Source organism: Lacrimispora sanguinis, assembly GCF_044987295.1.
In the GTDB taxonomy this organism is placed as follows: domain Bacteria; phylum Bacillota; class Clostridia; order Lachnospirales; family Lachnospiraceae; genus Lacrimispora; species Lacrimispora celerecrescens_B.
On sequence record NZ_CP173277.1, the window covers coordinates 2,630,857 to 2,688,527 of the forward strand.

Annotated in this window: 53 protein-coding genes and 1 other annotated feature (2 of these 54 only partly in view); of the genes, 4 read left to right on the forward strand and 49 right to left on the reverse strand. The window is 40.2% G+C overall.

Annotated elements, in window-relative coordinates:
• The 3 genes from ACHZES_RS12180 to ACHZES_RS12190 form a co-directional block, all read right to left on the reverse strand.
• A protein-coding gene (locus tag ACHZES_RS12180; protein ID WP_395548993.1) for a hypothetical protein crosses the window boundary here: on the reverse strand, positions 1 to 4 show its start. The gene continues 155 nt to the left of window position 1, outside the view; 4 of the gene's 159 nt are visible here — the first part of the coding sequence; its start codon is at positions 2 to 4; the stop codon falls past the left edge of the window.
• Between the two features lie 8 nt (positions 5 to 12).
• Complete coding sequence (locus ACHZES_RS12185; RefSeq protein WP_395548994.1) at positions 13 to 2,355, reverse strand: DUF6273 domain-containing protein; 2,343 nt, start codon at positions 2,353 to 2,355, stop codon at positions 13 to 15.
• A 1,378-nt stretch (positions 2,356 to 3,733) separates the two neighbouring features.
• The gene (locus ACHZES_RS12190; RefSeq protein ID WP_038278124.1) at positions 3,734 to 5,140 is read right to left on the reverse strand and encodes a tyrosine phenol-lyase; all 1,407 of its coding nucleotides are present in this window, start codon (positions 5,138 to 5,140) and stop codon (positions 3,734 to 3,736) included.
• A 386-nt stretch (positions 5,141 to 5,526) separates the two neighbouring features.
• On the opposite strand from ACHZES_RS12190, the gene ACHZES_RS12195 reads away from it, so the two are divergent.
• Positions 5,527 to 6,174 carry a GntR family transcriptional regulator gene (locus ACHZES_RS12195; protein WP_242843044.1) on the forward strand — a complete coding sequence of 216 codons (648 nt, stop codon included), beginning with the start codon at positions 5,527 to 5,529 and terminating at the stop codon, positions 6,172 to 6,174.
• 327 nt (positions 6,175 to 6,501) lie between these two features.
• Here ACHZES_RS12195 and ACHZES_RS12200 read toward each other — a convergent pair whose 3' ends face one another.
• The 31 genes from ACHZES_RS12200 to ACHZES_RS12350 all read right to left on the reverse strand — a co-directional run bounded on the left by ACHZES_RS12200 (position 6,502) and on the right by ACHZES_RS12350 (position 34,560).
• Positions 6,502 to 7,221, reverse strand: a complete 720-nt coding sequence (locus ACHZES_RS12200) for a polysaccharide deacetylase family protein (RefSeq protein WP_038278328.1) — start codon at positions 7,219 to 7,221, stop codon at positions 6,502 to 6,504.
• A 236-nt stretch (positions 7,222 to 7,457) separates the two neighbouring features.
• Entirely contained in the window at positions 7,458 to 7,661 is a 204-nt protein-coding gene (locus ACHZES_RS12205; protein WP_025231175.1) for a cold-shock protein, read from the reverse strand.
• 258 nt (positions 7,662 to 7,919) lie between these two features.
• Positions 7,920 to 8,291: a 50S ribosomal protein L7/L12 gene (rplL, locus tag ACHZES_RS12210; protein ID WP_013271148.1), complete on the reverse strand. Its 372-nt coding sequence runs from the start codon at positions 8,289 to 8,291 to the stop codon at positions 7,920 to 7,922.
• Positions 8,292 to 8,407: 116 nt separating this feature from the next.
• On the reverse strand, positions 8,408 to 8,911 hold the full coding sequence (rplJ, locus tag ACHZES_RS12215; protein ID WP_038278117.1) for a 50S ribosomal protein L10: 504 nt from the start codon (positions 8,909 to 8,911) through the stop codon (positions 8,408 to 8,410).
• 59 nt (positions 8,912 to 8,970) lie between these two features.
• Positions 8,971 to 9,114: a sequence feature (ribosomal protein L10 leader region), on the reverse strand.
• Between the two features lie 40 nt (positions 9,115 to 9,154).
• Positions 9,155 to 9,850 carry a 50S ribosomal protein L1 gene (gene rplA / locus ACHZES_RS12220; RefSeq protein ID WP_089993423.1) on the reverse strand — a complete coding sequence of 232 codons (696 nt, stop codon included), beginning with the start codon at positions 9,848 to 9,850 and terminating at the stop codon, positions 9,155 to 9,157.
• A gap of 84 nt (positions 9,851 to 9,934) precedes the next feature.
• Positions 9,935 to 10,363, reverse strand: coding sequence for a 50S ribosomal protein L11 (rplK, locus tag ACHZES_RS12225; protein ID WP_038278112.1), 429 nt, complete (start codon positions 10,361 to 10,363; stop codon positions 9,935 to 9,937).
• An 85-nt stretch (positions 10,364 to 10,448) separates the two neighbouring features.
• Complete coding sequence (gene nusG, locus ACHZES_RS12230; RefSeq protein WP_038278110.1) at positions 10,449 to 10,964, reverse strand: transcription termination/antitermination protein NusG; 516 nt, start codon at positions 10,962 to 10,964, stop codon at positions 10,449 to 10,451.
• Between the two features lie 23 nt (positions 10,965 to 10,987).
• Positions 10,988 to 11,191 (reverse strand): preprotein translocase subunit SecE, encoded by a 204-nt coding sequence (gene secE, locus ACHZES_RS12235; protein WP_038278108.1) that lies wholly within the window; start codon positions 11,189 to 11,191, stop codon positions 10,988 to 10,990.
• 24 nt (positions 11,192 to 11,215) lie between these two features.
• Entirely contained in the window at positions 11,216 to 11,365 is a 150-nt protein-coding gene (rpmG, locus tag ACHZES_RS12240; protein ID WP_013271142.1) for a 50S ribosomal protein L33, read from the reverse strand.
• 272 nt (positions 11,366 to 11,637) lie between these two features.
• A complete protein-coding gene (rfbD, locus tag ACHZES_RS12245) occupies positions 11,638 to 12,486 on the reverse strand; it encodes a dTDP-4-dehydrorhamnose reductase (protein ID WP_395548995.1) in 849 nt (282 codons plus the stop codon).
• Positions 12,487 to 12,545: 59 nt separating this feature from the next.
• Entirely contained in the window at positions 12,546 to 13,568 is a 1,023-nt protein-coding gene (rfbB, locus tag ACHZES_RS12250; RefSeq protein WP_038278103.1) for a dTDP-glucose 4,6-dehydratase, read from the reverse strand.
• 67 nt (positions 13,569 to 13,635) lie between these two features.
• Entirely contained in the window at positions 13,636 to 14,526 is an 891-nt protein-coding gene (gene rfbA, locus ACHZES_RS12255) for a glucose-1-phosphate thymidylyltransferase RfbA (protein ID WP_395548996.1), read from the reverse strand.
• Between the two features lie 84 nt (positions 14,527 to 14,610).
• Positions 14,611 to 15,798, reverse strand: a complete 1,188-nt coding sequence (locus ACHZES_RS12260; RefSeq protein WP_395548997.1) for a MerR family transcriptional regulator — start codon at positions 15,796 to 15,798, stop codon at positions 14,611 to 14,613.
• Positions 15,799 to 16,048: 250 nt separating this feature from the next.
• A complete protein-coding gene (locus tag ACHZES_RS12265) occupies positions 16,049 to 16,987 on the reverse strand; it encodes an IS3 family transposase (RefSeq protein ID WP_395549406.1) in 939 nt (312 codons plus the stop codon).
• Positions 16,930 to 17,388, reverse strand: coding sequence for an HTH domain-containing protein (locus ACHZES_RS12270; RefSeq protein WP_395549408.1), 459 nt, complete (start codon positions 17,386 to 17,388; stop codon positions 16,930 to 16,932). Before ACHZES_RS12270 ends, ACHZES_RS12265 begins: the two co-directional genes overlap by 58 nt.
• A gap of 152 nt (positions 17,389 to 17,540) precedes the next feature.
• Entirely contained in the window at positions 17,541 to 18,242 is a 702-nt protein-coding gene (locus ACHZES_RS12275) for a polysaccharide biosynthesis tyrosine autokinase (RefSeq protein WP_395549359.1), read from the reverse strand.
• Entirely contained in the window at positions 18,239 to 18,982 is a 744-nt protein-coding gene (locus ACHZES_RS12280) for a YveK family protein (RefSeq protein WP_395549358.1), read from the reverse strand. Before ACHZES_RS12280 ends, ACHZES_RS12275 begins: the two co-directional genes overlap by 4 nt.
• Before the next feature lie 14 nt (positions 18,983 to 18,996).
• The gene (locus ACHZES_RS12285; protein ID WP_395549357.1) at positions 18,997 to 19,734 is read right to left on the reverse strand and encodes a CpsB/CapC family capsule biosynthesis tyrosine phosphatase; all 738 of its coding nucleotides are present in this window, start codon (positions 19,732 to 19,734) and stop codon (positions 18,997 to 18,999) included.
• A 1-nt stretch (position 19,735) separates the two neighbouring features.
• Entirely contained in the window at positions 19,736 to 21,295 is a 1,560-nt protein-coding gene (locus tag ACHZES_RS12290; RefSeq protein ID WP_395549356.1) for a hypothetical protein, read from the reverse strand.
• A gap of 69 nt (positions 21,296 to 21,364) precedes the next feature.
• Complete coding sequence (locus tag ACHZES_RS12295) at positions 21,365 to 22,231, reverse strand: N-acetylmuramoyl-L-alanine amidase family protein (RefSeq protein WP_404820376.1); 867 nt, start codon at positions 22,229 to 22,231, stop codon at positions 21,365 to 21,367.
• A 356-nt stretch (positions 22,232 to 22,587) separates the two neighbouring features.
• Positions 22,588 to 23,157, reverse strand: a complete 570-nt coding sequence (locus ACHZES_RS12300) for a VanZ family protein (protein WP_404820377.1) — start codon at positions 23,155 to 23,157, stop codon at positions 22,588 to 22,590.
• 648 nt (positions 23,158 to 23,805) lie between these two features.
• Positions 23,806 to 24,006, reverse strand: coding sequence for a 4Fe-4S dicluster domain-containing protein (locus ACHZES_RS12305; RefSeq protein ID WP_395549352.1), 201 nt, complete (start codon positions 24,004 to 24,006; stop codon positions 23,806 to 23,808).
• Between the two features lie 44 nt (positions 24,007 to 24,050).
• Entirely contained in the window at positions 24,051 to 24,998 is a 948-nt protein-coding gene (locus ACHZES_RS12310; protein WP_395549351.1) for a Coenzyme F420 hydrogenase/dehydrogenase, beta subunit C-terminal domain, read from the reverse strand.
• 369 nt (positions 24,999 to 25,367) lie between these two features.
• On the reverse strand, positions 25,368 to 26,894 hold the full coding sequence (locus ACHZES_RS12315; protein WP_395549350.1) for a lipopolysaccharide biosynthesis protein: 1,527 nt from the start codon (positions 26,892 to 26,894) through the stop codon (positions 25,368 to 25,370).
• Positions 26,895 to 26,941: 47 nt separating this feature from the next.
• Complete coding sequence (locus ACHZES_RS12320; protein WP_395549349.1) at positions 26,942 to 27,490, reverse strand: acyltransferase; 549 nt, start codon at positions 27,488 to 27,490, stop codon at positions 26,942 to 26,944.
• Positions 27,491 to 27,505: 15 nt separating this feature from the next.
• The gene (locus ACHZES_RS12325) at positions 27,506 to 28,642 is read right to left on the reverse strand and encodes a polysaccharide pyruvyl transferase family protein (RefSeq protein WP_395549348.1); all 1,137 of its coding nucleotides are present in this window, start codon (positions 28,640 to 28,642) and stop codon (positions 27,506 to 27,508) included.
• Positions 28,643 to 28,669: 27 nt separating this feature from the next.
• Positions 28,670 to 29,929 carry an O-antigen ligase family protein gene (locus ACHZES_RS12330; protein WP_395549347.1) on the reverse strand — a complete coding sequence of 420 codons (1,260 nt, stop codon included), beginning with the start codon at positions 29,927 to 29,929 and terminating at the stop codon, positions 28,670 to 28,672.
• 11 nt (positions 29,930 to 29,940) lie between these two features.
• A complete protein-coding gene (locus ACHZES_RS12335; RefSeq protein ID WP_395549346.1) occupies positions 29,941 to 30,993 on the reverse strand; it encodes a glycosyltransferase family 2 protein in 1,053 nt (350 codons plus the stop codon).
• Positions 30,986 to 32,575, reverse strand: a complete 1,590-nt coding sequence (gene pssE / locus ACHZES_RS12340) for a PssE/Cps14G family polysaccharide biosynthesis glycosyltransferase (protein ID WP_395549344.1) — start codon at positions 32,573 to 32,575, stop codon at positions 30,986 to 30,988. The genes ACHZES_RS12335 and pssE overlap by 8 nt, the downstream gene beginning before the upstream one ends.
• Positions 32,575 to 33,192, reverse strand: a complete 618-nt coding sequence (gene pssD / locus ACHZES_RS12345) for a PssD/Cps14F family polysaccharide biosynthesis glycosyltransferase (protein WP_395549342.1) — start codon at positions 33,190 to 33,192, stop codon at positions 32,575 to 32,577. Before pssD ends, pssE begins: the two co-directional genes overlap by 1 nt.
• A gap of 45 nt (positions 33,193 to 33,237) precedes the next feature.
• Positions 33,238 to 34,560, reverse strand: a complete 1,323-nt coding sequence (locus ACHZES_RS12350) for a nucleotide sugar dehydrogenase (protein ID WP_395549341.1) — start codon at positions 34,558 to 34,560, stop codon at positions 33,238 to 33,240.
• A 771-nt stretch (positions 34,561 to 35,331) separates the two neighbouring features.
• Here ACHZES_RS12350 and ACHZES_RS12355 point away from each other — a divergent pair.
• Both ACHZES_RS12355 and ACHZES_RS12360 read left to right on the forward strand, forming a co-directional pair.
• Positions 35,332 to 36,762, forward strand: a complete 1,431-nt coding sequence (locus tag ACHZES_RS12355) for a sugar transferase (RefSeq protein ID WP_038278066.1) — start codon at positions 35,332 to 35,334, stop codon at positions 36,760 to 36,762.
• A gap of 296 nt (positions 36,763 to 37,058) precedes the next feature.
• Positions 37,059 to 37,409, forward strand: a complete 351-nt coding sequence (locus ACHZES_RS12360; protein ID WP_395549339.1) for a helix-turn-helix domain-containing protein — start codon at positions 37,059 to 37,061, stop codon at positions 37,407 to 37,409.
• Positions 37,410 to 37,490: 81 nt separating this feature from the next.
• Here ACHZES_RS12360 and ACHZES_RS12365 read toward each other — a convergent pair whose 3' ends face one another.
• From ACHZES_RS12365 to ACHZES_RS12425, 13 genes are all read right to left on the reverse strand, one after another.
• Entirely contained in the window at positions 37,491 to 37,982 is a 492-nt protein-coding gene (locus ACHZES_RS12365; RefSeq protein ID WP_395549338.1) for a GNAT family N-acetyltransferase, read from the reverse strand.
• A 53-nt stretch (positions 37,983 to 38,035) separates the two neighbouring features.
• Positions 38,036 to 38,746, reverse strand: a complete 711-nt coding sequence (locus ACHZES_RS12370) for a ComF family protein (protein WP_395549337.1) — start codon at positions 38,744 to 38,746, stop codon at positions 38,036 to 38,038.
• 323 nt (positions 38,747 to 39,069) lie between these two features.
• A complete protein-coding gene (locus tag ACHZES_RS12375; RefSeq protein WP_395549335.1) occupies positions 39,070 to 41,295 on the reverse strand; it encodes an ATP-dependent RecD-like DNA helicase in 2,226 nt (741 codons plus the stop codon).
• A 204-nt stretch (positions 41,296 to 41,499) separates the two neighbouring features.
• Positions 41,500 to 42,510 (reverse strand): rod shape-determining protein, encoded by a 1,011-nt coding sequence (locus ACHZES_RS12380; RefSeq protein ID WP_089991945.1) that lies wholly within the window; start codon positions 42,508 to 42,510, stop codon positions 41,500 to 41,502.
• A gap of 458 nt (positions 42,511 to 42,968) precedes the next feature.
• Positions 42,969 to 44,150, reverse strand: a complete 1,182-nt coding sequence (gene nagA, locus ACHZES_RS12385) for an N-acetylglucosamine-6-phosphate deacetylase (protein ID WP_395549334.1) — start codon at positions 44,148 to 44,150, stop codon at positions 42,969 to 42,971.
• Between the two features lie 66 nt (positions 44,151 to 44,216).
• Positions 44,217 to 44,984, reverse strand: coding sequence for a glucosamine-6-phosphate deaminase (locus tag ACHZES_RS12390; RefSeq protein ID WP_395549333.1), 768 nt, complete (start codon positions 44,982 to 44,984; stop codon positions 44,217 to 44,219).
• On the reverse strand, positions 44,977 to 45,729 hold the full coding sequence (locus ACHZES_RS12395; RefSeq protein ID WP_395549332.1) for a response regulator: 753 nt from the start codon (positions 45,727 to 45,729) through the stop codon (positions 44,977 to 44,979). Before ACHZES_RS12395 ends, ACHZES_RS12390 begins: the two co-directional genes overlap by 8 nt.
• A gap of 41 nt (positions 45,730 to 45,770) precedes the next feature.
• Positions 45,771 to 47,039: a Gfo/Idh/MocA family protein gene (locus ACHZES_RS12400; protein ID WP_395549331.1), complete on the reverse strand. Its 1,269-nt coding sequence runs from the start codon at positions 47,037 to 47,039 to the stop codon at positions 45,771 to 45,773.
• Between the two features lie 10 nt (positions 47,040 to 47,049).
• Positions 47,050 to 47,907, reverse strand: coding sequence for a carbohydrate ABC transporter permease (locus ACHZES_RS12405; RefSeq protein WP_395549330.1), 858 nt, complete (start codon positions 47,905 to 47,907; stop codon positions 47,050 to 47,052).
• A gap of 19 nt (positions 47,908 to 47,926) precedes the next feature.
• Positions 47,927 to 48,826 (reverse strand): carbohydrate ABC transporter permease, encoded by a 900-nt coding sequence (locus tag ACHZES_RS12410; RefSeq protein WP_395549329.1) that lies wholly within the window; start codon positions 48,824 to 48,826, stop codon positions 47,927 to 47,929.
• A 40-nt stretch (positions 48,827 to 48,866) separates the two neighbouring features.
• Entirely contained in the window at positions 48,867 to 50,252 is a 1,386-nt protein-coding gene (locus ACHZES_RS12415) for an ABC transporter substrate-binding protein (RefSeq protein WP_395549328.1), read from the reverse strand.
• 99 nt (positions 50,253 to 50,351) lie between these two features.
• The gene (locus ACHZES_RS12420; protein WP_395549327.1) at positions 50,352 to 52,199 is read right to left on the reverse strand and encodes a sensor histidine kinase; all 1,848 of its coding nucleotides are present in this window, start codon (positions 52,197 to 52,199) and stop codon (positions 50,352 to 50,354) included.
• A gap of 212 nt (positions 52,200 to 52,411) precedes the next feature.
• On the reverse strand, positions 52,412 to 53,968 hold the full coding sequence (locus tag ACHZES_RS12425; RefSeq protein WP_395549326.1) for an ABC-F family ATP-binding cassette domain-containing protein: 1,557 nt from the start codon (positions 53,966 to 53,968) through the stop codon (positions 52,412 to 52,414).
• Positions 53,969 to 54,123: 155 nt separating this feature from the next.
• On the opposite strand from ACHZES_RS12425, the gene ACHZES_RS12430 reads away from it, so the two are divergent.
• The gene (locus ACHZES_RS12430) at positions 54,124 to 55,011 is read left to right on the forward strand and encodes a putative ABC transporter permease (protein WP_395549325.1); all 888 of its coding nucleotides are present in this window, start codon (positions 54,124 to 54,126) and stop codon (positions 55,009 to 55,011) included.
• 71 nt (positions 55,012 to 55,082) lie between these two features.
• Here ACHZES_RS12430 and ACHZES_RS12435 read toward each other — a convergent pair whose 3' ends face one another.
• A complete protein-coding gene (locus ACHZES_RS12435) occupies positions 55,083 to 56,819 on the reverse strand; it encodes a phospho-sugar mutase (RefSeq protein ID WP_395549324.1) in 1,737 nt (578 codons plus the stop codon).
• A 115-nt stretch (positions 56,820 to 56,934) separates the two neighbouring features.
• On the reverse strand, positions 56,935 to 57,671 hold the 3' portion of the coding sequence (locus ACHZES_RS12440) for a spore coat protein CotS (protein WP_038278046.1). The gene runs 244 nt beyond the window's last position; the window shows 737 of its 981 coding nt (coding positions 245–981); the start codon falls outside the window, past its right edge — the gene reads right to left on this strand; it ends in the stop codon at positions 56,935 to 56,937.

Here is a 57,671-nt window from a genome sequence, read left to right on the forward strand (position 1 = left end):
CCATAGATCCTCCTATCCTTGGGGAATTGCCATGGCTGGCCGAATTCCAAAGCTTGTATCATTTACACTTACCGGCTGGATATTTCCATCTACCAGGCTGACTGCATAGATTCTGTCGCCATAAAGAAAATCATTTAGTCCGCGATCCTGTGGGGTACGAAGATAATATCCTTTGGAATAAGCAGAAATCTGTGTTCCTGGATTGTTGGTTTCACTTCCATTAAACCGCCAGAGAACATCACGGTACTTAAGTGCCTCATCCACAGACAAAATGAATACTTTATCACACATTAGCTGAAACATCTCCTTCATAGCCATCAGGCTATTATCATTGAACTGTTCATAGCTTCCCTTCCAGGTGGCACCTATGTATGACCTGGTGATCCCGATATAGGTTTCATGGATAAAATCAGCCGACGCATGATTCAGAAGCCATTCCCGAATATCTGAGTATTTATAATTGTTATTAGATCCAAAAATCAGCTTATTTTCCGCCCCGTTAACAGAGTGTTCCGTTTTTTCGAGTACGTCTGACCGGATCACGCTATCACATAGAAATAATGCCGTCCCTTGGCTATTCCCCATAACATCCTCATAATCCTCATCAACACAGCGAAACAGATAGACCTTGTTTCCTATGGTCCGGGCCTGTATATCACCGATGTTGTAATGCACGGCTACCGGTATTTCACTGGCAGGACTATAACATACTTCACAGATTCCATCATGATCGGAATCCAGATGGCCCGTTGCTGGCAATATTACGGTTTCTTCCTTTCCACATTTCCGGCATCGGACCGTTTCATGACCGTTACTTGTACATGTAGTATTGACCTTATCTGTTATCTGATAATCGTGGCTGCAGATGCTTTCATCATAGGTTTTTTCAAACCCAACTCTTATAATCGTATATTTCTCATCAGCTAGGTTGAATTCATCCATGACAAGTACAGATAAATTCTTAATATTATGGAATGTCTGACTTTTGATCACAGTACTTGGCACATGTCCCTTCGCAATGAGATAAATTTCCTTCCGTTCCGTAACATCAGCCATTGATACCAGATTAAGAAGCCTCTCATTACTTTCTTCTATATTCTTAGTAATAAGTTGCTGGTCTAATGGCTCCTGGCCGCTAAGCCTAATATCTGCTTCTTTTGCAATACTCAGCCACTTTTCCAACTTGTCTTTATCCCCCTGATCCGGGCCCTCTTCTTCTTGAAGGTATTCTCCTTTCACAAACTCAATATAGTATTTCTGGGTCCCATTACCGTTTACAATGACACTCCAAGGACTCGGAACAAGGGAATAATAATAATACCGATCTGCTCCTAAAATGATTTCTGGAAAGTCAACGACAAGGGGATTATCCTCTACTGTCTGACCCTGCTGGGCTTTCAATATCTCGTTGCTATGATTCTCCTTTTCAACAAAATAGAGATTCCAGGCAACCTTTCGAGTTTCTGATGGAGTAGCCACGTTTTCTCTCTCGTAATAAACGTTTAAGATCATTTGATCACTAGTTAACATAAAGCTTTCCTTCTGCCCATCGCACAGCTGATAGCCATCGATAACTGGTTGTATAACAGCAATGGTTCCCCCTTTCAATCCAATACCAACTATGGTATGTAGTATCGTTTTATCTATTACATCCATACACCGTATGGTATATCTGTACTGCTTTCCTTCCTCCCCTGGTTCGTTTGTTTCCTCCGATGATTCCTCAGGCGCCGTAATCACTGGTTCAGTTTCTGATTCTCCTACACTCGGTATCGAATCTTTAGGGCCATTGTCCGGCTTAGTGTCCTTATCTGGTTTTGCACTGCTTCCCCAACTCCCTGCTCCACCGCCACCAGAGCCTCTTCCTGAAAAATTATTTTCCGAAGCTGCCTCTCTCATAGTGACTGTCTGTATCCCCTTACCAGATACATATTGTAATGTTCCGAATTCATCAATCCAGGCTCCAGTAGAATCTACAGAATACCCATCCGGCGTTTTTTCATTTATGTACATGGCTCCTTTTGGATGAGTATTTTCAGATTGGCCCGACAGGTAATAGCATCGCCCATTGATCCATTGCCAGCCGGTTAACATCTTCCCCTTCGTCCCGTCAGAGACAGGGTTTAAAAAATACCATTTGCCGTCAATAAGCCTCCAGCCAGTAACCATATAGCCAGTATCATCAAAGTAATACCAAGCCTCATCAATCATCTTCCAGGCATTCTTTTCATAAATCTGATTATCCTCATAGACCCAATGGTTATCCTTCTGTATCCATGCTCCATAGCTTGGAATTTGTACTTGCATCACCGCTAGGGCTGCACTTAATAAAACAAAACATTTTCTTTTATTCATTGAAAACTTTCATCACTCCTTACTATTTGTTTTTTATCCTTCCAGACAGACCTTTTTAATAAATCTCTTGTATTTACTTAAGAGCTTTCAAGCATTGTAATTTTTCCATATAAAATGGGATAGTCAGGTAAACAGCAATGCATTCAGTCTGTTACTTAAGAAGGGATATATGGTTCCTGCAGGGTTTAATCCTTCAGGTTGCTCCTGATAAAAAAGTAGACCTATACAAATATGTTCTGTAGCCATTTTGTATTAAATTTATTGATGAATTGGGGAATGTAATTGAGAATTATATAAAATCCAAAAGAATAACACCTGAATTGCCGGAATAACAGATAGTCATATCACATAAGGTTCTTTTTTTAGTGACATCGCTTCGGTATTTTTATACCCACATAACATTGGTAACAACCATATTCAAATACCAGGATCAATTAATTGCATGATAAAGCCGCCAACCTATGGATAATTTATTGCTAAATAAATAAGTAGATTCACTCTAAGCAAACTCCATAAATGTAATGCACAAGCTACAAAATACGATATTAACGAAATATAAATAAGATATAAAGATATGAATAAGAACTTAGAAAGATAGACAAGATGGTAAAATATTCACCATAGGAACAGTTAAATACACTAAATAAATTCATCTCCCCCCTGTGAAAACAAAGCGAAATAAACTGAATTATACTTAAAAATGCAATTGTAAAAAATGGGATAAAACGAAAAGGATTCAGATATGGAATACAGTTGCCCGCCTTGCAAGACAATTATATGAGACTAGAAACATAAAGATAGGTTCACGTAGAAATCTAATTAAAACAAACTCATGACAATACAAATATTTAATATACTCCTTTAGAATAGATCAGACAGACACACGAAAACAAAAAGTCTATTTAACGATGACGAATCATCAAATGACCAAAATAAAGCCTGATACCATATACGATTTAACAATGTATTAATCGGGAAATTTTGTCGATACCGACTTGAAAAATCATGATCGCTGCCTAACTGTTTTTAACAATCCCAACAGCATGCTTCCATAAACCAAGAATAAAAATAAAATCAACCAGGCAACGGAACAACACGAACGTAGCGTCTTGCCTACAATGACAGTATACAACAAACCGTGCAGAAAATCAACATGCTCATGCAGAATATATGAAAGCTCTTATTAATTACAAAATTGGCATAGTATTTGATTCCAAAGAGTTTGCTCCGAAGTTTCATAATGAAACTCCGGAGCAAACTTGTGAGGATTTTTTTAGCATTGAATGTCAAATCATATTATTGTCTCCGTTTGAATGTGGTATAATCACTCCCCATAGCCCACAAAGATCTCCTTATGCTATCTTTTTAATTCTAAGTTTCAGAATCCCTTAATTAATTCTCCATTCTTTGGTTCAAAGCGTCCCGTAAAGAAGCGCAGAACTTCAGGCTCATAAACCCACTTAAGACCGCTGATGTCATGTCTCACCTGATACAACTGGATTATTGCGTCAGCAACATAGTCCAGATGTGCATATGTATAAACCCTTCTCGGAATGGTCAGACGGATTGTCTCCAGCTTCGGCACATGGTTCTCTCCTGTCTTATTGTCTCTTCCTGCGGAGATAATGCCCCGCTCCATGGTTCTAACGCCAGAGTACTCGTAAACAGCAGCTGCCAGTGCCTGTGCCGGGAAATCCGTTTTCTGATCCAAATGGTCTAAGAATGCACGGGCATCTACGAAAATTGCATGACCGCCGCTTGGCTTAACCATTGGAACTCCTGCTGCATCCAGCTTTTCGCCAAGGTAACGGATCTGATTTACTCGATGACTGATGTAGTTGAATTCCATTGACTCTCTAAGACCGATTGCCATAGCTTCCATATCTCTTCCTGCCATTCCTCCGTAGGTAGGCATACCTTCATACTGTACGACCATTCCTGTCGCACGGATATATAAATCTTTATCATTCATGCAAAGGAATCCGCCGATATTAGTCAGACAGTCTTTCTTTCCGGACATTGTGCAGCCATCGCCATAGGAGAACAATTCGTGAACAATTTCCTTAATGGTTTTGTCTTCATAGCCTTCTTCTCTTGTCTTAATGAAATATGCGTTCTCCACGCATCTGGTGGCATCAAACATTACCTTAATACCATACTTATGGGCCATCTCGGATACAGCCTTTATGTTAGCCATGGAAACGGGCTGCCCGCCTGCTAAATTTACTGTAACTGCAAGGCAGATATATGGAATCTTGTCTGCGCCGACTTCGTCAATGAGAGCCTGGAACTTATTTAAGTCTACATTGCCCTTGAAGTCCAGGACTGCATTTGGATCATGGGCTTCGTCAATTACCACGTCGCGGAAGGTTGCTCCATTGTGTTCCTGATGGAAGCGGGTTGTGGTGAAGTACATATTTCCCGGCACATAGTCTCCTGGCTTAATGGTAAGAGTAGACAGAATGTTCTCTGCACCGCGTCCCTGATGAGTAGGAACTACATATTTGAATCCAAATAATTCTCGCACAGTCTCTTCTAGATGATAAAAGTTCCTGGAGCCGCCGTAGGCTTCATCACCCAACATCAGTCCTGCCCACTGTCTGTCACTCATTGCATTTGTCCCTGAATCTGTCAGAAGGTCAATAAAACATTCCTCTGATTTTAGCAGGAACGTATTATATCCTGCTGTCTTGATGGCTTCTTTTCTCTCTTCTTTGTTAAGGTTGCCCATAGGCTCTACCATCTTAATTTTGAAAGGCTCTGGTGCAAATCTCATCATATCCATTACTATTCCTCCTTGAAAATGTTTATATTTTTCATTTTAATTAAAAAATCTTTCTCATAATCGTTAAGCGATGCAATGGCCTGCCCCTAACAATGGGATAATTGCATTACCCCATCCTCATTCTCTTATTAAATTTTCCCTACTCTACCTACTTTCCGTCCTATTGATGCATGATGTATGATGCATCATGCATCGTTGTGTTTATTATACATTAATATGCAAACTTGTCAATATTTATTTTACAATTTTAAACTATATTTATATTCCTAGCGTTACGGGAAATATATAGACAAATCAGATCAACAATTACCCCTTTTGTTGCTTTTAAGAAAGATTTATAGTAAACTGTAAAAAACAAGCAATTAAGAACAATCGGGAAGGAGACGATGATGAAGAATACTCTTGTGAAAATGACCCTAAGCGAACAGATATACAACATCCTAAAAAATGAAATCATGAGCGGAACAATTCCTCTGGGAAGCAAAATTACAAATAGAGAACTGCAGGAGCGTTTTTTAGTTTCCTCCACACCGGTGCGAGATACTATCAACAAGCTTTATCAGGATGGTCTCGTAAAAGAAGTTACAAAAACAGGTGCTCAGGTAATCAACTTTGACTATGGATATGCAGAAGAGATCAATGAATTCATTGCGGCTATCTCTTGTGTAGCCCTCACGATGACCGCCGCTAGGGGTGCAGACAAGGAAGTGACAAAGCATTTGAAAGAATATTTAAAAAAGCAGTCAATTGCTACGGATGACGATGCCTACTTTGAGGCAGACTTCCATTTTCATAAGTCGTTTTTTGATTTCTGCGGCAACCAATTTTTGAAAGAAACCTACAAGAGATACAATCTGATCCGTTTTCTTCTGATTAAGTTTGCTATCCGCACAGCTGAGGACCGGTCCTGCTCAACCAAACAGCACAAAGATATCGTCGATGCCTACAGCTCCGGTAACTTTGACCTTGCGTCCAAGCTCCTTGAGCAACACTATATCCACGGTCTTTCACTGATCAAGGGATACAATCCATAAAAAAATATCAGACTAATTCACCTTTCCCTTGTACCTTTGAACAGCGTTTCCACATATCACAATCGATAAGGAGGTAACTGACCATATCAGTTACCTCCTTCTATCTTTTTTCCTTTCAATTAGCATGTCCTCACATCTGTACAGTAACTATACTCCGAAAGAAAATCAACTCTACTCATTCTTCCTACACGGGCGCAATCTCCACATTATGCCAATCCAGTTAACCAGCTATCACGTGGTCCAGTATATTCCTCTATCCAGGTATAACCTTAGCTCACCCACTGCAGCAATCTTATAGAAGATCACTGGCATAGAATCCAATTTGGCTCAATCTATCAGCAGTTCATCGACCGTAACAAAGGTGTACCCCTGCTTCGTCAAAGTATCAATTACCTCCAGGGCCGCTTCCACTGAAGTCGGGTACACATCATGAAGAAGGATAATATCTCCCGGTTCTACCCTCTTTACAATATAACGCACTGTCTTTTTGACGCTCTTTGTCTTCCAGTCTAGAGGGTCCAAATTCCACAGCACAACCGTCATGTCGGTTGTACACTCCAATTCGTCATTCCAGGAACCATAAGGCGGCCGCAGATACTCAGGTCTTGTACCGGTAATCTCTTCGATCTGTCGGTTATTCCTTTCTATTTGCTGGCAGGCAGTTATCACAGATTCCTTGCTCATCTGTACATGAGTAAATCCATGATTTCCGATTAAATGTCCATCCTCTTTCATCTGTTTGAGAATAGCTTCTTTCCCCTCCACATTTTCTCCAAGTATAAAAAATGTGGCATGGACCCCTCTTTTGCGAAGTCCATCAAGAAGCCTTGGCGTATAAACGGAATGAGGGCCGTCATCAAAGGTCAATGCGATCTGCTTATCTCCAGAAAACTGCCTCCTGACCTCGTCTCTTGCCTCTCCATCCGCACCCACAGGGAGAAAAAGGGTATTCTTTGTTTCTATGTATGATTGATGCATAGCCTTTATAAAAATGATATCCAATATAAAAACAACCAGTAAACAGGCCGCTTTCCATTTTATTTTCATATTCCCATAAGCCCAGCTTTCTGTCATTATTAATAAATCTATGGAGCATTACAGGAAAATAAAACCAAAACATTTCTGCCTTTTTCTATCTTTTCCCTTACATGATTTAATTGCAAGGACTTATCCGCATTGTAAAAGAGAAGCCGTTGAAAACACTACAGGCCCACAAAAAAAGGACTGTTCTCATCTTAAAATGAGAACAGCCCTTAAAGCTTACATAGAAATCGAAGCTTTACTTAAGCCATGCAAACGTTAACTGCCTGCAGACCACGGTTTCCTTCTGTTGTGTCATAAGTTACTTTCTGGCCTTCTTCAAGAGTCTTGTAACCATCAGACATGATACCAGAGAAGTGTACGAATACTTCTTCGCCTGTTGCGTCATTTACGATGAAACCATATCCCTTAGCACCATTAAACCATTTTACTGTACCGTTGTTCATAACGTGTACCTCCTATAAAATAAAAAATATTTGATATATCGCCTGAAACAAAAAATCACATATTTTTGTAAATCATCATCCGAAAATAATGACTTACAAAAATATGTGAAATCATAACTCCATTCGATAATACACGTACATTCTAACCTGAATTTACAAAATTGTCAAGACTATTCTGTTATTTTGCGTTAGAAAAGGACAGGGTTTTGTCCCTCTCAAAAAGGTACAAACCCTGTCCAAAATAATCATAAAATAAAATTACTTTAAAGTAACTTTAGCGCCTTCAGCCTCTAAAGAAGCCTTGATCTGCTCAGCCTCTTCCTTGGAAGCGCCAGCCTTTAATACCTTAGGAGCTCCGTCAACTACGTCTTTTGCTTCCTTTAAGCCTAAGCCTGTAGCTTCACGAACAACCTTGATAACTTTAACCTTGTTAGGACCAACTTCTGTTAATTCTACGTCGAATTCAGTCTTCTCTTCTTCTGCTGCTGCAGGACCTGCTGCTGCAACTACTACGCCTGCTGCTGCAGATACACCAAATTCTTCCTCACATGCCTTTACTAATTCGTTTAATTCTAATACAGATAATTCTTTGATCGCTTCGATAAATTCAGCTGTTGTTAACTTTGCCATGATAATATACCTCCGTATTTAATATGTTTTTTTAAGGAAGTTCGATTCGCCTAATCGCTCATCGAACGGCTAATTTTCTAAATTCAGGTGCGTTTCGCTTACCTTTATTAAGAATTTTATGCCTCTGCTGCTTCTCCGCCCTGAGCATCTGCAATCTGCTTGAGAACGCGAGCAATGTTTGTGATAGGAGACTGGATGCTTCCAAGCAACTTTCCAAGAAGGATATCCCTGGAAGGAATGCTGGAGATCTTCTCCATACCTTTTGCATCATAGTAAGCGCCTTCTACAACGCCGCCCTTAATCTCTAAGGCCGGAGCAGTTTTAGCAAACTCAGCCAGGATTCTTGCTGGAGCTGTTGCATCTGTCTTTGACACAGCGATAGCTGTAGGTCCTTCCAGATTAGGTTCCAGAGCCTCAAATGCTGTACCCTGAGCTGCAAAACGGATCATTGTATTCTTATATACTTTGTAGGAAATACCAGCCTCTCTTAATTTCTTACGAAGCGCTGTATCCTGAGCAACTGAGATACCACGGTAATCTACAACTACCGCTGACTCAGCGCCATCAAGTAATTCTTTGATCTCGCTTACAACTGGCTGCTTTAATTCAACTTTTGCCATTATGGTTTACCTCCTGTTTAGTCTGAGCCTCCCGGTTACCCGTAAGGCCCGCTCGTATAAACCGCAAAGAAAAACCCCTCCGCCGGATGGACGGAGAGGTCTACAATTCATTTACATAAAATGATTCTTGTACATTCCTCGGCAGGCGTTAACACCTTATGCCTTGCGGCACCTGCTGTCTTCGGCAGTCAATACTTGCATAGTATAACATTATATATAATTAATGTCAACCACAAAACAAAATTAGTTCATTAACTTTGCTACGTTCAGTTTTACGCCAGGTCCCATAGTGGAAGCCAGTGTAACACTCTTTAAGTAGGCACCCTTAACTGCACTTGGTCTTGCTTTGACGATTGCATCAACAAGCGTCTGGAAGTTGTCCGCTAACTGTTCTTCTGTAAAAGAAGCTTTTCCAACTGGCACGTGGATAATATTTGTCTTATCAAGTCTGTACTCAACCTTACCAGCTTTGATATCGTTGATTGCTTTTGTTACGTCCATGGTAACAGTACCAGCTTTTGGGTTTGGCATTAAGCCCTTAGGTCCCAGGACACGTCCCAGACGACCAACAACACCCATCATATCTGGTGTAGCAACAACTACATCAAAATCTAACCAGCCTTCGTTCTGGATCTTCGGAATCAGTTCCTCAGCTCCAACAAAGTCTGCGCCTGCAGCCAAAGCTTCATCAGCCTTAGGGCCCTTAGCGAAAACTAAAATACGAACAGTCTTACCTGTACCGTGAGGAAGTACAACTGCGCCACGGATCTGCTGGTCAGCGTGACGTCCGTCACAACCGGTTCTGATATGAGCTTCTATGGTTTCATCAAATTTAGCACTTGCATTCTGCTTAACTAAAGAGATTGCTACTGGTGCATCGTAGAGAACAGAACGATCTACTGTTTTAGCTGCCTCTGCGTATCTTTTTCCTCTTTTCATTCTAAATAACCTCCTAGTGGTATTGTCGGGGATTTTCCCTCCCACGTTCTTAAAACTTCATAGACTACAATATTATTAAGAAAATTATGCTTCAACTACTGTGATACCCATACTTCTTGCGGTACCAGCGACCATGCTCATAGCTGATTCAACAGATGCAGCATTTAAGTCAGGCATCTTCAATTCAGCGATCTTCTGTAATTCAGCCTTAGTAATTGTAGCTACCTTTGTCTTATTAGGAACCGCAGATCCGGATTTGATCTTGCAGGCTTTCTTTAATAATACAGCAGCTGGCGGAGTCTTGGTTATGAAGCTGAAGCTTCTGTCAGCATAAACAGTGATAACAACTGGGATGATTAAGTCTCCCTGATCAGCTGTTCTTGCGTTGAATTCCTTTGTAAACTGTACGATGTTTACACCATGCTGTCCAAGTGCTGGACCTACAGGAGGAGCTGGTGTAGCCTTTCCTGCTGGAATCTGCAATTTGATATATCCCGTTACTTTCTTTGCCATAATAAGGCACCTCCTAAATAAATGTGGTATTGTCGGGGATTTCCCTCCCACGAGCCTATACACCGGTATAAGCCGCTTTTACTTGTTACATCTTCTTTACTTCGCTGAAGTTTAATTCTACCGGAGTCTCCCGGCCGAACATCTCAACGCTCATGGTGATGGTTTTCTTACTTTCGTTGATGGACTTGATGGCACCAACTGTATCTTTCCATGCACCGGAAGTTACCACAACGGTATCTCCCTCTTCAAAGCCAATGATGACCTCTTCGTTCTTGAACCCAAGTTTCTCCATCTCTTCTTCTGTCAGAGGAACCGGTTTTGATCCAGGGCCTACAAAGCCTGTCACTCCACGGGTATTACGCACCACATACCATGTATCATCATTCATGACCATGTGAATCAGTACGTAGCCGGGAAACATCTTTTTATCCGCCTTCTTTTCAACGCCATTTTTTATTTCAATGACGGACTCTAACGGAACCGATACTTCCAGAATCTGATCCTGTAAGTTTCTGTTTTCGATTGTTTTTTCAATGTCAACCTTTACTTTGTTCTCATAACCTGAATAGGTATGAACTACATACCAATGTGCTTCTGACATAAACTCACCTTAACCCTTACGAATTATAAGATAAAACTGAGACCAAACTTGATGATAAGATCAAGAATTCCGATAATCAGTCCTAAAGCAATCGCTGAAGAAATAACAGCGATCGTCTGTTTCGTTACGGTTTCTTTGTCAGGCCAAACGATTTTTGAAAACTCAGATTTCAAACCCTTAAAAAAGCTTTTCTTCTGAGCACTCTCGTTGTTCACTGTATCTCCCATAATTTCACGTCCTTTACAAACTGATTACTTTGTTTCCTTGTGCATTGTATGGCTCTTACAGAATCTGCAATACTTCTTGGTTTCCATTCTGTCCGGATGAGTCTTCTTATCCTTGGTCATATTGTAATTACGCTGTTTGCATTCTGTACATGCCAGTGTGATTTTTGTGCGCACGACTTCCACCTCCACTTAAATTTTCATTGTTGTGTTTTAAGTCCCTTTGTCTGCTGCAAGCAATTTTGAGCATAAAAAAAAGACCTAAGCTCTTCCATTCGCCCAATTACTATAACATACAGACCAGGATTCGTCAATCTTTTTTTATGAAAAACTATGATATTCACGGTATTTCGCCATTATATCATGAACACAAATAAATTGCAAGTCCGGTCAGGTGAATTTAAATTTTTTTTAAATCCATCCCAACCAAACCTGCTGCCTGCTGCCCCTTAACCAGGGAAAACGATCTCCAGGTACCGTTTTAAAGCATTCTGCCAGGAAGGCAGGCAAAGAAAACCGTTTTCCTCCAGCTTATCCTTGTTCATACGGCTGTTAGCTGGCCGTTTTGCCTTTGCCGGATACTGATCCGAACCAACAGGCTCCACTTTTACATCCATGCCTGCCTGTCTAAAGATTTCACAGGCAAATTCATACCATGTGCACTCTCCTTCGTTGGTAGCATGATAACGCCCGTATTTTTCCGTTTCAATCATATCTACCAAAAGACGGGCCAGATCATAAGTATAGGTAGGAGAACCTGTCTGATCGGCAACCACCGTTAATTTATCATGAGTCTTACCAAGGTTCAGCATAGTCTTTATAAAGTTCTTCCCGTTCACACCAAACACCCAGGCGATCCTCACGATAAAATATTTTGCGAGGTTTTCTTCCACTGCCAGTTCTCCCTCATATTTGGTCTGGCCGTAAACATTTAACGGTGCCCTTTCGTCATCAGGCTCCCAGGGGCGTGTTCCCTGGCCGTTAAACACATAATCCGTACTGATATACATCATCTTGATATCCAGTTCCCGGCATACTTTGGCAATGTACTCCGTTCCCTTTGCGTTAACGTTCCGGCATAACTCCTCATTATCTTCCGCCGCATCCACAGCCGTATAAGCGGCACAATGGATGACTGCATCAGGAGCGGCTGCCTTAATGACCCGGTTCACGCTGTCCTTATCCGTGATGTCCATCTCATCGATGTCCACACCTACCGCCTCATGCCCCCGTTTTTTCAATTCATTTACTACATCAAATCCAAGCTGGCCTTTTACGCCAGTAACAAATACTTTCATAGATGCCTCTTTTCTTTACGGAAGTTCGGTTTGCCTGACGGCTCCCAATGGGCTGGGAATTATAAACGCTCCCCGTACATGTTATCAAAATAATTCTGGTATTCCCCATTGATGATATGCTTCCACCAGTCCTCATTGTCCAGATACCACTGGATGGTCTGACGGATTCCTGTATCAAAGTTATATTTCGGTTTCCAGCCAAGCTCTGTTTCCAGCTTCTTCGGGTCAATGGCATAACGTCTGTCATGGCCAGGGCGGTCGGTAACGTACTTAATTAAGCTCTCTGGCTTGTCAAGGGCCTTAAGAATGGTCTTAACTACTTCTAAGTTGGTGCGCTCGTTATGTCCGCCTACATTATAGACCTCACCCACTCTTCCCTTATGAATAATTAAGTCGATGGCTTCGCAGTGATCGGAAACATGGAGCCAGTCTCTTACATTTTCCCCAGTTCCATATACCGGAAGTTCTTCATCTGCCAGGGCACGGCTGATGATAAGAGGAATCAGTTTTTCCGGGAAATGATACGGGCCATAGTTATTGGAGCATCTGGAAACGGTCACCGGAAGTCCAAACGTTCTCTGGTATGCCAGAACAAATAAGTCTGCGCTGGCCTTTGAGGAAGAGTAAGGGCTTGAGGTATGAAGAGGGGTTTCCTCTGTAAAGAATAAGTCTGGGCGGTCAAGTGGCAGGTCGCCGTATACTTCATCTGTAGAAACCTGATGATAACGCTTAATTCCATAAGTACGGCAGGCATCAAGGAGGGTTGTGGTTCCCATCACATTCGTTCTTACAAATGACTCAGGGTCAGTAATGGAACGGTCCACATGGCTTTCTGCCGCAAAGTTTACCACCACATCTGGTTTCTCCTTCTCGAAAAGGTCAAAAACAAAGCTTCTGTCTGCAATATCACCTTTTACAAATTTATAATTAGGCTTATCCTCAACAGGCTTCAATGTCTCTAAATTTCCTGCATAAGTCAAAAGGTCCAGATTGATGATCTGATAATCCGGGTACTTATTTACCATGTGATGTACAAAATTTCCCCCGATAAAACCGGCTCCTCCGGTAACGATGATTTTCATTTATATGCTCCTCCTTTTTATTTGCTTAATTACAGCTAAAAGCCGTCGCAAAGCGAATCAAGCTTCCTTAATCGTGTAATTTATCAATATATTTTCCTGCAAGTACATCCATCAGATACTGTCCGTACTGGTTCTTTTTCAAAGGCTCAATGTTCTTCAATAGCTGATCCTTTGTGATCCAGTGGTTTAAATATGCGATTTCTTCCAGGCAGGCGATCTTCCTGTGCTGGTGTGTCTCCATAGTGCGAACAAAATCCGTTGCATCTGCCAGAGATTCATGAGTTCCTGTATCAAGCCAGGTAAAGCCCTGACCTAAAAGCTCCACATCAAGCTCTCCATCTTCCAGGTAAATGCGGTTTAAATCTGTAATCTCCAATTCGCCCCTGGCCGATGGCTTTAAGTTCTTCGCATATTCCACTACTTTATTATCATAGAAATAAAGTCCGGTCACACAATAATTGCTCTTTGGTTTTGCCGGCTTTTCCTCAATGGACACTGCTTTTCCTTCAGAATCAAATTCCACGATGCCAAAACGCTCCGGATCATCTACGTAATAGCCGAATACAGTCGCTCCATCCTTTTTGTTAGCCGCATTTAACAGACGCTTGTTAAGTCCATGACCTGCAAAAATATTATCTCCAAGGATCATGGCCACGCTTTCGTCTCCAATGAATTCCTCACCAATGATAAATGCCTGTGCCAGACCATCGGGGGAAGGCTGGACCGCATAAGATAAGCGGATACCAAACTGTCCTCCATCTCCTAAAAGCGCCTCAAAACGTGGTGTGTCATCAGGGGTGGAGATGATCAGGATATCCCGGATTCCTGCGTTCATCAGAACGGACAGTGGATAATAAATCATCGGCTTATCATAAATAGGCAGTAACTGTTTAGAAGTTACCATAGTTAGCGGGTAAAGTCTGGTGCCGGAGCCTCCGGCAAGTATAATTCCTTTCATTTCTTTCTCCTCCGTATCTATTTGTGATACCATCATACAGGGTGACGTAAGGTTACTGTCAAGTCCTTTTCCATTAATTTTTCTTTACTTTCTGCAGATAAATGCCCCAGCCCGTTTTGTAATATGGATAAAACCTTTCTTTTCCATTTTCTTCTTTAAAAATTCCCGGAATTCCTCATAACGGTCACTTAAATACTCCTGTTGGTTTCCATGGCAGGAAAGTATGTACTCCATAAGAGCGCCAGGATCACTGACTTCCAGGTAATCCTTATAGTCTCTCTTTTCCACGGAACTGAAATGACCTTTTAAGATCTCCTCCCCATTCTCGAGTCCAAAGACATCATATAAATTCACTTCGGATAGCGCAATTCTGGAATCGAATTCCTTAACCAGCTGGCTGATTTCCTTCATATGATCCGAACCATAGGTGCTGCAATAAAAAACGCCCTCAGGTTTTAGGACTCTCTGTACCTGATCCAATGCCCCATCCAAATTCGTTAAGTAAAACAGAACATGATTGGCGGTCACAATATGAAAGCTTTCATCAGGCTTTGGGATCTGACGGCAGTCAAATACTTCAAAGGAAAAGGAGCCGGGAACGCCTTTTAAGCCTTCTTCCACATCCCGGATCATCCCTTCTGAAATGTCAGACAGGCAGATCTTCGTATCCACCGGCAGCTTGTTCCTGTTTGCACGCCACAGTTCCCCATTGCCGCATCCCAGCTCCAGTACACTTTTTCCATCCAAAGGTTCCATAAGACCATACAGCCACTGAAACCATCCCATAGGATTCTTTGTATACTTTTTGTGAAGCCCGATCCGAATGTTTATGTTAGCCGCATCCTTATACTGTTCCACAAGGGATCGTTCCATATTGGTAATATGGATTAAGTGAAGAATTTTATTCCAGTCCACAGCCTGATTTTCCGTCACCAGCTTTGATGTTTCCGTAAGGGTCTGCTCTACAAGCTTTAAGTGCTCGATCCTCTTTCTGATCAGATTCAATTGAAGCCGAAGAGACCCTTCCACATAATCATTGTCATTGTCATTGATGGTTATGGAGCGGATTTCATCTAAGGAAAAGCCCAGATACTTTAAGGAAAGAATTTTCTGAAGCTTAGCAAAATCAGAATCCGTATAAAGCCGGTATCCTCCCTCGCTCATTCCGGAAGGTTTTAATAGTCCCTGTTTATCGTAATACCGGACGGTGCGAATGGAAACATTGGCCTTTTTCGCGAACTGGCCTGAGGTATAATATGGGTTCACCGGCATGTCACCTCCTTATTCCTACATTATTATATTTGTATTATATAGGGTGACGTATGGTCATGGTCAAGTGGATTTTTAAAGATCATGTAAAATTTCAAAAAATTATCCAATTCTTACTGCTGCTGATGACTACTTATAAATAAAGAACGTGTGCAAGTCTTAAGATCTGTAAACTGGTCCCCATGTCAAGGGCATTTAAAAAAAAGAGTATGATAAAGCGTCACAGCTAGTAATTGTAGTTGTGACGCTTTTACTATACCTCAATAGGATAATAACCTGTTCTCAAATATTCTGCATATTGGTTAGGAGAAAGCTTTGCCAGTTCCCATTGATAACGCTCGTTGTTGTAATAATCCATGTAATCATTGATTTCTGTACAAAGTTCTTCATAAGTAGTACATCTGGAAAGATGGATTTCGTCTTTCATATGTCCGAAAAAAGATTCCTGTGGTGCATTATCCCAGCAGTTACCACGTCTGGACATTGACTGTCTTAGTTCTTTATCTTTCAGTAGCTGTCTGAACGAAATACTTGTATAATGGCAGCCTTGATCTGAGTGCAATATTGCATCGGTCTGAAGGCTTTTTTTATGATTTTTGATTAACATATTTATTGTGTCGAGTACAAAATCAACTTCAAGGGATTCGCTAAGAACATAGGCCAATACCTGTTTCGTACAGGCATCTTTTATTACAGATAAATATGCTTTACATCCATGGTTGTAAAACAGATACGTAATATCGGTGAGAAGGATTTTGCCTGCACCATGTTCTGAAAACTCGCGTTGTACAAGATTATCAGATACAGCATCTGTTTTTAAAGCTTTTGCCATTCTTCGATATGGATTCGTTTTACGTATAGGACAAAACAAGTTGAATTTCTTCATTAAACGACTGATTTTCTTTTGATTCATACGTACTCCCATATGAAGCAAGCGCATGTAGATACTGCGCCTTCCTTTATCATAACCACGATACAGATATGCTTTAAGAATCAAGTCAAAGTCAGCTTTATCTCTAGCATCTTTTTCATTTCGTTTATCCTTTGAATTTAACCAGTTATAATAACCGCTTCTGGATACCCGTGCCAATTCACAGAGCCAGCTGAGGTTTAGTTCATTATTATCCCGTGAAATCATTTCTTGGATGAGTCTGAATTTTTCTTCTGGAGTTGCTTCCGCTTTTCTACCCATTCGGCTTGTTTGTCTAGAAAATTGATTTTTTTTAAAAACGCATTCTCCTGTTTTAAATATTTTACCTGATGTTCTAGATATGCAATACGTTCCTGTTCGGATAATTGTTTAGTTGAAGGGCGTCCAGAATTATTTTTACGTGTGTCTTCAAACCCTTCCGCCCGAAGACTGAATTTCTTTATGCGTCTCGTAATTGTATCGATTCTACGATTACCAAGCAGTTGTGGGTCAATCCCCATATCACGTAAAATAATAGAAGGCAATCTTCCAGCCTCATATTCTGTGGCAAATTTTTTTCTAAACTCAGTTGTATATGTAATTGCTTTCTCAGAAACGCGTTCAATATATGGATTATTACGAAGCTGTTCCTGCTGTTTCTCTGTAAAATAATTTTTTCCCATAAAGTACGCTCCTTATTTATGCTATGAGTATAACAAAAAAAGACCCTACAAGGTAGGGTAAGTTAAAATATAAGCAATTTTCGCTTTTTTAACTGTCTATCTTATAGGGTCCATTTTACTGACCTACACACGTTCTTTACTAATACCATCTATTATGATTCTCCATAGTTTCCGTAATACTTCCCATAATATTTCCCGTAATAATTTCCGTAATAAGCATCATGCTCCATATCTACTTTATTTAATACTACCCCTAAGATACGGCATTCACTTTTTTCCAGCTGCTCCTTAACTCTTTGCAGCATTTTATAACTTATCACAGCACTTTCCACGACAATGATCGCTCCATCCACATATCTGGCGATCAGGGCCGCATCGATTACACTACCTAGAGGTGGGGCATCGATAATTATGTAGTCATAATTATCCCGCTGTTCTTCCAGAAGTTGTGCAAACAAAGGCCCTCCAAGAAGCTCAGTAGGGTTAGGAGAAACAGGTCCAGCAAGGATTATATCCATGTTCTTAATATCCGTCTGACAGATTACCTCTTCCATCGTTCTCTGCCCTGTCATGTAATGGGTCAGCCCATATGTATTCCCATCAACTTTATATCGGCCTGCAATAACAGATTTTCTAATGTCAGCATCTACAAACAATACCCTATTATCCGCCGCCGCAAAAGAGCTGGCAAGCTGAAATGATATAGAGGTTTTACCTTCATTGGGAGTAGAACTGGTGAGGGTCAATACTTTAATATCATTACCTGAAAAAAGAATATTTGATCTTAATGTTTTAAACGCTTCATTTGCTTTAAAATCAAGCTTGTCCTTTCTGCGGAATGTAACCTTTCTCATTGCGCCGTACCTCCTCTCCCATGGTTCCTCTTTCGTCTTTTCTTCTGCACGGAACCATTCTCTTCAAACAATGGAATGGCAGCCAATGTATTCAGCCCCAGGTACTTTTCCACATCCTCGGGAGTTTTAACCGTATCATTCATAATAAATAACACCAGAATGATTAATGCAGACAGAAATACACCTGCGAAACCGCCTAATAAAGAACTTTTTGTAACACTTGGCCTGGTTTTTTCTGTCGGCAAATATCCTTCCTCCACGATATTCGGAGGAACGGAATCCATGATTTGAGCCATTCTGGCAGATGCTACTTTTGCTACTTCATCCGCAATGCTTTTAGCCATATAAGGATCTGAATCCTCTACCGATATAGTAAGAATTCTGGTATCTGCAGGGTTTTCCACTTTAATTTTTTTCACAAGCTGTTCATGAGACATATTTAAATCCAGATTTGAAATGACCTGGTTTGTAACAGGCCTGCTGGTAATCAACACCTTATAATCCTTTGTAAGCTGAGTTCCCAGCTGCAGATCCGTCAGAGAAGTCAGTGTAGTGGTTTTATTGACTATATAGAGCATAGTGGAAGAGGTGAAAACCGGCTCCAAAACCATTGCCGTAAATAAACCGAAAGAGACCGCTCCTAAAATACCCGTCAATAAAATAATCCATATTTTCCGTCTTAAAATATAAAATAACTCAATTAAATCTATCTCAATCTCATCGTCCTGATTGGTTCCCATAACTTTCTCCTCAGTTAAATAATGTTATCATTCAACACGGCAATCCCATTTTGGTATAAGATCTTTTGCCCTAACCAGGAATCGCAATTGTGCATCACCCATTCGGCACCTTTCTTTATATCCGGCTGCCGGTACACCATGCCATGACTGTCTGTAGCAAGGAAATGAACCAGACCTGACTTGCATAGTTTTTTTATAAAAGCTGACCTTTTATTTAACATGCCTCCCTTTAAACTGGAAGCATTAACCTGGAAATATGCCCCTGATTCCTGCAGATCCCGAATCCTATCCAGCCTTTTATACAGGCAAAGATAGCGCTCAATGTGAGCTAGAATCGGAATGTATCCCTTTGCAGATAATTTTCCAACAGCGCGATATAATTCCTCATATGAAACGGAAGGCAAAAATTCAACCAGAATATAGCTTGTTCCAGACATTGTCCATATTTCTCCGGCTTCCAGGAGTTCTGCAAGACTCTCTGAATACATGAGCTCACACCCTAGATAAAGTTCCATATCTTGGCCAAAGTCTGTCTTTTTTAATCGGTCCTTCAATTCATCAAAAGAAGCCTTTATGTTTTCTGCTTTCTGGGAAGTCAGATTCGCTGTCACATGGGGAGTACAGATTATCCATCTGACATTTTGATCGTGCTCTTCCTTTAATGCAGCCAGGCTTTCCTCTATATCTTTTGCTCCGTCATCCACTCCAGGTATAAAATGACAATGTATATCAAAAAAATAAATCTGCTCCAAGCTATTTGCCTTCCTTCCATGCCTTTACAGCAGCAAGAACCATCCAGGCCAACAGTACTCCAATCCCACAAGTAATAGCACCGGCCTTCCAAATTCCACTTTTGTAGATTTCAAAAAATGAGTTCATATAAGGGGGGGTTACTTCTCCCCAGCGAGCCGTAATAACCATATTGCTTCCAGTAAATATCAAAAATCCAAGGAAACTTCCGAGCATCAACCCCTTTGCGCCCAAACAAAAGCCACGATATTTATAATGATGAAGAAAAACAAGGATTCCCTGTGCCGCCGCCATTAAAAGTAATGAGATTGGTAAAATAAGAACGGCCGTCTTTGTATAATCATCCTTAAGCTGTGACCACCATGGACCAAACGGCCATTTTAATAAAGCCGTGTATTTCCCGTCAAGGCGATCCATCAGAAGAGTAAGTCCGGCTTGTGCTTCTTTTGTCATAGTCACAGACTCTCCTCTTAAATATTCCTCGATATCAGCTTTCAATGGTTCAATCAAAATAGAGGTATCAGCCTTATAGACTCCCTTACTCAAATCATTTTCCACCTGCTGCCTGGCAGCTATAACAACCTTTTCATAGGTTAAGGATTGGTCCATAACGCTATTCGGAATATTTAATAGTGAAAATGAAATAGAGGTATCCTTCTTAAGTTCATTATAGACAAATGTATAATATCCTGTATCCGATAATTTACTGAGAATGGCATTTTTCTGAAATGCTCCAAACCAGGCTCCGCCAATTAAGCATAATACCAAAGACAGAGCCGCTATGGCAGCTGTCAGAATATATTTTAAAATCCTGCGCAGCTTACGATGACTGTGGCTGATTAATAATTTCTTATGTATTGATACAACAAGTACCAGAACGATTGCAAATGCCGCTGCCGCTATACAGTCCCACATGATTTCGTAACGAACCTTAAGTTGCTGCATCCTTGCATCTGTATCTTGATTTAAGTATTCATAAGTCTGGGGAGGTGCCTTGTCTACAAGTTCAAGAATGGATATTACAGAGGAAGACTTCTCCGTTTCCGGCTCTTTTTTATTCTCTTGTTGTAATGTGCCGGAATCGCCTTCCGATTCGGTCTCTGAGCCCTCGTTTTCTTGTGCTCCTGCAGTCTCTGGTTCCTTTTGACTTTCTTCTGTTTTTTGCTTTTCAGGTTTCTTTGTGGACTTACTGCTTTCCTTCTGTCCCGCTGCACCCTCGGAAGGAGCCTGCGAAGGTTCTGTTTCCGGAGCGGCAGTTCTTCCTATCTCTACTAAATAGCCGCTTTCCACTCCGGTCTGTACATTGGCATATATTTCTGAAATTGCTGACTGGGCCTGTTCTGCAGTTAATTCCACGTCATCCTGGGCCAGATAATTTTTTACCGAACTTATGTATTCCGGTTTGACCGCATAAATAATTCCGTCTTTCTCAAATTGTCCACTTACTGCGGATATGACAGACTGCTCGTTTGCATTAACGGATCCTGCATACGCAGTCTGGGCTATGCCGGCACTTATGATAAATGCTATTCCACCAATTATCCATCTTTTATATAATTTCATGCCGCTCTCCATATTTAAAATAGGGCGGTTCCTATGAGAGCCACCCTATCTATATACCATTATGTAGATTTATTTGATGTTAAGAGTATATTCAATGCCTTTTTCATCGTTAGCTGCATATACTCTTATGCCCATTCCCTGGAGGATTGTAAGGGCGTGCTCAATTGTTTCACCAGCATAATTCATAGCATAGGATTCAAACTCTCCCACGTTATTAATAGTAAACTCTCTAGTTCCTACTTTGACTTTCGTTACGTCTTCACCAGCCAGAATATCCTTTAAGGCCTCCTGTACATCACTAATAAGGCCATCAACATCTAATTCGGGATCTAACTCAGCACGAGTGAATGTTATTGTGGTTCCAGATGCTTTAACACCTTTTTTATCTGCCTTGTTGAACGCATCGGTAACTGCCTCCTTAGCTGCAGTCTGAGCGTCCTTCGGTGGTGTCGTTGTATTATCACTTCCGGAGTTTGACCTGGAATAACCGCCGCCGCCAGTAATTACGTTAGTCTGGTTCCCGTTACCTCCAAAAATCTGAGAAGCACCCACAGACGGTTTTCCGTTTGTTGTTCCATACTCGGTAAAGTTATATTCTACTGTCCCGATTTTCATATTACCAGAAAAAAGTGAGCCGTCTGCATTCATGTAATACACTTTGTCATCGACTTTGATCAGACCTGTCTGCATAATACCATTGTATGCAAAGAAATACCACTTACCATCGGTATCCTTAAACCAGCCCTTCTGTGCATTGGCATTGGCATCAAAATGATACCACTTGCCAGCCTCCTGAAACCACTTGTTTGCCTGCCAGCTTCCGTCTTCATTCTGATATCTCCATTCGGAACCAGACTGAACCCATGCTGCAGATGCTGGCAATGCACTACCCACAGTGATTGCTGCGGCTAATGCTGCTACCATTAGCTTTTTCATCTTCATAATGTTTCTCCTTTCAATATCCTACCTTCAATTTTGTTACAATTTAAATTGATGTGTATATTTTAACTCTCTTTCTGTAAAAATGCAAGGTTTATACGTTTATAACATCTGTACAATGTATGTTTTAATCGTTTTTTATCGATAATGCTGATTTTATATAGTTTTATTTGCAATCTTTTAGTGTATATTTATATAAAAAAGCCTTTAAATATGAGTAAAAGTTCAATTTCATAAGGAAAACAAAGGAGCAATCATTTAAAAATCTACTATTCTCTTTACATTTCCTTACATATCTTTATATTTCCATATATTGTTCGCTATTTTTGTAACTGTAGTAATTATAATAAGAGTCACTTTTTCTTTTTAAGATATTTATTGAGTCTGCGTAAAAGTTTAATGGATACAAAGAATAAATATCCAATAATCGTTCCTATTACATTCATTACAACATCGTCTAATTGCATATGACCTCGTTGGGAGAGAAATTGAGCATATTCTAGGCTAACTGAAAAGAAAAATCCCAACGGAATACAACAAAAAATACTTTCCGCAGGTTTAAGAACGTTTGGAAGAAGAACACCAAATGGAATCATCATCAAAATATTCTCTATTACATAAGCCTTACTCTGTATGCTGCCTTGCCAGGTTTCTCCCAAAATTAAACTAACTGTATTCCTTGAGCCTGGGGGGCGGGAAAAATAGGTTTGTTGAAGTAGTGTATACATGTACGAGGCAAATAGACCAAGGCAAATTACCTTTATTGGAGATATGAGCTGACATCTTCTGAACTGGTACCATAATCCGTTTATTAATATAAGTACCATAATTAGTAATGCACCGCATATTAGCCCTTTCGGTAAGTATAGAATCGGCTCTACAATATCTTGTGCTATAATTTTATATAATAGATTATTTACCATTGTTTTTATTCGCAACCGTCTAGTGGTTTTTTTCCAAGCTAAGATAATTTGTAAGCAATTTTTATTCGCATTCAGTAAACAGCCTACAAAGTGCCTGAAAACTAACCAGTTATCTAAACTACCAGAGATGGCAGTGTTATCGTGCTAAGTCATTGCCGATCTGCTACTTACCTCCATACAGATATGGCGGAAAGAAAGCAGATATATTTCATTCCGCATTTCTTTGTATCACAGTCTATCAGAGCTGCTAATTTCGTATTCCTGCGGGAATTGTATTCTATTTACTATTTTATTCCTTTATCAATGTTTCCCACCCAATCTTTTTCCTAAACTTGCCCTGCAGTAGCTTTCGATTGCTGCTTTTATATTAGGGGCAAGTAAACCGGTGTAAAATTCATCGTCTTCCAGTGCCCGGAAATTAACTAGCATTTTAAAAAAAGTGTGATTCCATTTTCTATAAAACGATCAACAATACGCTCAGAGAATATAAATCACTTTTTCTTTAAGTATTACTTGCAGAGTCGTAATCAGTAATCATTTTCGGTCTAACCTTAATTTCTATTTATGATAAACTTTTATTTTATTGTGTTTTTCAATCTGTTTTGGTTCCATATTTCTAGAACCCTTATTTTTCATCAAACACTAAATTTACAATTTTCTTTTACTGTTACAAGGGCAAATGTTCACGCACATATAGCACTTAACGCATTTGTTTTCATCAATTTGTGGATAATCAAAGCCTTCTTCATCCTCAATCATTTTAATAGCCTTTTTAGTGCATATGCAATAACAAGCAGTACATCCACAACACTCTTCTTTTCGCTTAAATAAAACCGGTATATCTTTCATGAGTTAATACTCTCCTACATATTGTTTCTCTACCTAACCAAATATTATAAATTAAAAATTCTTTTCAATTTCCGTATAGCCTTCATGTAAACAGAATTTTCAGTCATTCCAATAACGATTTTTGAAAAATCATTTTCATAACGTTCGTAAAACAGTTTACGTTTATTAGTTAGGGCAGCAGAACTTATTAATGCCGAATTTGTTTCTTTAATAAATTCTATATCTGGTTCACCAACTATTACAAGTTCTCTCAGAATTTCATCAAATAGAGTTTCTCCCTTCTCAGATTGAAGCATAGCTACGGATATTCCTTTATCATCATCTTGTTTTAACAAATTTTCCGCCTTCCAAAAATCACCCAATGTTATATCTGCTGCATGATAAACCGCTTTAAATTGGCATTCGTAACATGATGGTCTAAGATATAAATTATGAAGAAAGCCTAATAAGTATGGATCCTTGTTTTTCCCTTGTAAATATTCTCCGCCACTATGGAATACCATATGTAAAGAAAAGTTTCTCCATCCTTTCTTCTTGCTTCTAAAATTGATACTTTCAATTTTATTGCCATCAGATAATTTGTCCTTGTACTTTCTCCATACCTTTTTACTTGGAACGCCATGACAAATAAAATCAATAGTAATAAGATTATTATATTCACATCCAAGATATGCCTTCAAACCAGCCACTTGGCAAGGAGTTCCAGAAAACAGGACATGCCTACCAAAATCCAGATATTCTTTTACCTTTATAAAAGAGTATCCCACCATGCTTTGAACATATTTACTTCCCAAATAATTTTGAATCATCTCGACAGATTCACAACAAGAGTGAACTACCTCAAAGTTTTCATCAAATGATGCGCCAAACACCACTCCACCCATTTCAATGATTTTTTTACAAATTGAGTAAAATATTCCACCAGAAGAACTATCTTTCCGAATCAGTTCATTTTTATTATAACATGCATAAATTTTAGTATAAACATTCATGGTACCACCTCACTGCTTAACAGCGTGAAAACTTTAATCACCAAAAGGCCATCCTCCCCGATTTTGTTAATTATATTTTTACCTCTTCTTCTATTTAATAAAGAAATATGTGTCATGTCACTAATTACCTTACCAAAGTCTATACTAGTTAGCAGCTTCTTAAAAAGTCTCTTCTTATAGGAGCATTACAGGCTTCCACCAACATTATACAAAACAGCGTTGTTATCTCCTATATCTTTAAAGCGGATAGACGTTCAATTGGAAAAGCTAGTATCTCTGCTTTGTAAATTACTTTTATCACAGAAAAAAATCAGATCAATATACCAAATGCTTCAGCTATGTCATTTATACAAGCAAGTCAGGTTCTTTCTACCTTTTTATTATTGGTGCTAAAATTATAGATTTCTCGAAATCATTCATCCCAACGAACCACATTGAGGCGCAATATGCTATTATATACGCTACAATTTGAGCAAAATATTTCGGAGTACTATAAATACCAGAATAATAATTCATAAATAATCCTAACATAATTGGAATTAATAGACCTCTTGATAATCCTAATATGCCTTTCCAGAAGTAAATAATATCAATATTACATTTTTTATGATAATATATATTCATTGCAAATCCATTAGCCGCTATTAATGAAACCGCCGTTCCAATTGCACTTCCAATAGCACCGTAAACTTGACATAAATACAGTGACATCACTAAATTAATAATAGCCATAATTAAATACGCAATACTTCTAAATTGATGTCTATTTTCAGCTCTCTGGATTTCAATTCCAAGATTTTGTATTAGCGCAATAGATGCAGGCAAAACTAATAATAACATTACATAATATGATTCCTCATAATCCACTCCAACCCAAATATGTATAATAAAGTCTTTTCCAAAGAAAAGTAACCCACTTGCAATCAAACCTAAAATCAGGAATTGAATTCTTCCAATTTTTGTAAATAGCTCCGTCAGTTGCTTCTTCTGCACAGTTAGGTTTTCTTTTGTACCGTTCACAATTTTATGGATTCTCGGGGTAAATACACTTGAAATTGAATTTGAAAACATTTGGTAATATTGATATAGAGAAAATCCGACAGAATAAATAGCTACAGTAGCTGTTCCTTTAAAACGTCCCAATAATATTTTATCTATATTCCAGTTAATCTGATCTACAATCAAGTTTATAGCAATTAAAGATGTATATACAAACAGGCTTGAAAACAGCCCTTTTTCAAAATTATGGAATATAAATTTGTTTTTCAAAATATAAATCACATAAAAAATATATAGTAGATCCGTAATAAAAGAAATACCTACAGAAACTGATACCATTGCAATAGACCGAAAGCCAATTAACAATAACGGTAATGTTATCAGTGGACCTCCAACAGTCTTTAACATTCCCAATAATTTCAAGAAAATAAATCGCTCATTTGCTGAAATAATGTTAGAAAATACGCTCATTGGGAACGAAACTGTTAAATTTATTGTCAATAGCAACATCAATATCTTAGCAATCGAGTATTCTTTCCGAGTCAGTCCTTCAGCAAAAACAAACTCAAGATGCATAGCCATAAAGACACCACATATAAAAGCAACTACTCCAATTACACAAAAAATCAGGAAAAACATTCCATTCAATTTATGTATAGAATTATCATCATTTTCTTCTTTATATTTTGCATAATATCTAATATAACTGCTATTAAAACCAAGATTCAATACCGAAAGCATTGAAATAGTTGATGAAACAGTATTATAAAGTCCGTACTCACTCTGTCCCAGCATATTTGTCATTAAAGGGGTATAGACTAGACCAATAACAACTCCTAGGCCCATTTGAATATACGAAAGCACTGCGCCTATTTTTAATTGACTGTTTTTTTTCATATATCTTTACCTTTACTTATCGTTCTTGGAGATATAAGGTATGCTGTTCAGATATCATATCCCATCGCATCTTGTAATTTCTTCTTCATATTTTCGATTTCAGCATCCGTTTTATTTGGCCAATATATTTCAAATTTTGGTAGACTTTTCATCAATGACTTATGTTTTAATACATAATCATCGTATTTTTCAATAACCCTGGCTGGAACACCCGCAGCTATCGAATTATCAGGAATATCCTTTGTAACAACGCTTCCTGCACCCACAATAACTCTATTCCCAATGTGAACACCTGGAAGAATTATTGCATCAGCTCCTATAAACACATCGTTGCCAATTATCACTTTACCCACTTTAACATAACCAATTCCGATCTTTGTACTTGCATCATGCAACAAAATACGTGCATCACTTATTATTACATTGTTGCCTATCTCAAGTAAATATGCTCTCGACTTATCTATTTTGCTTGTCCATAATTCAACATCATTGCCAATAACTGCACCTCTTTTTCTTAACTGTTCAGGTGTATTATACCCTCTTACAATTCCAAGTATAAAATTCTTCACCTGTCTTATTATGCCAACTTTTTTCATAACCACCTCTATTTTTCATATGTTTTTAACTAGTAAATCTACTGCATCTCTTGTTTTATTAATATAATCAGGCATAAAACTCTCCAAGTATTCTCGTATTTCATTCTTTCTTGTAAATAGATTAAAAAAGCATTTAAAGATTGAATCACCAGATGTGACCTCCCGAACATCCACTACATACTCTTCATCTACACCAAAAATATCCTTCGCAATTCCACTTGCTTTCACAGAATAGCCAATAACCAATGTTGGAACACATGATGAATATGCTGCTATCGTTGAATGAGTTCTTGCCCCTACAAAAAAGTCACATTTAGAAATACAGTATTTCAGTTCGTCTGCACGTCTATCTTCTAGTATACTGATACGATTGCTGTTATATTGTTCCGCTAATTTAGTAATAATCGTTTCATCATTATTATTTCTCTTGACAACATGTGGTATAAACATAATTTCGTAAACTGTTTCATCAAGCAAATATCGAATAATTTTATCATAGCCATCTTTTATTGCACTATTACCTTCTTCATATTTAAAAATAAGTGGGCTTATATTTATCCCGACAATTCTTTTACCTTTTAATTCCTTTGGTAAAGGAGAATGCATTGGTTTCAATGCAAATGCAGGATCAGGGAATAAATATGTTTTATTCTTTAATCCTTTTTTACACAATGCTTCATATGTGATAGACTCTCTGGCGAAAATCAAACTATATTTATTAAGGTCAGCCAAGATTTCCACATTTTCCAATACATTAGGTTCAATAGATGTACCCCATAAAATAGTTGCATTTCCTTTTTCACGAATTCGCTTATTAGCCTGTAAAACAGGTTTTAACAAACTCGGATAGCAATAATTATCGCCGCCAACAGAAAGATAAGTTCCTTTGATCTTACCGTCAATTAGCATGAACACTATATTTTTATGCAAAAGCTTATTCATGGTTCGGTTCCAAAGCCATTTAATTGGATGATAATAACGCTTGTATGAGTCCGGACGTATCTCACACATTTCATTTAACCCATACAATTCATCCGCCTTAATATTTCCGGAAAAGACCATTGACTTATCATGAAAATTAGCCATTGTTCCCCTAATAATTGCTTCACAACCATGATTATCCGACCCACCATGAGCATAGAATATTAACATGAGTAATCCTCCCTCTTTCTCAAAAATTCAGTTACCTGTTATTCCCTGGGATCTTTTCAGCACCTTATACATGCTAGCGCCAAACCCACAAAGCATGATATACAATGCGTACTGTTCATACGAATAATGAGGTAGACCAGTTAAAGAATAAAGTAAAAAGAAAACCTGATACGCAAAAGAAAAAATAATCCAATTTTGCTCCTTCGTTCCGTCATACACTTTGCTTCTCAGTCGTTTAAATGCTCTGTATGTAAAAATCAGACTGGAGATGTCGGCAATCATATACACCAATAAACCTATTATACCAATTTCACCAAGCAATTGAAAATAGTCATTATGTGCTCCTTGAAAAGTGGAACCAGCTACTGCATTCAAGTATTTTCCCCACCCATGACCAAATATTGGGCTACTTCTGAACATATTGAGTGCGACACTCCACAAGTAAAATCTACTACTTGAAATATCGTCTGTACTATTTGGTGTAAGAATTCTTGTAACAATATTACTTACCCCTGGCACAAACAAGTATGCTAAAATAAATAGTACAACACCAATTACAATTAATTTAAAACTATTTTTCAGTCTCCTCACAACACCTGGTTCTTTTACCAGAATAACTAGTATAATGGTTATTAAAAGAAATAGTGTAGGCCCACGCTTACCCACCAAGAACTCTGTACAGAATAAAAATGCAAGGAAAGCAATGGAAATATTTTTTCTTTTAGCATTTTTGCCAATCAATTCAGAAAACAGAATTAATATACCAACTGTAATATAAAATGAGTTTCTTGAATAATGATTCGTAAAACCATGATACATATTTCTATTCAAGAAACTATATGTGAGCGATGATCCCTCCGGAAACAAGCTTAAAATATAATTGGTATAAAAGGTTGGAGCAAAAAAACTTATCCATGTAACAACCGAAGTAATAAGCGAAAAAGTTAAAAGCGGATATTTTACTGAGGTTATGACTTTCGGGTTTCCCTGAATATACATATAAAAAGCTATTGCAATTATTGTATAAAACGCATATTTGTAATTAAAACTTCCCGTCAAAAAGAAAACCGGAATAATAAGCCAAACTAAATCATATACTGTGTAATTGCTTTTTAATATATCCCGAGAATAGTAGATAATAGTGGCTACTGTTATTAAAATAATTATTATATACTCTATTCCTGGCGTCTGATATATTATTGTCGGTAAACATCTGACCGCTATTGATATAGCAATGAAGAAACACCAGATGTAAGCCAGTGAGTTTTTATTTATCTTTAATTTCATATCAATCAGTCTTATTTGCTCCTTATTCCTTTTAATATCATTCTCATATTAATCATAGCCATCACTAAAATAATGTTTCTTTTAGTACAAGCATAAAGTAACACTTTATCAAATCTTCTCATTGGTAGAGAATGCACCTTGCTATACCTCATCATCGGCCTCCAACATTCCTTCTCCAATGAAGTTCGAATAAAGATACGTTTTTCGCTAAAGCTCATTTGAGATTTTCTTGACAAAGGACCTAAATACAACATTCCATGAAACTGCTGTACATATCGTACAATTAAATATGGCAAATACTCTTCTTTACTTCCATACATTTTCTGAAGAACATATAGTAATTTCTCAGTATAACTTACTATTTTAGGGTTATATACTCTTGTTGCAGAAGAATCATTCATCCTATAGTAATACCAAATCCGAGGAACAACCCCTACACGGTTTACCCTCTGCATAACTTCAAGATTAAAAACTACGTCTTCACCCATAACAAGATCTTCGTCAAATTCGATTCCACTAATTTTTTCTCGTCGAAAGAGTTTGCAGACCGGTCCACTGGTAAAGAACACATCAAGTGTAGTATCATCTACCACTCCATTACTAAGAATTTTCTTTTCAAATAAATCTATATTATTTTCATATATAACTGGACCATTATTTATAACAGGGGCGCACTTTACTGTATGCTTTGGAAATACTTTCTCTGTTCCGCCTAGAACAAAATCAAGTTTATTCGTAATCAAGCATCTGACAGCCTCTTCAACAAAATGGTCATTAACCCAATCATCGGAATCTATAAATGTAATAAAATCTCCGCTGCTCATACGAAGGCCAACGTTTCTAGCCTTAGATACACCTTCGTTTTTCTTGTTACAATACTTCACGCAGGAATTATTAGCATAACGCTGTCTAATAATCTGATCACTCTCATCTTTTGACCCGTCATTAACCAATATAATTTCGATATTAGTATATGTCTGGTTTAATACGGAATCAATGCATTTACAAATATAAGAAGCAGCATTATAAACTGGTATAATTACACTCACTAGAGGTTCACTCATGATCAATCTCCCGAAATAACTGTTCCAACACTGTGGCAATAATTTCATTACTATATTTTTTAGCCGTTTTATTTACACCCTCTTTAAATTGATTTTTATTAAATTTACCGCATATAAATTCAGCGAGTATATTTGCCAATTCTTCACTATTTCCTTTTTTAAACTTATAGCCATTATATCCATCTTCTACATAATATTTCGGTGCTGCAAAGTCCGATGCAATAACGGGAACACCACATGACATTGCTTCAATCGCAACAAGCCCTAAACTTTCCCCCTCTCTTTCCGTGGGAAAAACAAATACGTCAGAACAATTATACATCTTTAATAAGCTTTGCTGATCTAGTAAAGGGAACTTTTTTATTTTACTTTCAATTCCAAGTTCTGAAATCAATTCATTGCATAGTTGCACTTCATTCCCATCACCAGCAAAGACGAATTCTGCATCATATCCCTTTTCTATAAGAACACCAATAGCTCTTAAGTATGTATCCCACCCTTTTCCAGTGGTTATTCGTCCAATATAGCTAATTACTATTTTCTTAGAATTTAAGTTGAAATCTTTTTTTGCTGAAGAAACGCGGTTGTCACTAAATTCAAAAAAAAGCTTTCTATCCACTCCACAAGAGGGATAAACCACTATATTTTCTGGTTCATAGCAATATTTTGCTGAAACATAATTTTTAAAATAGTCTGAAGGTACTACAACCTTTTGACTTAATCCAATAATTCTTCTTGTATATTTCTGGAATTTCTCTTGTTTTCTATTTTCAGGTACAACATCACTTCCATGTACATTTGTAATAATACTAAAATGTTTAAATTTGCTCGCAGCTAAGACCGGAATGCTACTATGAGATGCATAATGGATGTATACAATATCGTAATTGTTAAATATTATTTTTTTAAAAGTGCTTCCAAAGAACACAATATAACCTAATAGCTTTTTAATCTTACCTTTATTCCAGCGCATAACACTCAATTCGAATGATACGTTAATTTTATCCAGCTCGTCACAAAAACGTTTTACAAAAATTCCAGCACTTGGGTATTTTTTGCTCGGATACATATTTGATACCACAAGAACCTTCATTGAACATTTATGCATACTATTAATGAACTTCCTTATAGATTCAATTATCTGCTCAGAATTAGAATGATAATTCACTAAAGGCTGACATTTAGATTGTTCAACCGCTGAAGCAATTTTATCTGTTTCATAACAAGCTACTATTAACCCCATTTTTTCAAACTCTCGAACGAGTTGTAACTGATGATCATCCACTACTTCATGATATTTCGCCAATCTTGGAACCGCGATAACTTTCTTTCCCATTTTAACAGAATTAACGATTATACCAGTTCCGCCATGGGTGATTACGATACCACATTCTTCAATTTTTTTATTGAACTCATCTTGATTCAAAAAATCCACATACTGATAATTTGTAGGTTTATACTCACTTGGACCAATTTGAGCAAATATTTCATCTGTAATTTCACCCTTTATGACTGCAATGTCAATAGCTTCAAGCAATCTATTAAACTGAAAGCTTCGCGAACCAACTGTGATAAATATCATTAGTATATACCGCCTTTACAAACTGCATTAGGATAAAATTTCTTCATACTTTCCCATTGAACATAAAACTGATGTGCAAACTTGTATGCAATTTTTCCAGATATTGTCGGGTTATCAATTTTGGCAAAGGATTCTATATAAATTACTTTTCCACGAAAAACTTTCGTCCATACCATCATTGGAACTGAAGCCAAAGCACCAGTTGAGATGATTAAATCGGGTCTCTGTTTCAAGATGATACAAAAAGAAAGGAAAATATTATACATAAATTTTAAAATAAATAACTTGTCCATACGATTAATTTGCAAAACATACTTAACAGGCAGTCCATTTGTTTTTACATCATATCCAATTTTTTCTGTTACAATAAAGCTATCATAATCTTCCATCAATGGTTTTAGCATCATAAGCTGTTCAAAATGACCACCTGAAGATGAACAAAAGCAAACTTTTAATTTATTATTCTGCACAACTATCTTCCTTCTTTCAATAGCCTTTACTAATATATTACAAAGCACTTTCCACTTCTTCTCCCATAAACTATATTTTAAGATACCTCTTAATCCGTTCAAACCAAGTACAACAGGAAAAATATAAAAAGGATTTTCAAAATACAAGTGTCTTCCGGCATTATAGTAACGGGGTACCGCCTTATTACACCTTTACAATCTCCAGTACCTATATCCAGCTTTTATCACTTTGGAACGATTTAAAACCCCCTTTACATCAATCAAGACCTTACTTGTTATATCATCATTCTTTTTAAAAATGGAATCAATATCAGACAAACTCATCTCTTTAAACTGCTCATGAGCGACAGCTAAAATAACACAGTCTGCATCCACTGCTTCCTCCAGCTTGGTAAGTGTTACATTGTATTCCTTTATAGCATCCTGTTCACTTGCCCAAGGGTCAACAACAAATGGATTAACATCAAATTCTTTTAATCCATTTATAATATCTACCACCTTCGAATTTCTGATATCTGGACAATTTTCTTTAAAAGTCAATCCTAGAATAACAACTTTTGAACTTTTTACTGCCTTCCCGGCAAGGATCATCTGTTTTATTGCAGCATCAGCGATAAACTCTCCCATTGCGTCATTCACTTTACGTCCAGCTAAAACAATCTGACTATGGTAACCCAACATTTCGGCCTCATATGTAAAATAATACGGATCTACACCAATACAGTGACCACCAACTAGACCTGGTCGGAACCCTAATGCATTCCATTTTGTATTCATTCCATCAACTACTTCATTAGTATCAATACCCATTCTATCAAATACCATTGCCAATTCGTTCATGAAAGCAATATTTATATCTCTCTGACTGTTTTCTACCACCTTAATGGCCTCTGCGGTCTTAATAGAAGACACTGGATATGTTTTGACTTCAATAACTAGGTCATAAATATCTTTAATTTCTTGCAATGACTCTTCATCCATACCAGATACAATCTTTTTTATGTTAGGCAGAGTATTAACCTTATCACCTGGATTAATGCGCTCTGGACTATATCCAACTTTAAAATCCACGCCACAGTTCAAACCGGATTCCCTTTCTAAAATAGGAACACAAACATCTTCTGTGACTCCTGGATAAACGGTTGACTCGAATACGACAATGGAGCCCTTTGTAAGATTTTGTCCCAAAATTTTAGAAGCACCCTCAACCGGTGTAAGATCTGGCGTTTTATCCTGATTAACAGGAGTCGGAACCGCTACTATATGGAATTTTGCTTCCTTCAATTTTGAAACATCAGAGGTAAATTCGACTTCTGTGTTTTTGATAATATCGCTGCCTACTTCATTTGTCGGGTCAAAGCCTTTTTTATATAACTCAATCTTTGCATTATTTAAGTCAAAACCCACAACCTTTACCTTTTTTGCAAAGGCAACCGCAATAGGCAGCCCAACATATCCCAGACCAACCACGGAAACCTTTTCTTCGCCATTTACTATTTTTTCATACAGAGACATCGCTATTACCTCCAATTTTCTTTAGAAATATATACATACTAATAATGAATAAACCATATTATTCCATTGTTATAGATCTAGCCAAATTACTAGATTTATCTACATCTAGTCTCTAGGTCGCGCTTACGTAATATCCTATTTTTTTCGAATAATCGCCACGACTCTTGAGCCCAACTAATAGTAGGCAAACATCCATATAACGCTTAGGCATATTCCCCTCCTCTATGGCCTGAAAATCTTGTTTTTTAAAACTTGTTCTTTCCTAGGCTTTAAAATATAAATACAATTAATGTAAGCCAATTTTTAAAGATACTAGAATCCCTCTCAATTTTTACATCGAGATATAAGATAAAAGACTAAGCTAGTAAAATTATTAATTAAACCACCCTAGATTTTAAAATATTAATATTAGCACTCACTTATAAAATGGATACTTTTCATTAAATAACCGTTAAAAACATACCTTTATTATACCTTCATAAAAGGTGTTGTCAATCAAATACATTAATTTAAAACAATAAAAATCCTGCTATATTATACAAATATCATATTTCGAAAAGTTTCACTTTATTTTTGTAACCAGTAACTTCTTTGTAACGCTCCTTAAAAAAAATACTACGAAAATCAACCGAAAACCCTCACTAATTCCCGCACAAACATTGACATTCCCCTCGTAAAAGGTATAATTAATACAGGTTATAAACGTACGTTTATAACCTGCTATTAACGCCAGATCAAATCAAAAATCAAATGGGCAAACGGGGTGAAACGATGTATAAAAAAGCAAATGAAGGCTGGTTTAAATATCTTGATTTCATAATTCTTGATGCATTATGTCTTCAGATATCATTTATTCTGGCTTATTTTATCCGGCAAGAAAATTTCAGGCCGTACAGGACTTTTCTTTACCGTAATATGGCCATTCTTCTTTTTATGATTCAAATAATCGTAACATTTTTCTTTGATAGCTTTAAGGATGTCTTAAAAAGAGGATATTACAAAGAGTTTATTGAAACGCTAAAGCATACTAGTTTGGTAATCCTTTTTACTGTTTCATATTTTTTCCTAACACAAACGGGAGAACTATATTCCCGTATCATATTGCTTCTTACCGGAATGTTCTATGCATTTTCCTCATACTTAATCAGAGTATTCTGGAAAGATCACCTAAAAAACTCAGGGCTAGGTAATAACGGGAAACGTTCCCTGTTAGTTATCACAAGCAAGGATATGGCTTCAACGGTCTTGAATAATATATGCAATCACAATTATGAAGGTTTTCAAATTAGTGGAATCGTAATTGCAGATGCCAATATGACAGGTAATGAGATAGACGGCATACCTGTGGTCTCCGATATAAGGAATGTAGTAAATTATGTATGTCACAAATGGGTGGATGAAGTATTTATAAATATGCCAAGAGATTTTTCTCCATTAGAAAATACCATTGATAGTTTTACCGAAATGGGCATAACAGTTCATCAGAATCTTATTGATATCACTGCATTAAGTGAACAAAAGCAAAGAGTTGAGCGTATGGGAGATTATACGGTGCTGACCACCAGCATTAACATGGCAAGTTCAAAGCAACTTTTAGTAAAAAGAGTTATGGACATTGCAGGCGGTACCATTGGCTGTGTCATAGCCGCTTTACTGTATCTAGTTCTCGCTCCTTGTATTTATATCCATTCTCCCGGACCCATCCTATTCTCTCAGGTCCGCGTCGGTAAGAATGGAAAAAGATTTAAAATATATAAATTTCGTAGTATGTACATGGACGCAGAAAAGCGCAAAAAGGAACTGATGGCGCAGAATCGTATAAAGGATGGAATGATGTTTAAGATGGACCGCGATCCGCGTATTATAGGGGGAGAAAAGGGGATAGGAAGCTTTATGCGTAATAATTCCTTAGATGAATGGCCCCAGATGTGGAACGTATTAAAAGGTGACATGAGTCTAGTCGGAACCCGCCCCCCTACAATCGATGAGTGGGAGAAATACGAACTGCATCACCGGGCAAGGCTGTCAATCAAACCTGGGCTTACCGGTTTATGGCAAATCAGTGGCCGAAGCAGTATTACAGATTTTGAGGAAGTGGTCAAGTTAGATAAAAAATACATAACCGAATGGAACTTTAAACTGGATGTCAAAATCTTGTTGAAGACAGTAGGTGTAGTCGCTTATAGGGAAGGTGCTTTATAAATTATATAATAGGCTAGAATAGTGGTTTTTATAACCACTATTCTAGCCTATTTTGTAATTTTACCCTCTGTTTAATATCTATAATATCTTTTATTTTTATGGCTTTTATAACTACATTCATTTACATCACTCAACATATACCAGCTCATATTCAAACTATTTTTTTCTTCAAAAATTTTCCAGTAATTTAAATTTACATTGGTGATATACTTTTAAAACAGGTGTTACCAATATCTTTGTTCGATATAATTATTTCGAATAATAAAACAGAGTTGGGGAAAGTTTAGAGGTCATGAATGAAGTACAACAAGATTGAAGTAGGTCAAAGAATACGTTATCGGCGAATTCTAATCGGTTGGACGCAAGAGGAACTAGCAGAAAAAATTGGTCGTGCTTATAAATATTGTCAGGATATCGAACGCGGAACGTGCGGGATGTCTGTTGAGACTATGCTAAGCATCGCATCAAGTTTAAATGTTTCTTTAGATTATTTGATTTATGGAACAACGGAATCAGAAAAAGAAAAAGACGCACTTCTTGGCGAACAGCAGGCCGTTATTAGCCTCCTTGGGCAATGCAGTGATCAGAAACGACGTTATGCGCTGGATTTGTTAAAATTATTTATGAAAGCCAGCGATAATAGATAAAGATTAAAAAGAACATATTGCACCCCTGCTTTTGAAAGCGAAGTGCAATATGTTCCTTTTATATCTGATTACATAAAATCTCTAAACCAACATCTGATAATTCTCTATATCCAACATTTTTCCAAACTTAACTCCCACTTCCCTTATAGTCCCACAATGAATAAATCCCAATCTCTCATGAAGCCGGATACTCGCCTCGTTCCCTCCGGTTATTACAGAAATGACCGTATGAATATCGTCCCTTTCCTTCGCAGTCTCAAGAATTGCATAGGCCAGCTCCCCGGCTATTCCTCTGCGACGATATTCCTTATCAATATATACGGACAGTTCTACTGTGGCTGAATAGGCCTCTTTAGGGCGGTAAGAGGAAAGGCTTGCATACCCCACTGCTTTACCATCTTCTTCTGCCACAATCAATGGATGATTCCCCACGTTATGTTCCCGAAACCAGACCAGCCGCTCCTCCATTGTTTTAGGATTTAAATCAAACGTAGCCAGTCCATGTTCCACTTCATAATTATAAATGTCTAAAAGCTCCGGCATATCCTTTTCTTCTGCGGTTCTGATCACCATATTCTTTCCTCCTGGGTATGTGATTGGACTTAACAAATGTATCATACATCAAACTACTGTCCTCGTCCAATACAAATTGCAATAAAATAAACCCTTTTTATTCCAGCCTTTTTCAACGCTCGTGTACAAGCCTCTATGGTGCTTCCCGTGGTATATATATCATCCACTAAAATAACCCCTTCCACCCCTGTTATCATTTTTCCCGCCGAAAATGCCTCCTCCAGGTTCTTAAGCCTTCCCACTGGGTCAAGCCCCTTTTGGGGCATGGTTTTTTTATTTCTGACCAGCATTGAGGGGCAAACAGCAATTCCAAGACGTTCTCCGATCCTGTAGGCTAAAATCTCCGCCTGATTAAATCCTCTCTCCTTTCTCCGTGAAGGATGGACTGGAACAGGAACAAGAACGTCCGCCTCCATACGCTGGATCAGCTTCCCATACCGGGCACATATCGCTTCCCCGTAAAAGTCCAGGTATTCCCGTTTATTCTTATATTTGATTTTCGCCATGGAACTTCCTGCGTTCTGATCATAATTTACAAGAGCCCTTCCATGCTCAAAAGTACGCTTATGCCTGACGCAGTCAAAACAATACTCCATATCAGGACTTATTACCTCCTTGCCACATTTTTTACAGACAGGGTTTTTGACAAATGATAATTTTTTCATACATTCCGGGCAGATCAGCCTGCCTTTTGGCATAACGATTTCGTCACAGACTGGGCATCGTCTGGGAAATAGCAGATCAATAAAAAAAGATGGGTACATATAAAAGATTCTCCTTAAGTAGATTTGAATTATAGATATAGATTTGAGATTTGAATTTCAGATTTGAATTCAAGTTAAGATTGGGATTTAAGATTGAGATTTAAGAAAAGAATATAAAAAAGTATATAGAAAAGAATATTAGAAAAAAATATTAGAAATGACTTAATATAAAATAAATCAAAAGGTTTATTTGATGGGCACCCCCATACAAACCCCACACGCCCAAAGAGCTTACGCAAGCGACGAGCCGAACGAACATGCATACATGTTCACTCGACAGCCACCGCAATAACAAGAAATACAAACAAGCAAATTTCTCTCCGTTAAGATAACATACTAATCTCACAGATCCGGTCCTTCAAGCCCGAATATCTCCGCTGCTCCATTTCATTATTCACCATATCTCCGAAAACCTCCGGCATTCCCACCAGGCAGACACAGGATTTTGCACGGGTCACCGCGGTGTAAATCAGGTTTCTGGTCATCAACATCCTTGGACCGGAAAAAACAGGAATGACGACTGCCGGATATTCACTTCCCTGTGACTTATGAATGGTAATAGCATAAGCAAGCTCCAGCTCCTCCAGTTGCTTAAAGCTGTAGTCCACCATACGCCCCTCGTCGAATTCCACAGTCACCAGCTCTGCAAAGGCATTAATCTCCCGGACAATCCCCATATCTCCATTGTAAACACCGGTACCCTTGTCCATGGGAATCCCGTACTTGTTACGGACCTCCCACTCAATGTTATAATTATTCTTGATCTGCATGACCTTATCGCCTACCCGGTAAGTGACTCCGGCCGTTTCCTTTTCCGCCTTTCCATCTCCAGGGGGATTTAAATATTCCTGTAAAATGGTATTCAGCCGTTCCACACCGATGGCGCCTTTTCTCATCGGCGTCATGATCTGAATATCATAGGTCTTTGCATGAACATAACCAGGCAGTTTATCCTGAACCAAGGTGATCATGGCATTGATGATCGCATTGGGGTCCTCTCGCTTTATAAAGAGAAAATCATTACTCTTTTTCCCCAGGGGGACCTGCTCTCCCCTGTTGATCTTATGGGCATTGACCACAATATCACTTTGGGTGGCCTGACGGAAAATCTTAGTGAGCATAACCACGTTAAAGCTTCCGGAATCTATCATGTCCCGAAGAACATTACCGGGGCCAACGCTGGGAAGCTGATTCACATCTCCCACAAGGATGAGCCTTGTCCCCGGATTGATTGCCTTTAGCAGAGACTGCATCAAATGGATATCCACCATGGAAGTCTCATCAATGATCACTGCATCGGCATCCAGAGGGTTTTCCTCATTTCTCTCGAAATGCATCCCCAGAGACCTGTCATCTCCCGGGACGCCAGTCAGTTCCAGTAGCCGGTGGATAGTCCTCGCCTCATATCCGGTTGCTTCCGTCATCCTCTTTGCTGCCCTGCCGGTAGGGGCCGCAAGGAGAATTTCCATCTCCTGACTTTCAAAGAAACGTATGATGGTGTTGATAGTGGTCGTCTTACCAGTACCCGGACCTCCTGTGATAATAAGAAGTCCGCTGTTGACCGCTTCCACCACTGCCTGAACCTGTTTTTCATCCAGCTCGATCTGCTCTTCCTTTTGTAGCTTAAGAAGCTGGGTCCGGATCTCCTCTTCCGCCATCCGCCCCCTTATATTTAAGTCATGAAGCATCTTTGCTACATTTAGCTCCATATAATAATACTGGGAAGCGTAAACAATCCGTTTCCCTTCTAATTCTCGGATGACAAGCCGTTTATCCAGCTGCATATCCATTAAATGTTTTTCTATAAAAGACGGTTCTATTTTAAGAAGCTCAGAGGTCTGGGACAAAAGCTCTCCCTCAGGCAGATAAGTATGACCGTTTGCAGTAGCCTGTAAAAGGGTGTACAGCACGCCGCATTTAATACGGAAATCCGAATCTGTGAAAATTCCTGCTTTTCTGGCTATTTCATCCGCCATTTTAAAACCTACGCCGGGAATATCATCCGCCAGCTGGTATGGGTTTTCCTTTAGAACGCTGTAAAGCCTGGGACCATACTCCTGATAGATCTTGACCGCCAGATTCATGGTGATTCCGTACTCCTGAAGGAACATCATGGCCTGGCGCATTTCCTTTTTCTCCTCAACCTGTTGAGAAATAGACATCGCCATCTTTTCGCTGACTCCCTTTACTTCGGAGAGCCGTTCTGGCTCCTCTTCCATAATACGGAATGTATCAGCTTTAAATCGGCGGACGATCCTGGAGGCCAGAGCTGCCCCGATACCCTTAATGGCTCCTGATCCCAAATACCGTTCCATGGCCGCAGTATCTTCCGGGGCCTTGATCTCATAGCTCTCTACGGTCATCTGCTCCCCATATACTGGATGCTCGGTCATGGAGCCAACAGCTTCGATCATTTCTCCCTCGCTTATGTAATGGAAACTTCCCACAAGGGTATACTCTTCTCCAGCCTCCACGAGACTTAGAACCGTGTAGCCGTTGTCCTCGTTCCTGTATTTAATTTTCTCTACAAATCCGCAGACTGTTGCCATGGCTCCTCCCGTGAACGATAAGTAACGTGCTTTGCCGGCTCGAACGAAGATACTAGCATCTTCATCCAGCCCTTAGCTTGCACAAATACAAGCGGACTGCCGCAAAACCAGCCCCGCCGGAATCTTGCGATGCCGCCAGGGTCGTTCTAAAGCAGTCCTGTCAACCATAGGCAGGACTGATATTACTATCAGCCTGTCTTTTGGTTAAAATTCTGTTTTATTATCTCCGCCATGCATGAATTCAATAAATTTTCCTGTTCCAATGGCCACAGCAGTCAGCGGATCCTCTGCGATCATCGTTGTAATTCCGGTCTTTTCCTCAATTAAGGCATCCAGACCGCTTAAGAGAGAGCCGCCTCCGGTAAGCACGATTCCCCGGTCAAAAATATCGGCTGCCAGTTCCGGTGGAGTACGCTCCAGCACGTTGTGAACCGCGTCTACGATCTGCATAGCCGGCTCTTTTAAGGCATCTAAAGTCTCGTCCGAAGTTACTACAATGGTTTTTGGCAGACCGGTAACAAGGTTACGTCCGCGAACCTCCATGGTTAAGACCTCCGGCCTTCTGTATGCTGCACCAATGTTGATTTTGATTTCCTCAGCCGTTCTCTCACCGATTAAAAGGTTATGTTTCTTGCGCATATATCGTACAAGAGCTTCATCAAAATCATCTCCTGCAACCTTTATAGAGGTGCTAACTACCGTTCCTCCGAGAGAAATTACTGCAATATCAGAGGTTCCACCGCCTATATCAACGATCATGTTACCACAGGCCTTTGCAATGTCGATTCCAGCACCAATCGCTGCTGCAACTGGCTCTTCAATGATTGCTACTTCTCTTGCCCCTGCTTGATAGGTGGCATCCTCTACCGCTTTTTTCTCCACCTCAGTGGCTCCGCTTGGGATGCACACACTGATTCTTGGTTTTCTCAGTGTCTTTTTTCCTACTGCCTTGTTAATAAAGTATTTAAGCATCTTTTCCGTTACGGTATAATCAGAAATAACGCCTTGGCGAAGTGGCCTTACTGCAACAATGTTGCCTGGTGTTCTTCCGATCATCAGTCTGGCTTCCTCTCCAATAGCTTTGATTTTATTGGTGTCACGGTCTATGGCTACAACGGAAGGTTCCTTTAATACAACTCCCTTTCCCTTAATATAGACAAGTATGCTTGCTGTACCTAAATCGATTCCAATATCATTGGACATCATCATCATGATTCCTCCTGTTCGCTGTATCCTGTTCCCAGGGTTACTTTTATCTTCAAAATTATGCCTAATTCGTAAATGAAGTCACAGTTTCTATTTTATTATATACAATAACCCTAGGATTTTAAAGGTTTTTTTTAATTTTTATTATGTTTATTTTTTTTTAATATATGGTACACATTTTAGTCACATTTTCTCCGTATACTATTAGTACGTTATCTGAAAGGATAACGGGCCTTTTGTTTCAAGTAACTTACTTGAAATCACAAAGCTTTTTCATACTCATACCGGACGGCGAGAGCCGTCCGGCCCCCCTAAAGAGTTCATTTGCCCGCTTCTTACTAACTGGAAGCGGTTTTTTTATTTTAAAATGCAGTTCCGAAAGTGTCCATATTTGTCATAATAAGTAAAACGGCAGGAAATCCATAATATCAGATTTCCTGCCCATTTTAAAATTCCTGCTCTCTCGCCTATTCTTCAAACATAACCTTTCCCCCAACCACAACCAGCTTCACCTGTATATCCTCATCAAACACCACAACATCTCCATCCTTGCCGGATATTAGGCTTCCTTTTTTGTGGTCGATTCCCATGGCTCTGGCTGGTGTTAAGGTCATCATTTTGACTGCATCCGCCAACGGCACACCGGCGATCTGAACCATAGTCCGCACCAGGCGGTCTGCGGTAGCAACACTTCCTGCAAATGCCGAGCGGTCCTTAAGCTTAGCGACACCGTCCTCCACGATTACTTTCTGTCCGGTTACCAGGTTGCCCAGGATGGATTCCCCATCTCCACATCCTGCTGCCCTCATGGAATCTGTTACCAGGCAGATTTTATCCGGCCCTTTTATTTTATAAATCAGTTTCAGCAGGCTTTCCGGCAGATGCATTCCATCTGCAATAACCTCCACAAACAGCTCATCAATCAGGTAACCGCTCTCCACTATTCCGGAATAACGGAAGGAATTGATTCTTTTTACCATGGACATACCGGAATAAAAATGAGTTATCATGCTGTAGCCGTTTTCATAAGCCCTTACTACATCTTCATAGATGGCATTACTATGGCCCATGGAGCACACGATTCCTCTTTTGCTCAATTCCCTTCCAAATTCCATCGCTCCAGGAAGCTCCGGTGCAGCCGTCCATCTGACAATATCATCGCTGAAGTTTAGAATCTCCTGATAATCCTCCCGCTGTGGGTTTTTTATGTACTTCGGATCCTGAGCGCCCCGCTGTTCCACCGAAAAATACGGTCCTTCCAGATGGAGTCCTAATATATTCGGGATCCCCTTCTGGTGCCTGCTCTCTTTCATGCATTTTAATATACCGAACAAATTCTCTTTGCTGCTGGCAAGGGTTGTGGGAACAATGGTCGTGGTTCCATGCTTCATATGGGTCCTGACGCCCGTCAAGATTGCCTCCAGGGTGCCATCCATAAAATCACATCCGCCTCCTCCATGGGTATGAAGGTCTATGAAACCAGGGGAAATGTAACGCCCCTTTACATCAATTACCTCATCGCCCTCTAACCATTCCCATTGACCTTCCTCCAGAATCTGTTCAATAATCCCATTGATAATCATAATCCCCGCCCCGTCGATTATGCGCAGCGGAGTTATTACTTTTCCATTTTTTAATATAGTTCTCATCGATACCCCCTGAGTCAATCGGATATTCGCAATCCGCTTCTCTGCTTGATGAGGTTAAAGTCCGCCTCATACAGGATAAGAATTAACATCCCCATAGAACCTGCAGCCCTCATGTGTCTTAAGAATCGAGGCCGGGCATTCCTCAGAGATCGTTCCTGACAGTGCTCTCTGGGCAGCCCATCGTTTATTTGCTCCGGGAACGATGGTGAATAAATGCCGTCCCGACAGAAGCATCGGTATGGTAAGGGTTACCGCATGAGTGGGTACTTGATTGATGCGTTCAAAACATCCGTCATTTACCTGCTGCTGCCTGCAGACCGAATCCAGCTTTACCACTTTTACTTTCTTAGGATCATGAAAATCTGCAACTTCCGGGTCGTTAAAGGCGATATGCCCATTTTCCCCGATTCCCAGGCATACAATATCAATCTCCTCTTCTTCCAGAAGTCTTGTATACCTATCACATTCCATTTCCGGATTATCCTTTTCCGGCATCAATAGATGGACGGTTTGGGGCTTCACATCATCAAATATGGATTTTATAAGAAAGGTACTAAAGCGCTGGTTGGCATCCGGTTCTAGTCCGATATACTCATCCATATGGAATGCCTCCACTCTGTCCCATGGGATATCCTCTATCTGTTTTAGTGCCTCCAAGAACTCATTTTGGGAGGGAGCCGCAGCAAATACCATACGAATCTTTTCTTTTTGCTTCAAAAGCTCTTTCATGCAGTCAGCCGCATCCTTTGCCGCATATTTCCCCATCTGCTCTCTTGTCTGAAAGACACAGAGCTGCAGCTCATCAATCTTTGTTTTATAAACCGGTTCAACCATAAAAATCATCCTCCTTTACTTTTGACAGCTCACCTCTGCACTCCCTTGGAGGGACCCCAAAATACTTCTTAAATGCCTTTGAAAAGCTGCGCGGATCTGAATACCCTACCTGGATACAAATCTCGTTAATCAGGCAATCCGAATTATTTAACATCTGCTTTGCCTTTTCCATCCGGACTTTTGTCAGATAATCCATATAATTCATGTTCGTTTTCTTTTTAAACAGGCGGCTGATATAAAAAAGGTTCAGATGAAACAACTCCGAAATCTCTTCCAGGCTGGCTTTCGCGCAGTTTTCATCAATATAATTCCGGATGCGTTCAATCACATCTGTCTCTTCCCAGGTTTCCTTATCCTTCTGCGTTCGTTCCCGGTCAAGTTCCTCCCGCATCTCCATGAATGTCTGCTTCAGTTCTTCGTATTTCGTTGGCTTTAAGACATAATGCCGGACGCCCACGCGCATGCTAGCCTGGGCGTATGAGAATTCTCCATGCGCGCTTAAAAGAATCACCTTTATATTCAGCTTGTTCTCATAAATGTACTGCGCTACCTCAATACCTGTCACATGGGGCATCATGATATCAATCAGCAGAACATCGATTGGGTTGGATTCAATAAACGCAATGGCTTCCCTGCCATCTTCGCAGACGCCAGCCACTTCAAATCCCTCCTGCTCCCAGGGAAAATAATTTGCTAAGCTTGTACGGATTGTCACCTCGTCATCAACGATAAGTAATTGATACATGATATCCCCCACCTGATTCCTTTTTTTATCTTTGCTGCCTGTTATTTACAATTCTTGCTGGTTAAGCTTTCTTTCTTAAAATCCTCTATATCCACAACGATACTCTTATGCCTTGATTCCTCTGCCGCAAATGCCATGATGTGGCTGTCCACAGACAGTTCTGCGCTGGTTCTGGCCGACTCCCAGTTTTCACTGCGAATCATGGATATTACATCCCTCATCAGCATGGTATCCCCGCCGCTGTGAGTTCCTTCTGCCGCCTTTGGCCGGATAATCCTCTCCTCCGTCTCCCCAAAGCGGCGGACCGTTACGTAATTCTTCTCCATGTTGGCCCTTAAGTCACCTTTCGTTCCCAGAATACGCAGTTCTCTGGTCTCTGTTGCATTAAAACCATTTAAGTTAAAGGATGCCGTAATCCCGTCTTCGTACAGCATATTTACAACCTGGTGGTCGGCAACTGCATTGTCACAATGGAACACGCAACGTCCGTAACCGCCCTCCCGCAAAGCCTTTTTTCTCGCCTCAAGGGAAGTGTCAACGCTAATCATACTGGTAGGCCAGGCCACATTGTCCGTCAGATATTGCTTCATTGCAGAAAACGGACATTCCTGTTCAACGGAGCAATCCATACATCGTTCGGCCGAACCAGCCGGAGCATTTTCCTTTTTGAAATAAGTCAGTTCGCCAAAGGAGCTGATTTTTACACATTTTTTTCCTATGAGCCAGTTTAAAATATCCAGATCGTGGCATGACTTGGCAAGAATAATAGGGCTGAAATTCCGGAAATTCCCCCGCACATAGCTGTGTGCAATATGGGTATAGGATGCATTTTCCGCATGATGGACGGAAATGATCCGCCCAACTGCATCCTCCTCCAGAAGCTGCTTAATGGTGCTGAAAACAGGAGTGTACCGTAGAACGTGGCACACCAACAGATGACAGCCATTGGCCCTGGCGAGACGCACAAGCTCCAGACATTCCCAGGGGTCAGGCGACATAGGTTTTTCCAAAAGGCAGTTAATGCCTTTTTTAAGAACCATGGTTGCATGGTTAAAATGGTCCCCATCCAAAGTTGACACAATCGCCAAATCAACATCCTGTAGCTGGCTTATCATTTCCTTTGCATCAGAAAACCTTCTCTCCTCCGGAACACCATATTTATTACCGACTTTTTCAAGCCTTTCAGGCAGTATGTCACAGACATAGGCAATCTCTGCCTCCTCCGGATGGTTTAATATGTAATCCGAGTAGGCGGAGCCCCTGTTCCCGCATCCTATCACTCCTACTCTGACTTTCTTATGATTCAACATTTTTATCCCCCTATCCCTTTAATCCTGAAGTAGCAATGCCTTCCACAAAATAAGGCTGCGCAATGAAGAACAAAACAATGCCCGGTATCAGGCTGACCAGCGTATTGGCCAGAAGCGGCCCCCACGATATGCTGGAGGTGCTGTCAATCAAGCTTCTGAGAAACAGAGATACCGTAAACTTATCAACTGAGCTTATGTAAATTAGCTGGTTTAAATAATCATCCCAGGTCCAGATGAATGTAAATATGGCAACGGAGAACAGCACCGGCTTGCACAGCGGCATGATAATTCTTCCATAAATGCTAAAGGTACTGCAGCCATCCATATACGCTGCCTCATCAAGCTCCTTGGGAATCCCACGGATAAATTGCACCATCAGGAATACGTGGAATCCATTTACCGCACAAAATGCCGGGATTGAAAAAGGCAGATAGCTGTCAATCCAGCCTATTTTGCTGAACATGATGTACTTTGGTATTAATGTCACCTGGGACGGAAGCATCATGGTTGCCAGCATAAATATGAACAGCGGCCATTTGCCAATAAAGTTAAGCCGCGCAAATGCAAAGCCTGCCAGGGAACTGGAGATGACAGTTCCCCCGATAACGACTCCTACCATTACAAAGGTATTTTTTAAAAAGTAACCGAATGAATGGTTCGGATTGATATACCACCCATCAGCAAAGTTTTTCAAGGTGAAATTTTCGCTGATTAATTGAAATTCACCGCTGAATATTTCGGAACCCGGCTTGAAAACACCGCTGACCAGCCATATCATAGGAAATAGCATAATAAAGCTTCCCATGATTAAGATCGCATGGGTTATGGCATTCTTGAATTTCTGATTATTCTTAAATCTCCTGTTCATGCAAGACACCCACATTTTTTCAGTTTTCATAATACACCCACTTTTGAGACGATTTAAATATCACCAATGCAAACGCAAGTATAATGAACGTCAGCACCCAGGCCAGAGCTGATGAGTATCCCATTCGGTGGGACTCGAAAGCAGTCCTGTAAAGGTGAAGCATGTACACGTATGTAGAATCTGCCGGACCTCCGTTTGTTATGACAGAAACCTGGGTAAATACCTGGAATGCATTGATGATACCCATAATCAGATTAAACAGAATCGTGGACGATATCATGGGAAGCGTAATCTTAAAAAACTGATTGACCTTTCCGGCTCCGTCAATATCACCGGCTTCATATAATTCCCTGGGAACCTGCTTTAATGCCGCCAGAAAAACAACCATAGCCGAACCAAACTGCCATGCCCCCATAAGCGCCAGGGTTGATAAGGACATTTTGGGATTGGTCAGAAAGTCAAAGGGCCCCAGACCAAAGATTCCAAGGAATTCATTTACAAACCCGTCTCTGGACAAAACAATCTTCCATGTCACAGCCATAGCAATCCCTGCGCCCACAATGGACGGGATATAGTAAATGGTGCGGTAAACAGACATTCCCTTCACATTCTGATTGAGCAATACCGCAATCAGCAAGGCTGCAATCAGTTTGATCGGGACAAACAGAAACACGTACCTTAATGTGATGAGCAGGCTGTGCTTAAACATCCTGTCTTCGCTAAACATTTCTATAAAATTCTGAAGGCCAATGAATTTCGCTTCACTGTAGATGGAGTAATCTGTAAAGGACAGCCACAGGGACTGAACCATCGGCCCCACCGTAAACAATACGACACCCAGAATCCATGGAAGGAGGAAAAGGAACGCTTCTTTGTTTTTATACTTTCCACTGTCAAAAGGCTTTTTTTCACCGAACACAGCCTTCTCCTTTCTCTTTCTAATCAGCAGGCACTCGCTCCTATTCGCTGAATTTCTCAAGTATCTTATTGCTTTCCTTCTCAACTACATCCAGGAATTCCTGAGGGGTGTATTTGCCGAACATCATATTCTCAAATTCACGTACCAGCATAGAATGAATCTCCATATACCCTGACGGGAAAGGTTCGTTTTCAACGTCCGTTGATGTGGATTTCTCAATGCATTCCAACATCCTCTTTTCCATTTCGCTGAGCGAACCGGATATACGGCTTCTGATCGCGCTGTTTCCCGGGACGCCCCGCTCAAGCAGGAGAATATCTCCGGCGACTTCACTGTTTACCATAAAATCAATCAATCCAGCCGCATTCTCAGGCGATTTGCAATCCTTTGTAATGCAGTAGACCATGCTTGGATTGACCCATCGGGCCTCCTTCTCCGCTCCCTTAGGGGTACACTCAATTCCAAAATTAATGCCCATACCCATATAGGTCTGAGTCATTGGAGAAACATTGATAATCATTGCAGTCTTTCCGGTCTGGAAGTCATCCACATTCTGAGGATTGGAAGCTGTTATCTCTAAAGGAGGCATAATTCCTTCATCCAACGGCTTCTTTATGAATTCAACTGCTGAAAGCCCTTCTTCTGAATTAAAAGCCACTGACTTTAAGTCATTGTTCCACATCCTGCCGCCACGTTCATAGATATATTTCTTAAAAGTAATGTCCGGTCCCGCGGGATTTACCATATAAGCAGTTCCCCAGACATCCGTCTTGCCGTCTCCGTCCGTGTCCATGGTCAGTTTTCTGGCCGCTTCCATGTAATCATCCCATGTCCAGTCCTCTGTAGGATAGGGCACTCCAGCCTTGTCAAAATAGTCCTTATTGTAAAACAAAAGGGACGTGCTTACACCTGCCGGAACTGCATATAGTTTCCCGTCCATGCGGTACATATCAAGTGTTGATTCTGATAAATTGCTCACATCAAGAACGCCCTTTTCGATATACTCATCCAGCGGAACCAATTGGTTTCTGGCTACGTATTCGGCCACATTGGTATAGGACATCTGAACTACATCGGGCCCTGTGTTAGCCGCCAGCTGAGTGGTCAGCTTGTCAAAATACCCTTCCCAGCCAGAATACTCTGTTTTAACCTCTACATCTGGTGCGATTCTTTTGTAAAGCTCCAGTGCATCAACTGTCGCCTTATGGCGTGTTTCCCCTCCCCACCACATAAAACGAAGAGAAGTATTGCCCTCTTTCCGGGCGGTATTTCCCTTGTCGGTCTCGCCGGACTTTGAAGCATCTCCGGCACTCACAGTCTCTGCAAGTTTTTCAGTTCCTGCACCATTGTTCTGCATACATCCGGCCAGACTTAACACCATTGCAAAAGCAGCCAAAGAACATGTAAATAATTTTGCCTTTCTCATAAAATCTCCTTTCTTTGTAATAACATACTTTTTTCATGGATTCATTGTAGCATTGTATGCATTTTTCGGTGAGATTTCATTTTATTCTAAATATGTCTTCTATTTGACCTCTTTTCCGCCCATGGGTGCTCTTTTTGACTTTTGTGCAAATTCAGAACTGTCGGACAATTCCATATCACTGTAATAGTCAATTCCGTCATCTGAAATAATATCGTTACTGAAGTTTTTAATCTCCAAATCCATGTCCGCCGGTAAAACAATTTTCACGCTGGTTCCAAGCCCTTCCTTACTTCTTATTGTCATGGAACAAGTCTCCTCATAGACCAGTTTCAGGCGTTTATATACATTTTTGACTCCGATGTGAATCCCCAGGTTTTTCCTGTTATCGTAATTCATCATTTGCCTCACTTCAAGCAGCCGTTCATTTGACATTCCCATACCAGTATCAATGACTTCAAGGCAGATCTTTTCACCTAAGCAGTAAAGCCTGATCTTCAGCTTACACATTCCGTCCTTTTCTTTTATGCCATGGTAGATGGAATTTTCCACCAAGGGCTGGATAATCATTTTTATGATATAAAAGTCCAACAAACTGTCATCCACTTCCCAGATTACATCAAACCGGTCACGGTAGCGCTCCTGCATGATAGCCAGATAACTCTTTGTATAGGAAAGTTCCTCTTTCAGCATCACCTTTTCATTGGGATTACTAAGGGAGAACTTCAAAACATCCGATAGATGTTCAAGCATTCTGCTTGCATGGTTTTCAAAGCCAAGATGCCCGATGATGCTCCAATTAATTGTTTCAATGGTATTAAACAGGAAATGGGGGTTAATCTGGGATTGCAGAGCCAACAGCTCCATCGCTTCATACCGGCTCTTTTTCTCTGCAAGCTGGGCTTTTACATAGCGGCTTTCAATGAACATTTTAATCATATTTTGTATAATGTATCCATACTCATCCTTTGCTTTCGAGGTAAGCTCCGGAAGGGGATAAGGAGAATCTGCTGCTTCGATGATCTGATAAATTGTATAGATACGATCATAGCTGCGCTTTGAAGCGACATAAGATGCCCCAAGGGCTGCCGCAATACTGATAAGGAAAATCACAGCAATCCTTAGGCTGATTTGATATAGAACCTCGTATAGCTTTCCCGTAGGGACCCGTGATATATAGGTATAACCATTTCCCTCCGACTTCACGGTAATATACCTATATTGGAAGCTTTTCCCTTCCCCATTGTCCTCATGATAGGTAAAATTGTATACTGCTTCACCATCTTTGGAATAAATCTCTATTTCCTGCCCCTCCAGCAGATTAAGGGCGCTCAGCCGCTCGTCAAAATAGGAACCATAAATATTCAATGCCACCGTACCTACCTGCTTTAATCCTGTATACAGCTTACGGTATACCGTGATCACATCTGTCGGCGATTCAAAGGAATAACGTTTGATTCCCCTGTACCTGGTCCAGGTAGTTTCATCCATTTTCCTCAATGCCCCGGCATCTTTCAACCATTTTGAATCCAGAAACTGTTCCGGCATCTGTCTCCCATTGTTGCTGACCATAAAGCTGTCTTCCGGATTATCTATCTGAAGATAGATGGAATGGATATACTGCCTTGAATTTGCTATTGTATTCATAAAATTCAGCATTTCAAAATCAACCGCCCGCTTTTCCGGCGTAACCGTATTACTGTCGGAATACTCCCCGTAATCCTGTTCCTTTGTATAAAACTCAAAATTCAGGCTTAAGGAATTCACTTCATTTAAAATTGTCTCCACGTTGGTCTGAATCTGACTTAAAAGATTCTCATTGTTCTTATTCAGCTCCCGCAGGAAAACGTGATAAACAAAATATAAGGTGATAGCTCCGCACATCAGAAGAACGGCAAAAATAGGAAGTGCAAAAGTGATAAGGTTTTTGATGAACCATTTCTTTTTCATGGCATTATTTCCTTTAGCTTTTTCTTTGGCTTATATTGCTTTCAGTATATCATTTCAAGACTGATCCCACCAGTATTTTAAGTTTATAAAGATACCATATAAAACAAAAAGAGGACGCAATACAGCATCCTCTTCCACAGTTATTTTTCTCTTACAAGCCAATCATCATCTTGTTCCGACCTGCCCCAACTTTTTTCTTTATCAGTATATTATTAAGATAATTTAAGAGCCCATTCTCTGCAGTCCAGCACTCTGGTAGCAATTCCTTCGTAGAACTCCGGTTCATGGCAGATTAGGAGAATACTTCCCTTATACTCCTTTAAAGCTCTCTTAAGTTCTTCCTTTGCCTCCACATCCAGATGGTTAGTAGGCTCATCCAGTAAAAGGACATTGGTTTCCCGGTTAAGGAGTTTACATAATCTGACCTTTGCCTGCTCTCCTCCGCTAAGTACCCGCACCTGACTCTCAATGTGATTGGTAGTCAGACCGCATTTGGCAAGAGCCGACCGGACCTGGTACTGGGTATAGGAAGGAAACTCTTTCCATATCTCTTCGATGCATGTGGTAGTATTTCCAGGGGCCATCTCCTGTTCAAAGTATCCGATGGAAAGGTAATCTCCAAGCTCAATATCTCCCTCTAAGGACGGTATAAGCCCCAGGATGCTCTTTAACAGGGTAGTCTTTCCGATGCCGTTTGCACCTACTAACACCACCTTTTCCCCGCGCTCCATAGAAAGATTCAAAGGCCTTGACAAAGGCTCCTCATAACCAATAACCATATCCTTGGTCTCAAAGATATATTTCCCGGCTGTTCGGGCTTCCATAAAATGAAACTCCGGCTTTGGCTTATCTCTTGAAAGCTCAATGACATCCATCTTATCCAGCTTTTTTTGTCTGGACATGGCCATGTTCCTGGTGGACACCCGGGCCTTATTCCTGGCTACAAAGTCCTCCAGTTCCGCAATCTCCTGCTGCTGCCGCTTATAAGCCGCCTCTAATTGTGACCGTTTCACCGCATACACTTCCTGAAACTTTTCATAATCACCCACATAACGGTCCAGGCTTTGGTTCTCCATATGGTAAATGATGTTGATTACACTGTTTAAGAAGGGGATATCATGGGATATCAGGATAAATGCATTTTCATACTCCAGAAGATACCGCTTCAGCCATTCAATATGCTGTACATCCAGATAATTCGTCGGCTCATCAAGGAGAAGGATATCCGGTTTCTCCAATAAAAGCTTTCCTAAAAGAACCTTAGTCCTCTGGCCTCCGCTTAATTCCGTCACGTCCTTATCCAGGCCCATGTCACTTAATCCTAAGGCTCTGGCTACTTCCTCCACCTTTGAATCAATAATGTAAAAGTCATGGGCCATGAGAAGATCCTGAATGGTTCCAAGCTCCTCCATCATGGAGGCCATGGTTTCCTCATCCACCTCTCCCATTTTGTCACAGATCTCATTCATCTGTTCTTCCATTTGAAACAGGAACGCAAAAGCGCCTTTTAACACGTCCCGGATGGTCATCCCCTTATCTAACACCGTATGCTGGTCCAGATAACCAACGCGGACCCGTTTCGCCCACTCCACCTTACCTTCATCCGGTTGTAATGTTCCGGTTATTATATTCATAAATGTGGATTTTCCTTCTCCGTTGGCTCCGATCAGGCCGATATGCTCTCCCTTTAAAAGGCGGAATGATACATCCTGAAAGATGGCACGGTCCCCGAATCCATGGGTCAGATGTTCTACGTTTAATATGCTCATTGAAAAACTCCTTTTCGCCGACTACTCACTATTCTAAATATGAAACATTCATAATTCTACATGACAGAAGCAATTAAGGCAAGCAAAGGTTGCAAAAAAAGACAAAAACGTTTATGATAAACCCAATAAGAATTTTCCATGGAAGGGTTATGTTTATGTACTTATATACTTGGTATCAGTGGCTGCTGTTTTTCTTCATCTATTGCTTTATCGGCTGGATCATCGAATCCACTTATGTTTCCGTAAGAAGCCTTCATTTTGTAAACCGCGGCTTTTTAAGACTTCCCCTTCTTCCGCTCTACGGAAGCGGGGCCATTATCATGCTGTGGCTGTCCCTGCCTGTCCAGGGCAACTTATTTCTGGTGTTTCTCTTTGGTATGCTGGGTGCTTCCGCTTTGGAATACGTGACCGGTTATGCCATGGAGCGTCTGTTTAAGATGAAATACTGGGATTACAGCAACAATCCATTTAATTTAAACGGTTATGTCTGTCTTACCAACTCCATCGCCTGGGGATTTCTTACCCTATTGCTGACGGAAGTTATTCACCGCCCCTTAGAATGGCTGGTCCTTCGCCTAAACGTGACAGTGTGCATCATCCTTGTGATTATAGTCGGCATCATTTTTGTCACGGATGCCATACACTCCACTAAGGAAGCCTTAGACCTTGGCCGCATCCTGGAGACCATGACTAAATTAAAGTCCGAACTGGATGAGGTACAGGTGCAGATATCCCTGTTAAAGGCTGAAACAGCCCAAAAGGTATCCGACATAAAAACTGAGACAATTCAGATGGCAACCAGTTTAAAAGACGGTACCAAGGTAAAGATTTCTTCTCTGAAAGCCGAAACTGCCAGCGCATTAAAAGAATCCGCTTTGGTGGAACGCCTTCAGTCGCTAACGGAAACCAAAGAGAAATTGACCGGACGTTTGACCTCTTATCGAAAGGGAATTCTCCGCCGGAACCCTACCGCTTCATCCCGGATGTTCGGTGAGGCATTAAGGGAGTTAAAAGAATATTCCAAAAAATACAAAAAGTCGTAACATAAAAAACAAATCATACAAAAACGGAGCCTGGCTAAAAGCCAGGCTCCGTTTTTATTCTATCATAATTCCTACATCATCTTATCTACCATAGCCATAACAGCCTCTCCCAGCTTTGCAGACCGTTCATCTGCATCCGCCATAGATTCACCCTTTATGCCATAGTAAAACTTAATTTTGGGCTCCGTTCCCGAAGGTCTTACACACAGCCATGCGTCATCCGTCAGATCGTAATAAAGCACATCAGACTGTGGAAGTCCGGTAGGACTGGTTTCTCCGGTATTCATATCCTTAACGGTATCAAGCTTATAATCCCTTGCAGAGAGGACTTGATATCCGCCAACTTCTGTTGGTGTTTCCCTGCGCATGGTCTCCATAATCGCCCGGATCTTTTCCTGACCCTCAATGCCTTTTAAGCCGATGGCCTTCACCGCATCTTTATAATAGCCATATTTTTCATACATGGCAATCATGGCATCCCAAAGGGTCATGCCCTTTGTCTTATAATAGGCTGCAGCCTCACACAAGGCAACCGTAGCAGAAATGGCATCCTTATCACGGGCATAGGTTCCGATCAGACAGCCATAACTTTCTTCCAGGCCGAACATATAGGTTCCGTATCCGGTAGCCTCTTCTTTTAGAATCTGCTGTCCAATGTATTTAAAGCCGGTTAATACCTCAATAAGCTCGCAGTTATAAGCCTTAGCCACTGCATCCACCAGATTCGTGGTAACAATGGATTTGACTACCTGTCCATCAGCGGGGATTGCTCCTCTCTCCTTCTTCTGGCTAAGTACATACTCGCACAGAAGAGAACCGGACATGTTGCCGGTCAAAGGGATGTACCCGCCGGATTTCTCATCCTTTACATACACCCCAAGACGGTCAGCATCCGGGTCGGTTGCCAGAACCAGATCCGCATCCTTTTCCTTTGCAAGGGCAAGGCCCAGTAAAAAGGCTTCCTCTGCTTCAGGATTGGGATAGCTGACCGTAGGGAAGTCACCATCTGGAAGCTCCTGTTCAGGAACCACATACACATGGGTAAAGCCGATTTCTTTTAATGCTCTTCTTGCAGGAAGATTGCCTGTACCATGAAGAGGAGAATAGACAATTTTAATATCATTCTGCATCTTGTCAATGGCATCCTGGTTTACTACCTGAGCCTTTACGTGAGCGATATATTTATCATCCAAAGCGGCTCCGATGATTTCATATTTACCTGATTCCTTTGCAGCTTCCACAGTAGTCGTCTTAACCGTTGAAATATCCGTAATATTCAGGACCTCTGCGGTCACCCCTTGGTCATGAGGAGGAGTAAACTGGGCGCCATCCTCCCAGTATACCTTGTATCCATTATACTCCGGAGGGTTGTGGCTGGCTGTAATATTAATACCGGCAATACAGCCTAACTCTCTTACAGCAAAAGAAAGCTCCGGTGTTGGACGTAATGATTCGAATTTATATGCTTTGATCCCATTGGCCGCCAGCGTAAGCGCTGCCTCCTCTGCAAACTCCGGAGACATATGCCTGGAGTCATATGCAATGGCTACACCCTTATCAGTGCCGCCCTGGCTTTTAATATAATTAGCAAGACCCTGGGTCGCTTTTCTCACTACATAGATATTCATCCGGTTAATTCCGGCGCCGATGATACCTCTTAAGCCGGCGGTGCCAAATTCCAGATCCTGATAGAACCGCTCCTTAATCTCATTCTCATCATCACCGATCCCCCGGAGTTCTTCCTTTGTCGCCTCATCAAAATATGGATTTAAAAGCCATTCCTCATATATACTCCTGTAATCTTTCATAAGCAAAATACTCCTTTCCCTCCTTCACTGTTATGATTATTATAAATCATAACATGGTAAAAGAAAAGTGCATTTCCATTATTTTGTATCCTGAATGAATCTAGCGAATGTTCTTTCAACTTTGAATTCGTGACAGGAAAAGATTCCGCAGGGGCTGCTGAATCTCTAAATCCTTTAGCTTTTCAATATTCCGTGCGGGAATCCAGGCTTTGTTGGCATTATAATAAAAGTTAATCTGCTTCCAGTATTTTTCAGGATATAAAAATAAATAGTAAAGGCATATCCTGTCTGCATCCGAAAGAGGGAGAACCTTTGTATAAGTTTCCAGCATGGCCATACCAAGCTTTAAATTCCAGTCATGCTTTTCCATGGCTTTCCGCATGAAATGATATAAGTCCTCCATCTGCATACCCTTGTGCATACGATTGAATTCCACGATAGCCACATCATGAAAACACATCAGTACGTGGTGCTGGTTTAAGTCCCCGTGACACAAGTATTCCTCACTGTTCCCCCGGTTTTCATAAAAGCCTGCCATCCCTTTGCAGGCTTCCATGGCCTGTTCGAAAAATATATCATAATTACCCATGACACACAGCTCAAACTCAGACTTTTTTCGCTTATTTCGGATGAACGTGCGGGCACGTATTAACTCCCTGTTATGGCGTTCCATTTCCTCAGCCGGCTGCTGCACCAAAATGGACCCCAGATTCCATTCCTCTTTGAAATCAATCCGCCGCAGCACTTTATGTAAAGAAGCAATTTGTTCGATGGCGCATAATACCTCTTTGCTATCCTTCAAATTGCATTCCCGATCCGCATACCAGTCTTTTACAATCCACCGGGATCCAT

What these genes read in the sequence shown, in the direction of transcription:
- ACHZES_RS12185 (WP_395548994.1), bottom strand. Translation starts at nt 2,355, where the DNA reads ATGAATAAAAGAAAATGTTTTGTTTTATTAAGTGCAGCCCTAGCGGTG.
- ACHZES_RS12190 (WP_038278124.1), bottom strand. Translation starts at nt 5,140, where the DNA reads ATGGATATGATGAGATTTGCACCAGAGCCTTTCAAAATTAAGATGGTA.
- ACHZES_RS12195 (WP_242843044.1), top strand. Translation starts at nt 5,527, where the DNA reads ATGATGAAGAATACTCTTGTGAAAATGACCCTAAGCGAACAGATATAC.
- ACHZES_RS12200 (WP_038278328.1), bottom strand. Translation starts at nt 7,221, where the DNA reads ATGAAAATAAAATGGAAAGCGGCCTGTTTACTGGTTGTTTTTATATTG.
- ACHZES_RS12205 (WP_025231175.1), bottom strand. Translation starts at nt 7,661, where the DNA reads ATGAACAACGGTACAGTAAAATGGTTTAATGGTGCTAAGGGATATGGT.
- rplL (WP_013271148.1), bottom strand. Translation starts at nt 8,291, where the DNA reads ATGGCAAAGTTAACAACAGCTGAATTTATCGAAGCGATCAAAGAATTA.
- rplJ (WP_038278117.1), bottom strand. Translation starts at nt 8,911, where the DNA reads ATGGCAAAAGTTGAATTAAAGCAGCCAGTTGTAAGCGAGATCAAAGAA.
- rplA (WP_089993423.1), bottom strand. Translation starts at nt 9,850, where the DNA reads ATGAAAAGAGGAAAAAGATACGCAGAGGCAGCTAAAACAGTAGATCGT.
- rplK (WP_038278112.1), bottom strand. Translation starts at nt 10,363, where the DNA reads ATGGCAAAGAAAGTAACGGGATATATCAAATTGCAGATTCCAGCAGGA.
- nusG (WP_038278110.1), bottom strand. Translation starts at nt 10,964, where the DNA reads ATGTCAGAAGCACATTGGTATGTAGTTCATACCTATTCAGGTTATGAG.
- secE (WP_038278108.1), bottom strand. Translation starts at nt 11,191, where the DNA reads ATGGGAGATACAGTGAACAACGAGAGTGCTCAGAAGAAAAGCTTTTTT.
- rfbD (WP_395548995.1), bottom strand. Translation starts at nt 12,486, where the DNA reads ATGAAAGTATTTGTTACTGGCGTAAAAGGCCAGCTTGGATTTGATGTA.
- rfbB (WP_038278103.1), bottom strand. Translation starts at nt 13,568, where the DNA reads ATGAAAATCATCGTTACCGGAGGAGCCGGTTTTATCGGGGGAAATTTT.
- rfbA (WP_395548996.1), bottom strand. Translation starts at nt 14,526, where the DNA reads ATGAAAGGAATTATACTTGCCGGAGGCTCCGGCACCAGACTTTACCCG.
- ACHZES_RS12260 (WP_395548997.1), bottom strand. Translation starts at nt 15,798, where the DNA reads ATGCCGGTGAACCCATATTATACCTCAGGCCAGTTCGCGAAAAAGGCC.
- ACHZES_RS12265 (WP_395549406.1), bottom strand. Translation starts at nt 16,987, where the DNA reads ATGGGTAGAAAAGCGGAAGCAACTCCAGAAGAAAAATTCAGACTCATC.
- ACHZES_RS12270 (WP_395549408.1), bottom strand. Translation starts at nt 17,388, where the DNA reads ATGGGAAAAAATTATTTTACAGAGAAACAGCAGGAACAGCTTCGTAAT.
- ACHZES_RS12275 (WP_395549359.1), bottom strand. Translation starts at nt 18,242, where the DNA reads ATGAGAAAGGTTACATTCCGCAGAAAGGACAAGCTTGATTTTAAAGCA.
- ACHZES_RS12280 (WP_395549358.1), bottom strand. Translation starts at nt 18,982, where the DNA reads ATGGGAACCAATCAGGACGATGAGATTGAGATAGATTTAATTGAGTTA.
- ACHZES_RS12290 (WP_395549356.1), bottom strand. Translation starts at nt 21,295, where the DNA reads ATGAAATTATATAAAAGATGGATAATTGGTGGAATAGCATTTATCATA.
- ACHZES_RS12295 (WP_404820376.1), bottom strand. Translation starts at nt 22,231, where the DNA reads ATGAAAAAGCTAATGGTAGCAGCATTAGCCGCAGCAATCACTGTGGGT.
- ACHZES_RS12300 (WP_404820377.1), bottom strand. Translation starts at nt 23,157, where the DNA reads ATGGTAAATAATCTATTATATAAAATTATAGCACAAGATATTGTAGAG.
- ACHZES_RS12305 (WP_395549352.1), bottom strand. Translation starts at nt 24,006, where the DNA reads ATGAAAGATATACCGGTTTTATTTAAGCGAAAAGAAGAGTGTTGTGGA.
- ACHZES_RS12310 (WP_395549351.1), bottom strand. Translation starts at nt 24,998, where the DNA reads ATGAATGTTTATACTAAAATTTATGCATGTTATAATAAAAATGAACTG.
- ACHZES_RS12315 (WP_395549350.1), bottom strand. Translation starts at nt 26,894, where the DNA reads ATGAAAAAAAACAGTCAATTAAAAATAGGCGCAGTGCTTTCGTATATT.
- ACHZES_RS12320 (WP_395549349.1), bottom strand. Translation starts at nt 27,490, where the DNA reads ATGAAAAAAGTTGGCATAATAAGACAGGTGAAGAATTTTATACTTGGA.
- ACHZES_RS12325 (WP_395549348.1), bottom strand. Translation starts at nt 28,642, where the DNA reads ATGTTAATATTCTATGCTCATGGTGGGTCGGATAATCATGGTTGTGAA.
- ACHZES_RS12330 (WP_395549347.1), bottom strand. Translation starts at nt 29,929, where the DNA reads ATGAAATTAAAGATAAATAAAAACTCACTGGCTTACATCTGGTGTTTC.
- ACHZES_RS12335 (WP_395549346.1), bottom strand. Translation starts at nt 30,993, where the DNA reads ATGAGTGAACCTCTAGTGAGTGTAATTATACCAGTTTATAATGCTGCT.
- pssE (WP_395549344.1), bottom strand. Translation starts at nt 32,575, where the DNA reads ATGATATTTATCACAGTTGGTTCGCGAAGCTTTCAGTTTAATAGATTG.
- ACHZES_RS12350 (WP_395549341.1), bottom strand. Translation starts at nt 34,560, where the DNA reads ATGTCTCTGTATGAAAAAATAGTAAATGGCGAAGAAAAGGTTTCCGTG.
- ACHZES_RS12355 (WP_038278066.1), top strand. Translation starts at nt 35,332, where the DNA reads ATGTATAAAAAAGCAAATGAAGGCTGGTTTAAATATCTTGATTTCATA.
- ACHZES_RS12360 (WP_395549339.1), top strand. Translation starts at nt 37,059, where the DNA reads ATGAAGTACAACAAGATTGAAGTAGGTCAAAGAATACGTTATCGGCGA.
- ACHZES_RS12365 (WP_395549338.1), bottom strand. Translation starts at nt 37,982, where the DNA reads ATGGTGATCAGAACCGCAGAAGAAAAGGATATGCCGGAGCTTTTAGAC.
- ACHZES_RS12370 (WP_395549337.1), bottom strand. Translation starts at nt 38,746, where the DNA reads ATGTACCCATCTTTTTTTATTGATCTGCTATTTCCCAGACGATGCCCA.
- ACHZES_RS12375 (WP_395549335.1), bottom strand. Translation starts at nt 41,295, where the DNA reads ATGGCAACAGTCTGCGGATTTGTAGAGAAAATTAAATACAGGAACGAG.
- nagA (WP_395549334.1), bottom strand. Translation starts at nt 44,150, where the DNA reads ATGAGAACTATATTAAAAAATGGAAAAGTAATAACTCCGCTGCGCATA.
- ACHZES_RS12390 (WP_395549333.1), bottom strand. Translation starts at nt 44,984, where the DNA reads ATGGTTGAACCGGTTTATAAAACAAAGATTGATGAGCTGCAGCTCTGT.
- ACHZES_RS12395 (WP_395549332.1), bottom strand. Translation starts at nt 45,729, where the DNA reads ATGTATCAATTACTTATCGTTGATGACGAGGTGACAATCCGTACAAGC.
- ACHZES_RS12400 (WP_395549331.1), bottom strand. Translation starts at nt 47,039, where the DNA reads ATGTTGAATCATAAGAAAGTCAGAGTAGGAGTGATAGGATGCGGGAAC.
- ACHZES_RS12405 (WP_395549330.1), bottom strand. Translation starts at nt 47,907, where the DNA reads ATGAACAGGAGATTTAAGAATAATCAGAAATTCAAGAATGCCATAACC.
- ACHZES_RS12415 (WP_395549328.1), bottom strand. Translation starts at nt 50,252, where the DNA reads ATGAGAAAGGCAAAATTATTTACATGTTCTTTGGCTGCTTTTGCAATG.
- ACHZES_RS12420 (WP_395549327.1), bottom strand. Translation starts at nt 52,199, where the DNA reads ATGAAAAAGAAATGGTTCATCAAAAACCTTATCACTTTTGCACTTCCT.
- ACHZES_RS12425 (WP_395549326.1), bottom strand. Translation starts at nt 53,968, where the DNA reads ATGAGCATATTAAACGTAGAACATCTGACCCATGGATTCGGGGACCGT.
- ACHZES_RS12430 (WP_395549325.1), top strand. Translation starts at nt 54,124, where the DNA reads ATGTACTTATATACTTGGTATCAGTGGCTGCTGTTTTTCTTCATCTAT.
- ACHZES_RS12435 (WP_395549324.1), bottom strand. Translation starts at nt 56,819, where the DNA reads ATGAAAGATTACAGGAGTATATATGAGGAATGGCTTTTAAATCCATAT.